General features: G+C 34.8%; 58 protein-coding genes, 3 pseudogenes and 1 riboswitch (1 of these 62 running past the window's edge). Of the genes and pseudogenes, 23 read left to right on the top strand and 38 right to left on the bottom strand.

Annotation, left to right across the window (positions count from 1 at the left end):
* The 4 genes from tal to A9G25_RS02365 all read right to left on the bottom strand — a co-directional run.
* On the bottom strand, positions 1–219 hold the beginning of the coding sequence (tal, locus tag A9G25_RS02380; RefSeq protein ID WP_065625583.1) for a transaldolase. Its footprint begins 732 nt before the window's first position; only the first 219 of its 951 coding nucleotides appear in the window; its start codon is at positions 217–219; its stop codon lies beyond the left edge, outside the window.
* 320 nt (positions 220–539) lie between these two features.
* Positions 540–776: a FeoC-like transcriptional regulator gene (locus A9G25_RS02375; RefSeq protein WP_065625582.1), complete on the bottom strand. Its 237-nt coding sequence runs from the start codon at positions 774–776 to the stop codon at positions 540–542.
* A gap of 83 nt (positions 777–859) precedes the next feature.
* Positions 860–3,193, bottom strand: coding sequence for a Fe(2+) transporter permease subunit FeoB (gene feoB, locus A9G25_RS02370; protein ID WP_065625581.1), 2,334 nt, complete (start codon positions 3,191–3,193; stop codon positions 860–862).
* Positions 3,190–3,432 (bottom strand): FeoA family protein, encoded by a 243-nt coding sequence (locus tag A9G25_RS02365; protein WP_065625580.1) that lies wholly within the window; start codon positions 3,430–3,432, stop codon positions 3,190–3,192. Before A9G25_RS02365 ends, feoB begins: the two co-directional genes overlap by 4 nt.
* Before the next feature lie 353 nt (positions 3,433–3,785).
* On the opposite strand from A9G25_RS02365, the gene A9G25_RS02360 reads away from it, so the two are divergent.
* The 3 genes from A9G25_RS02360 to A9G25_RS02355 all read left to right on the top strand — a co-directional run bounded on the left by A9G25_RS02360 (position 3,786) and on the right by A9G25_RS02355 (position 6,090).
* Positions 3,786–5,141 (top strand): hypothetical protein, encoded by a 1,356-nt coding sequence (locus A9G25_RS02360; RefSeq protein WP_065625579.1) that lies wholly within the window; start codon positions 3,786–3,788, stop codon positions 5,139–5,141.
* 188 nt (positions 5,142–5,329) lie between these two features.
* Entirely contained in the window at positions 5,330–5,419 is a 90-nt protein-coding gene (locus tag A9G25_RS13310) for a hypothetical protein (protein WP_442903076.1), read from the top strand.
* Positions 5,386–6,090: an IS3 family transposase gene (locus A9G25_RS02355; protein ID WP_442903075.1), complete on the top strand. Its 705-nt coding sequence runs from the start codon at positions 5,386–5,388 to the stop codon at positions 6,088–6,090. The genes A9G25_RS13310 and A9G25_RS02355 overlap by 34 nt, the downstream gene beginning before the upstream one ends.
* 240 nt (positions 6,091–6,330) lie before the next feature.
* On the opposite strand, the gene A9G25_RS02350 is transcribed toward A9G25_RS02355, so the two are convergent.
* Both A9G25_RS02350 and A9G25_RS02345 read right to left on the bottom strand, forming a co-directional pair.
* Complete coding sequence (locus A9G25_RS02350; protein ID WP_065625578.1) at positions 6,331–6,762, bottom strand: hypothetical protein; 432 nt, start codon at positions 6,760–6,762, stop codon at positions 6,331–6,333.
* A gap of 171 nt (positions 6,763–6,933) precedes the next feature.
* On the bottom strand, positions 6,934–7,254 hold the full coding sequence (locus A9G25_RS02345) for a Mor transcription activator family protein (RefSeq protein ID WP_081297114.1): 321 nt from the start codon (positions 7,252–7,254) through the stop codon (positions 6,934–6,936).
* 408 nt (positions 7,255–7,662) lie between these two features.
* Here A9G25_RS02345 and A9G25_RS02340 point away from each other — a divergent pair, with 408 nt between their 5' ends.
* Positions 7,663–8,040 (top strand): DUF5362 family protein, encoded by a 378-nt coding sequence (locus A9G25_RS02340; protein WP_065611295.1) that lies wholly within the window; start codon positions 7,663–7,665, stop codon positions 8,038–8,040.
* 229 nt (positions 8,041–8,269) lie between these two features.
* On the opposite strand, the gene ilvN is transcribed toward A9G25_RS02340, so the two are convergent.
* Positions 8,270–8,764, bottom strand: coding sequence for an acetolactate synthase small subunit (gene ilvN, locus A9G25_RS02335; protein ID WP_034915536.1), 495 nt, complete (start codon positions 8,762–8,764; stop codon positions 8,270–8,272).
* Positions 8,764–10,482 carry an acetolactate synthase 3 large subunit gene (gene ilvI, locus A9G25_RS02330; protein WP_065625576.1) on the bottom strand — a complete coding sequence of 573 codons (1,719 nt, stop codon included), beginning with the start codon at positions 10,480–10,482 and terminating at the stop codon, positions 8,764–8,766. The genes ilvN and ilvI overlap by 1 nt, the downstream gene beginning before the upstream one ends.
* 284 nt (positions 10,483–10,766) lie before the next feature.
* Here ilvI and ygfZ point away from each other — a divergent pair, with 284 nt between their 5' ends.
* Positions 10,767–11,642, top strand: a complete 876-nt coding sequence (gene ygfZ / locus A9G25_RS02325; protein ID WP_065625575.1) for a tRNA-modifying protein YgfZ — start codon at positions 10,767–10,769, stop codon at positions 11,640–11,642.
* Between the two features lie 65 nt (positions 11,643–11,707).
* Here ygfZ and A9G25_RS02320 read toward each other — a convergent pair whose 3' ends face one another.
* The 5 genes from A9G25_RS02320 to ppdD all read right to left on the bottom strand — a co-directional run bounded on the left by A9G25_RS02320 (position 11,708) and on the right by ppdD (position 16,579).
* Entirely contained in the window at positions 11,708–12,865 is a 1,158-nt protein-coding gene (locus A9G25_RS02320) for a M20 aminoacylase family protein (RefSeq protein ID WP_065625574.1), read from the bottom strand.
* Positions 12,866–13,077: 212 nt separating this feature from the next.
* Positions 13,078–13,827, bottom strand: coding sequence for a prepilin peptidase (locus A9G25_RS02315; RefSeq protein WP_065625573.1), 750 nt, complete (start codon positions 13,825–13,827; stop codon positions 13,078–13,080).
* On the bottom strand, positions 13,827–15,002 hold the full coding sequence (locus tag A9G25_RS02310) for a type II secretion system F family protein (protein WP_065625572.1): 1,176 nt from the start codon (positions 15,000–15,002) through the stop codon (positions 13,827–13,829). The genes A9G25_RS02315 and A9G25_RS02310 overlap by 1 nt, the downstream gene beginning before the upstream one ends.
* Positions 14,999–16,108 (bottom strand): ATPase, T2SS/T4P/T4SS family, encoded by a 1,110-nt coding sequence (locus A9G25_RS02305; protein ID WP_065625571.1) that lies wholly within the window; start codon positions 16,106–16,108, stop codon positions 14,999–15,001. Before A9G25_RS02305 ends, A9G25_RS02310 begins: the two co-directional genes overlap by 4 nt.
* Before the next feature lie 39 nt (positions 16,109–16,147).
* Positions 16,148–16,579, bottom strand: a complete 432-nt coding sequence (gene ppdD, locus A9G25_RS02300; RefSeq protein WP_065625570.1) for a prepilin peptidase-dependent pilin — start codon at positions 16,577–16,579, stop codon at positions 16,148–16,150.
* 201 nt (positions 16,580–16,780) lie between these two features.
* On the opposite strand from ppdD, the pseudogene ampD reads away from it, so the two are divergent.
* Positions 16,781–17,329: pseudogene (gene ampD / locus A9G25_RS13305) on the top strand (1,6-anhydro-N-acetylmuramyl-L-alanine amidase AmpD); the annotation flags it as partial.
* A 21-nt stretch (positions 17,330–17,350) separates the two neighbouring features.
* Positions 17,351–17,659: pseudogene (locus A9G25_RS13300) on the top strand (YqcC family protein); the annotation flags it as partial.
* A 73-nt stretch (positions 17,660–17,732) separates the two neighbouring features.
* Here A9G25_RS13300 and mltG read toward each other — a convergent pair.
* The 3 genes from mltG to A9G25_RS02280 all read right to left on the bottom strand — a co-directional run bounded on the left by mltG (position 17,733) and on the right by A9G25_RS02280 (position 20,384).
* A complete protein-coding gene (gene mltG, locus A9G25_RS02290; protein WP_065625568.1) occupies positions 17,733–18,755 on the bottom strand; it encodes an endolytic transglycosylase MltG in 1,023 nt (340 codons plus the stop codon).
* On the bottom strand, positions 18,748–19,848 hold the full coding sequence (gene alr, locus A9G25_RS02285) for an alanine racemase (RefSeq protein ID WP_065625567.1): 1,101 nt from the start codon (positions 19,846–19,848) through the stop codon (positions 18,748–18,750). Before alr ends, mltG begins: the two co-directional genes overlap by 8 nt.
* 206 nt (positions 19,849–20,054) lie before the next feature.
* Positions 20,055–20,384: a nitrous oxide-stimulated promoter family protein gene (locus A9G25_RS02280; protein WP_065625566.1), complete on the bottom strand. Its 330-nt coding sequence runs from the start codon at positions 20,382–20,384 to the stop codon at positions 20,055–20,057.
* A 70-nt stretch (positions 20,385–20,454) separates the two neighbouring features.
* Between A9G25_RS02280 and A9G25_RS02275 the strand changes: the two genes are divergently transcribed.
* Entirely contained in the window at positions 20,455–21,285 is an 831-nt protein-coding gene (locus tag A9G25_RS02275; protein WP_065625565.1) for a shikimate 5-dehydrogenase, read from the top strand.
* Between the two features lie 61 nt (positions 21,286–21,346).
* Here the strand turns inward: A9G25_RS02275 and ycaO are convergent, their stop codons facing one another.
* A complete protein-coding gene (ycaO, locus tag A9G25_RS02270; protein ID WP_065625564.1) occupies positions 21,347–23,113 on the bottom strand; it encodes a 30S ribosomal protein S12 methylthiotransferase accessory factor YcaO in 1,767 nt (588 codons plus the stop codon).
* Positions 23,114–23,231: 118 nt separating this feature from the next.
* Between ycaO and A9G25_RS02265 the strand changes: the two genes are divergently transcribed.
* Positions 23,232–23,588 (top strand): DUF4282 domain-containing protein, encoded by a 357-nt coding sequence (locus A9G25_RS02265; RefSeq protein ID WP_218057520.1) that lies wholly within the window; start codon positions 23,232–23,234, stop codon positions 23,586–23,588.
* 97 nt (positions 23,589–23,685) lie between these two features.
* Here A9G25_RS02265 and tsaD read toward each other — a convergent pair whose 3' ends face one another.
* The 4 genes from tsaD to coaE are packed head-to-tail and all read right to left on the bottom strand — an operon-like array spanning position 23,686 to position 26,304.
* A complete protein-coding gene (gene tsaD / locus A9G25_RS02260) occupies positions 23,686–24,711 on the bottom strand; it encodes a tRNA (adenosine(37)-N6)-threonylcarbamoyltransferase complex transferase subunit TsaD (RefSeq protein WP_065625563.1) in 1,026 nt (341 codons plus the stop codon).
* Positions 24,711–24,926 (bottom strand): DNA gyrase inhibitor YacG, encoded by a 216-nt coding sequence (gene yacG, locus A9G25_RS02255; RefSeq protein WP_065625562.1) that lies wholly within the window; start codon positions 24,924–24,926, stop codon positions 24,711–24,713. The genes tsaD and yacG overlap by 1 nt, the downstream gene beginning before the upstream one ends.
* A gap of 29 nt (positions 24,927–24,955) precedes the next feature.
* Positions 24,956–25,693: a cell division protein ZapD gene (zapD, locus tag A9G25_RS02250; RefSeq protein ID WP_065625561.1), complete on the bottom strand. Its 738-nt coding sequence runs from the start codon at positions 25,691–25,693 to the stop codon at positions 24,956–24,958.
* Between the two features lie 5 nt (positions 25,694–25,698).
* Positions 25,699–26,304 (bottom strand): dephospho-CoA kinase, encoded by a 606-nt coding sequence (gene coaE, locus A9G25_RS02245; RefSeq protein WP_065625560.1) that lies wholly within the window; start codon positions 26,302–26,304, stop codon positions 25,699–25,701.
* A 256-nt stretch (positions 26,305–26,560) separates the two neighbouring features.
* On the opposite strand from coaE, the gene lexA reads away from it, so the two are divergent.
* The gene (lexA, locus tag A9G25_RS02240; protein WP_065625559.1) at positions 26,561–27,187 is read left to right on the top strand and encodes a transcriptional repressor LexA; all 627 of its coding nucleotides are present in this window, start codon (positions 26,561–26,563) and stop codon (positions 27,185–27,187) included.
* A gap of 81 nt (positions 27,188–27,268) precedes the next feature.
* Positions 27,269–27,649, top strand: a complete 381-nt coding sequence (locus A9G25_RS02235; RefSeq protein ID WP_065625558.1) for a hypothetical protein — start codon at positions 27,269–27,271, stop codon at positions 27,647–27,649.
* A 123-nt stretch (positions 27,650–27,772) separates the two neighbouring features.
* Here the strand turns inward: A9G25_RS02235 and hisM are convergent, their stop codons facing one another.
* From hisM to clpB, 4 genes are all read right to left on the bottom strand, one after another.
* Positions 27,773–28,492, bottom strand: a complete 720-nt coding sequence (gene hisM / locus A9G25_RS02230) for a histidine ABC transporter permease HisM (protein WP_065625557.1) — start codon at positions 28,490–28,492, stop codon at positions 27,773–27,775.
* A gap of 6 nt (positions 28,493–28,498) precedes the next feature.
* A complete protein-coding gene (locus tag A9G25_RS02225; protein WP_065625556.1) occupies positions 28,499–29,182 on the bottom strand; it encodes an ABC transporter permease in 684 nt (227 codons plus the stop codon).
* Between the two features lie 3 nt (positions 29,183–29,185).
* Positions 29,186–29,974: a lysine/arginine/ornithine ABC transporter substrate-binding protein gene (locus tag A9G25_RS02220; RefSeq protein WP_065625555.1), complete on the bottom strand. Its 789-nt coding sequence runs from the start codon at positions 29,972–29,974 to the stop codon at positions 29,186–29,188.
* A gap of 438 nt (positions 29,975–30,412) precedes the next feature.
* Entirely contained in the window at positions 30,413–32,983 is a 2,571-nt protein-coding gene (gene clpB, locus A9G25_RS02215; protein WP_065625554.1) for an ATP-dependent chaperone ClpB, read from the bottom strand.
* A 285-nt stretch (positions 32,984–33,268) separates the two neighbouring features.
* Positions 33,269–33,314, top strand: a riboswitch (PreQ1 riboswitch).
* A 3-nt stretch (positions 33,315–33,317) separates the two neighbouring features.
* On the opposite strand from clpB, the gene queD reads away from it, so the two are divergent.
* Positions 33,318–33,740, top strand: a complete 423-nt coding sequence (gene queD, locus A9G25_RS02210) for a 6-carboxytetrahydropterin synthase QueD (RefSeq protein WP_065625553.1) — start codon at positions 33,318–33,320, stop codon at positions 33,738–33,740.
* A gap of 1 nt (position 33,741) precedes the next feature.
* On the top strand, positions 33,742–34,356 hold the full coding sequence (locus tag A9G25_RS02205) for a 7-carboxy-7-deazaguanine synthase QueE (RefSeq protein ID WP_065625552.1): 615 nt from the start codon (positions 33,742–33,744) through the stop codon (positions 34,354–34,356).
* A gap of 110 nt (positions 34,357–34,466) precedes the next feature.
* On the opposite strand, the gene pgeF is transcribed toward A9G25_RS02205, so the two are convergent.
* Together pgeF and rluD are read right to left on the bottom strand one after the other, a co-directional pair.
* Positions 34,467–35,234, bottom strand: a complete 768-nt coding sequence (gene pgeF, locus A9G25_RS02200) for a peptidoglycan editing factor PgeF (protein ID WP_065625639.1) — start codon at positions 35,232–35,234, stop codon at positions 34,467–34,469.
* A gap of 8 nt (positions 35,235–35,242) precedes the next feature.
* Entirely contained in the window at positions 35,243–36,217 is a 975-nt protein-coding gene (rluD, locus tag A9G25_RS02195; RefSeq protein ID WP_065625551.1) for a 23S rRNA pseudouridine(1911/1915/1917) synthase RluD, read from the bottom strand.
* Positions 36,218–36,309: 92 nt separating this feature from the next.
* Between rluD and bamD the strand changes: the two are divergent.
* The 6 genes and pseudogenes from bamD to infA form a co-directional block, all read left to right on the top strand.
* Positions 36,310–37,032, top strand: a pseudogene (gene bamD / locus A9G25_RS02190) (outer membrane protein assembly factor BamD); the annotation flags it as partial.
* A 360-nt stretch (positions 37,033–37,392) separates the two neighbouring features.
* Complete coding sequence (gene leuS / locus A9G25_RS02185; RefSeq protein ID WP_065625549.1) at positions 37,393–39,975, top strand: leucine--tRNA ligase; 2,583 nt, start codon at positions 37,393–37,395, stop codon at positions 39,973–39,975.
* A 35-nt stretch (positions 39,976–40,010) separates the two neighbouring features.
* The gene (gene lptE / locus A9G25_RS02180; protein ID WP_065625548.1) at positions 40,011–40,505 is read left to right on the top strand and encodes an LPS assembly lipoprotein LptE; all 495 of its coding nucleotides are present in this window, start codon (positions 40,011–40,013) and stop codon (positions 40,503–40,505) included.
* A 7-nt stretch (positions 40,506–40,512) separates the two neighbouring features.
* Positions 40,513–41,517, top strand: a complete 1,005-nt coding sequence (gene holA, locus A9G25_RS02175; protein WP_065625547.1) for a DNA polymerase III subunit delta — start codon at positions 40,513–40,515, stop codon at positions 41,515–41,517.
* Complete coding sequence (gene nadD, locus A9G25_RS02170; protein ID WP_065625546.1) at positions 41,511–42,164, top strand: nicotinate-nucleotide adenylyltransferase; 654 nt, start codon at positions 41,511–41,513, stop codon at positions 42,162–42,164. The genes holA and nadD overlap by 7 nt, the downstream gene beginning before the upstream one ends.
* A 222-nt stretch (positions 42,165–42,386) precedes the next feature.
* On the top strand, positions 42,387–42,605 hold the full coding sequence (gene infA, locus A9G25_RS02165; RefSeq protein ID WP_025315083.1) for a translation initiation factor IF-1: 219 nt from the start codon (positions 42,387–42,389) through the stop codon (positions 42,603–42,605).
* Between the two features lie 116 nt (positions 42,606–42,721).
* Here the strand turns inward: infA and A9G25_RS02160 are convergent, their stop codons facing one another.
* Positions 42,722–44,164 (bottom strand): amino acid permease, encoded by a 1,443-nt coding sequence (locus A9G25_RS02160; protein ID WP_065625545.1) that lies wholly within the window; start codon positions 44,162–44,164, stop codon positions 42,722–42,724.
* Positions 44,165–44,367: 203 nt separating this feature from the next.
* Positions 44,368–44,634 (bottom strand): YkgJ family cysteine cluster protein, encoded by a 267-nt coding sequence (locus A9G25_RS02155; protein ID WP_065625544.1) that lies wholly within the window; start codon positions 44,632–44,634, stop codon positions 44,368–44,370.
* Positions 44,635–44,751: 117 nt separating this feature from the next.
* On the opposite strand from A9G25_RS02155, the gene yeiP reads away from it, so the two are divergent.
* Both yeiP and ttcA read left to right on the top strand, forming a co-directional pair.
* Positions 44,752–45,324, top strand: coding sequence for an elongation factor P-like protein YeiP (gene yeiP / locus A9G25_RS02150; RefSeq protein ID WP_065574609.1), 573 nt, complete (start codon positions 44,752–44,754; stop codon positions 45,322–45,324).
* A 14-nt stretch (positions 45,325–45,338) separates the two neighbouring features.
* The gene (gene ttcA, locus A9G25_RS02145) at positions 45,339–46,235 is read left to right on the top strand and encodes a tRNA 2-thiocytidine(32) synthetase TtcA (RefSeq protein WP_065625543.1); all 897 of its coding nucleotides are present in this window, start codon (positions 45,339–45,341) and stop codon (positions 46,233–46,235) included.
* Between the two features lie 53 nt (positions 46,236–46,288).
* Here the strand turns inward: ttcA and glnE are convergent, their stop codons facing one another.
* Complete coding sequence (gene glnE / locus A9G25_RS02140; RefSeq protein ID WP_065625542.1) at positions 46,289–49,132, bottom strand: bifunctional [glutamate--ammonia ligase]-adenylyl-L-tyrosine phosphorylase/[glutamate--ammonia-ligase] adenylyltransferase; 2,844 nt, start codon at positions 49,130–49,132, stop codon at positions 46,289–46,291.
* Between the two features lie 394 nt (positions 49,133–49,526).
* Here glnE and A9G25_RS02135 point away from each other — a divergent pair, with 394 nt between their 5' ends.
* Positions 49,527–50,288 carry an IS5 family transposase gene (locus tag A9G25_RS02135; protein WP_065625638.1) on the top strand — a complete coding sequence of 254 codons (762 nt, stop codon included), beginning with the start codon at positions 49,527–49,529 and terminating at the stop codon, positions 50,286–50,288.
* Between the two features lie 54 nt (positions 50,289–50,342).
* On the opposite strand, the gene A9G25_RS02130 is transcribed toward A9G25_RS02135, so the two are convergent.
* The 6 genes from A9G25_RS02130 to rplM form a co-directional block, all read right to left on the bottom strand.
* Entirely contained in the window at positions 50,343–51,332 is a 990-nt protein-coding gene (locus tag A9G25_RS02130) for a hypothetical protein (protein ID WP_065625541.1), read from the bottom strand.
* Positions 51,333–51,348: 16 nt separating this feature from the next.
* Positions 51,349–52,317 (bottom strand): CYTH domain-containing protein, encoded by a 969-nt coding sequence (locus A9G25_RS02125; RefSeq protein ID WP_065625540.1) that lies wholly within the window; start codon positions 52,315–52,317, stop codon positions 51,349–51,351.
* A 91-nt stretch (positions 52,318–52,408) separates the two neighbouring features.
* Positions 52,409–52,813, bottom strand: coding sequence for a ClpXP protease specificity-enhancing factor (locus A9G25_RS02120; protein ID WP_065625539.1), 405 nt, complete (start codon positions 52,811–52,813; stop codon positions 52,409–52,411).
* Positions 52,814–52,862: 49 nt separating this feature from the next.
* Complete coding sequence (locus A9G25_RS02115) at positions 52,863–53,495, bottom strand: glutathione S-transferase N-terminal domain-containing protein (RefSeq protein WP_065625538.1); 633 nt, start codon at positions 53,493–53,495, stop codon at positions 52,863–52,865.
* Between the two features lie 333 nt (positions 53,496–53,828).
* Positions 53,829–54,221 (bottom strand): 30S ribosomal protein S9, encoded by a 393-nt coding sequence (gene rpsI, locus A9G25_RS02110; RefSeq protein ID WP_034915459.1) that lies wholly within the window; start codon positions 54,219–54,221, stop codon positions 53,829–53,831.
* A gap of 11 nt (positions 54,222–54,232) precedes the next feature.
* Positions 54,233–54,661 (bottom strand): 50S ribosomal protein L13, encoded by a 429-nt coding sequence (gene rplM / locus A9G25_RS02105; RefSeq protein WP_034901369.1) that lies wholly within the window; start codon positions 54,659–54,661, stop codon positions 54,233–54,235.
* Between the two features lie 275 nt (positions 54,662–54,936).
* On the opposite strand from rplM, the gene A9G25_RS02100 reads away from it, so the two are divergent.
* Positions 54,937–55,557: a YrbL family protein gene (locus tag A9G25_RS02100; protein ID WP_065625537.1), complete on the top strand. Its 621-nt coding sequence runs from the start codon at positions 54,937–54,939 to the stop codon at positions 55,555–55,557.
* Here the strand turns inward: A9G25_RS02100 and pmrB are convergent.
* Complete coding sequence (gene pmrB, locus A9G25_RS02095) at positions 55,526–56,629, bottom strand: two-component system sensor histidine kinase PmrB (protein WP_065625536.1); 1,104 nt, start codon at positions 56,627–56,629, stop codon at positions 55,526–55,528. The genes A9G25_RS02100 and pmrB overlap by 32 nt on opposite strands.
* A 33-nt stretch (positions 56,630–56,662) precedes the next feature.
* Positions 56,663–57,325 carry a two-component system response regulator PmrA gene (gene pmrA, locus A9G25_RS02090; protein WP_065625535.1) on the bottom strand — a complete coding sequence of 221 codons (663 nt, stop codon included), beginning with the start codon at positions 57,323–57,325 and terminating at the stop codon, positions 56,663–56,665.
* Positions 57,326–57,671 lie beyond the last annotated feature (346 nt).

Genomic DNA, 57,671 nt, shown 5'->3' with positions numbered 1-57,671 from the left:
ACACGCATTAACTAATTGTTGTTCTTTATTGCCACCAATTTTTTTCGCAGTTTCAACAGCAGAATCAATTAAATAACGATATTGAGGAAATTGCGCTGCTTTCAAAACGAGGGAAGGATTGGTTGTTGCATCTTCGGGGGAAAACTGCTTAATAGAATCGATATCACCGGTATCGGCTACCACTACAGTTAATTTTTTAAATTCATCTAATTGACTCATACATTTTATCCTAATATAACGTTTTACTATAATGAAAGTATAATAACATTTATTCAACAATAAAACGACTTTGTCATTAGATTATGATTAATCTATCTTGTTGTCAAAAAACAGACAGACTGAACACACAAAATGTAGCATCAGACTCTGATAATACAGAATCACTTATCCATGTTTGCTAGCTTATCCATACAAATAAAATTAATTCTGTGAATTTAATCACAAAATCAAATTAGCGTTAATTAGCATAATTTATCTATGATGCAACAAAATAATTGACAACACTTACAAATGTAAAAAGTTACTGATTCATGATTCAATTAAACCCAAACATATTCAACCTTACTTGCTAAATGGCAGTTTGAACAAGAATGACACTTATTGGTTTGGCAAAATAAAGGCTGATCTTGTACTATGAACTTTATCATCCCTTTTTTAATCCAAAACCCTAACATCTGCTCAGCTGCACTTTCAGGTAAACGAAAATGGCGTGCAATATCTTGCAATGGTACATGACCTTTTAATTGTACATAATCACGAATCGACGTTATTAACATAGCAATAATCCGATAATTAAAGTTACAGAAAAATCACAAATCTTTTCTCTATCTATATTTTTACAAATTAGCTAGCCAGCTACTTACTGACAGCATGATGATTCTTTACACTGTTGTAGATTCGGTTCCGTTTGTTGGTTAAATGATGAATATCGCCCTAAAGTACGCATAAACAATAGTGCTACAACAATAAATACACTACATCCCAAAAGCCACCAACCTGCCATAGTAGAATGCCCAAGCAAAGTAAATTGATAATAAATAGTTGCTGTTAGCCATGCGATAGTAAAAGTCCAAATTGCCACAAATATCATCCATCTAAAACCAGCCTCTCGGTACACAGCTCCTAATGCAGCAGCACAAGGTGTATAAAGTAAAATGAAGATCAAATAACTCATCGCATTCGAAGACGAACCAAAAGCGCCCTTGATTTGAGAAATTGTTACCGAATTTACCTCCAAATCAGACTGAAGTGAATCAATATTTTGTGAAACTGTATTAAACCCTAGTGGATCTAATACTGCATCTGACAGATCAACTAAATTCTTAGGAATCGTTGCCAACGCATCTACAATCCCTTGTGATAAATCAAACGACTTGGTTGCTTGCTTATTGTCATAGTCATCGCCCATCGAATAAAGCGAATTAAGCGTTGCAATCACCGACTCCTTAGCAAAAATACCCGTAAAAATTCCCACCGTTGCGGGCCAATTATCGTGTTTAATCCCCATTGGTGCAAATGCTGGAGTGATTGTTTGGCTAACAACAGAAAGCATAGAGTCCTGCGAACTTTCGTGTCTAAACGAACCATCACTCCCCCATGAATTAAGCACACTTAATATTGTTACCATCAACACAATGGCTTTACCTGCTTTAAAAACAAACGACTTTAAACGCTGCCAAGTCAAGCTAATTAGACTACTTAAAGTCGGAATACGATACACTGGCATTTCCATAATAAACGGTGTTAATGAACCTTTTAATAGCGTAAATTTAAGTATAAATCCGGTTATCATTGCCACAACTACACCAAGCAAATATAAGGCAAACACCACTATAGAGGCATTTTTAGGAAAAAATATCGCGGCGAATAAAGCATACACCGGCAATCTAGCTCCACATGACATAAAAGGAATCATACAAATTGACATAATACGATCACGTGTGCTTTCTAACGTTCGCGTGCCCATAATGGCTGGCACACCACAACCGAACCCCACTAACATTGGCACAAATGCTTTTCCCGGCAAACCAATGCAACGCATCAGCCGATCGATTACCATTGCTGCTCGCACCAAATAACCAGAATCTTCCAAAAAAGACAAACAAAAAAACATCGCCCCAATGACAGGAATAAAAGTTGAAACCGTTTGAATACCACGACCAATCCCATTAGCCAAAATAGCCGTAAGCCAATTCGGTGCATTGATAGCATGAAGTAACTGCGTTGAGCCATCGACAAAAATAGTACCACACAGCACATCAAAAAAATCAATAAACACAGTCCCAAAATTAATCGCTAGCATAAACATGGCATACATTGCGAGTAAAAAGAACGGAATACCAGTAATACGCCCTAAGGTGATATTATCCAATATGTCTGAAAATCGACGACTAAGTTCACGTGGTTTATCAATCACTTTCTTACAAATTGTATCAATCGTATCATAACGTGCACTAGCAAGCGCCACATCAATTTCATTATCACACCATTTTGCAAGCAATGAACGGCAGTTTGCAAACATCTCTTTTTCGCATTCGAGTAAATTATAACGCGAATCATCTAATAACGCATCCATCAATTGCCAACGATTGAATTGATGCACAACACTATCATCTGGTAACTCACAAATACAACGATTAATCACCGCTTGCTGATTATCGCCAAGCAAATCAATCGACGGTTTAGCTACTTGCGGCGTGATTACCATGTTTTCGATTTGTTGATAAAAGCACGATAGCCCTATTTTTTGGGTTGATGATAATGCCACTACAGGGCAACCTAACAGTGTTGACAACATATCAACATTAATCTGTTCGCCCATGGCTTTAACTGCATCCATCATATTTAATACAACAATCATTGGCACTTGCAAATCAATTAATTGACAAGTTAAATACAAACTACGTTGCAAATTAGTTGCATCCATAATATTAATAATAACACAGTCACTATCAGACAACACAAACTGACGTGCAATAAGCTCATCTTGTGAAACACTAAGTGGGTCTGGTTCGATCGAATATGTACCAGGCAAATCGACGACTTCATATTGTGCATTATGATAAGTAAAAACACCTGTTTTACGTTCAACAGTCACTCCAGGCCAATTTCCTACACGTTGCTTTGAGCCAGTTAATAAATTAAATAATGTCGTCTTACCACAGTTAGGATTACCAATTAATGCTATCTTCATTCACTTACCTCTATAACTTCAATGGCTTGTGCTTCTTTAAGACGCAAACAAAGCAAAAATCCACGCATTTTAATTTCAATCGGATCGCCAAATGGTGCAACTCGCACAGCAAGAACCTTACACCCCGGTGTAATCCCCATAGCAAGTAACTTTCGACGAAAAGGTAACGATTCGGGTAACAACCTAGTAATAACCGCCTCGTGACCTAAAGGTAACTGGTTAAGAGTAAAAAATGACATTACGCTCCTAAAAAATGACAACAGTGTTGATATAAATAATCATATAAAATTAAAGATACATATTTTAGAAAGAAATGAAGTTATTTTTAGTGTAAAAATGCGAATTATTCTCAACAAAAATAAATAAACCGAAAAAAAATAGTAAATATAATTAAACAATAAAAAATACAAACCCTCGCTGTGTCGTGTTTCTAAATAGGTAAAATAAATAATCGCAACAAACTTTAGCTACTGAAAGAAGTGATTTTTTCCACATAAAAACATTCAATTAATAATATCGTTTAATTTAATTTTCATTGTTGTTATTTAAATAGTTATAGACATTTTGAAACGGTTTTGTTATGGTGAAATGTATGAAAAAAAGAATATTTTTAATAGTTTCCCTGTTGGTAGGATGTTTCTTACTGAACGCCTGTACTGATAAAAGAGTCAGGATAATTGACCATAAATTAATAAACAGCTCAGATAACAATGATTTTTTACACGTAAGTTTTCAACTTGATGATTTTTATAATCCTTTTATAACTAACATAGAGAATGAAAATTTAATAAAAAACTTTCCACAAAAAAATATAAAAATCATAGCGCAATACGAGCCTATAATAGATAAAACGGGCGATATAATCAAAATAACCAAAGAAAAACAATACCATACACTTATGTCGTGGGAATCAAGGAATACAGTATATAACAAGATAAATCAAATTGCATTTGCAACAAATATACATGTTAATAAAACTAATCAGATTATAAACTTTGATATTCCCAAACCAATTAAGACCCCAAATCAACAGTATGTTTTGGAAGGTATTTATCTTTATTATCCAGACTTTCACCCATCCAAAAGTTATTATTTTCCTAACATAGATACAGTTAAATATATTCCTATTTTTTATAATAAAATCGTTATAAATAAACTAGTAGGTTATAAAGATAGATTTATTTACGTTGAACCTTTGAAACTTGATGTTGAAACAGATAGATTTGTTGACTCTTCTTCTAAAAAACTGTTAGTCAAAAACAGAGTTTTCAAAACAAGTGTTTGGTTTAAAAATGATAATTCTTTAGAAAAAAAACCGCTAAGTGAGGATGAAAAAATTGATTTTTTTGATCAATTCACTATCGAAGACTCTAAAGATTATAAGAAGATAACTATTCCAAACTCGATGTTAAACTGGGCTAATGTTGATGATACATTTGGTTCTTATTATAAAGGTAAAACATTTGAAATTTTAGAACTGAAAGGGAGTCAGCCAGAATATAATAGCCGTGAGACATGGGTAAAACAAAATGGAAATTTAATACATATAACACATGGTTCTTTTGAACCTAACTGTACGCTTAACTACCAGATAGTTTTTGAAAAAGGGAAGCATCCTAGACGATATATCTTTAAGACATATTGGAACGAATCAAGGTATAACAACATTGAATTTCGTAAAATAAATATAACACAAGAGAATTTAGACATATTTGAAAAAATAAAACAGCAAAAAGAGGATCAATATAACTATTATTTAGAACTAATAGAGAAAAATCTTACTGGTGAAGATGCAGCTCCTTTTAGAGAAAAAGAAATACTTAAAAAGAATAACTTAAAGCATGCCTGCATAAGGGAAATTGATAATATGAAAAGATTACTAACAACACCAAAAGAAAAACTGAAGCAGGAATTTGAAGTATACAAGAAAACGATAAATAAGCAATAAAAGGATTTTATAAGCTATGTCTTGCAATATTGTCTGATTGGGGCGGCTTTGTATTAAATGTAACTATCACCTAAAATAGTACAGCAAAAAAGTAGAAAATTCTCTATGATAAAAGTAAAGGGGATTTAATTATGAAAAAAATGACCGAACATCAAATCGTAGCTATTTAAAAAGAAGCTGAAGCTGGTATTCTTGTCAAGGAACTGTGCCGTAAATATGGCATGGATAATTCAACTTTCTATAAATGGCAGGAAAGTTACAGATTATTTCGGTGTTGAATGCTATCACAGACCGGCATTTACGCTGGGGCTTTCCTAAATGCTTTAATCGTATCAGAAAGCTCGGCTATCAATGGAACCATAAGCGTGTTTATCCGGTGTATTGTGAATTAAAGCTTAATCTCAGAGTAAAGCGTAAAAAACGCACTCCTCCACGATGCCCAGAAAAGCTATTGGTGCCTAATAAACAAGGTGAATGTTGGTCAATGGATTTTATGAGTGACAGTAGCCGTAATCAACGTAGTTTTAGGACATTCAATGTCATCGATGACTTTAATCGTGAGGCGTTAGATATTGATATTGTAATAAGCTTACCAGCAGGGAGAATTACCCGTTACTTAGATAAACTGGCCGAATATCATGGGTATCCATTAAAAATACGAGTCGATAATGGACCCGAATTTACAGGAAAATCCTTTATAAACTGGGCTAAATCACATGATATAGCCATTGATTATATAAAGCCTGGTAGCCCTTATCAAAATGGCTATATTGAACGATTTAATCGTACCTATCGTACTGAAGTACTCGATTTATATCTTTTTAACAACTTATCGCAAGCAAGGAGAATAACCGAAGAATGGTTAACGATTTATAACACCGAAAGACCGCATGAGGCGTTAAATAACATGACACCGATTGAATATAAAACATTAAAACAGGCAGCTTAATTTTCTACGTGAGTTGTGTACTAAGTTTGGGGATATTTACAGGGAACTAGTCAAGAAGGGTAACCATGAAAACCATCTGGTGCCCTCTAAAACTCATTCCTAAGTAGCTCTTGTTGTTAATTGCCGTGTGATGGCATTATGGTTGATTGAAAATTGAATTGGGTTTGAGGTGTTTCAAAAAAAATGAACATAAAAAACCGTCTTAATTGGCGGTTTGAACAATAATTATTGATAATTTTTTTAATCTTTTTGCCTAACACATGTTTTTGTCCAAACATCTAACTCGCTATGCTTTTTTGTTTGGCTACATCTCGAACTATAAGTGTCTACATATTTAAATTCATCATCTGAAACATATTGATATTCCCATATTCTTTCATACTCAATATTTTTATCTAGATTACGATGCTCTTTTCTATAGGGTTCAAATAAAAATTTTTCCGGTGCTAAATTATAAGATTGTTCCGTGATTGAGTTATCTTTCTGTTTTCCATATTTTACTGGGATGTTATTTATTTCAAAATTTCTTTTATCAGTAGAAGTTTTTTCTATGTCGTATACCCCTTCGTAATGACATATCCATTTACCAATTAGCATATCTTCTGTAACTTCAGGCGAGCATCCAGATAAAGCAAATGCCATTAGTAAAAATGCAACCATCCTTTTTAACATTATTATTCCTTTTTGTTATTATAAAGTTAAATTATAACAGAAATAGAACATTATAAATAATAACAGAATGATGAGGTAAATGGGATATAACAAAATAAACAGGGAAATAATGAAATTGTTCCTTGAAAAGTGTTACAAAATATGAAATAAAAAATTTTGCTCTAAAATTGATTAGGCGTCATTAAAATCAAACAGTGTTGGTTGTTTTTCTTTTATCATTCGTTTATAAACTCGGTCGATTACTTTTCTGATACCTCGTTCTGTCATTTTATATTTTTGACTCAGTTCTACGTAGTTATTGCCTTTAAATGCGTCATAGATTTGCAAGTCACGTTGGTTTAGTTTAAATCTGTAGTCGCATGGAAATGTGATATTCTGCCTGCCGAACAGTTCTGAAATTGTATTTGCAATACTATCGTACACATACAAGATTTTGCTGACTACATCGATAAACAACAAGAAATAGCAAGAAAAGAATTTAAAGAGGCTCATGGTTAATTTTGGGAGCTTTAGCCCCCCCTTTTTTATTTTACTTTTCTGCCTCGAAATAAATAATTAAATCATTTGTCGCTTGTGTCATTGCGTAAATTTTTTAATACTAGCATTCTGACATCCATTCTTTTTTGCTTAATTTAGTTATTTTCTCCACCTGTAATAATAGTGGTTTTTATGGAATATTTATAGTTTTATCGGTTTCATTCGGGCTCCTAATGGGAACCAAAAGAGGAAGTTAAACCATTCAAATTAAAAGCTATACGTCCAATCTAACATGGGGCAATGGAAAAATGGTTTAAACTTGAGCTGTTATGCAAAAAGCACCTCGACATTGATTAAAAAGCTGTTATTCTATAACCCGCTTTCAAATAGAGCAATAATATAAGGAATAAATAAGGAATAAAAATGAATACAAATCAAACAAATACAATTTCTTTTCAAACAACTGAATTATTAATAAAACATATGCGTTTTATTGCTACTATGCAACAAGTTTTTGGTGTTATTTTTATAATTGCTGGCGCTTTTACATGTCTAGGAATAATTACTGCTATTGTTGGAATCCCTCAAATTTTTGCTGGAGCCAAACTTTTCAAATCGGGAAGTGCATTTAGCTTAGCTGCAAGTCTTCGAAAAGGAGACGATATTGTTGATGCTATAGAAAATATTTATGGCTATTGGAAATATTTTCTAATTACATTTATCGCTTCGATTGTATTTATTGTTTTATACATTGTAATTATTATTTCTATTTTTGTTACATACAGTAATGGTTATTACTAACAATTATTACTTTAATCTAGAAACTACTGATCTTCCAATTTTGGCACTTTTTCAAGTAAGTATCTAGTAGCATAGTTCTAGGCATAACGAGCTGTTATTGTTAATTTTTGGCGAGATTAAATTATGACAACATCTTTATGCCTTTTAACTAAAAAACAAACAACTTAGTACTGTTAACAAAATTAAGGCGCACAATGTGCCTTAATAAATATGTTAACTATAAATGTAGCTATTTAACTGTTTTTTCACTACGTGATAAGCCTATAATTCCTGAACGGACGGTTTCGATAATATTGCATGTTTCACGGATTGAGGCTAAAAATGAATCTAGTTTTTCGCTAGTACCCGATAGTTGTACAATGTAATGTGTTGCAGTGACATCTACTATCGATCCTCTAAAAATATCGGCACAACGTTTAACTTCATCACGTGCTTGTGAACCTTTTGCTTCTACTTTTACTAGCATGATTTCACGCTCTACATGAGGGCCTTCGGTTAAATCATGCACACGGTAAACATTAACAAGTTTATGCAATTGCTTTTGGATCTGTTCAATCACATGCTCATCACCTGAGGTCTGAATTGTCATACGGTGCATGGTAGGATCTTCGGTTTGCGCAGTGGTGATAGTTTCGATATTAAAACCACGTTGCGAAAACAAGCCGATAATTCGTGATAATGCGCCTGGTTCGTTTTCGGTTAAGATTGATAATATATAACGCATTAGGTTCTCTCCGTTTTACTAAGCCACATTTCGTTCATTGCACCACCTCGAACTTGCATTGGATATACATGTTCAGTCGCATCAGTCATAACATCAACAAAGACTAAACGGTTCTTGATTGCCAGTGCTTGTTTCAGTTTAGATTCTAGTTCCTCACGTTTTGTTATTACCATACCAACATGGCCATAGGCTTCTGCAATTTTGGCAAAATCAGGTAGAGATTCCATATAAGAACTTGAATGGCGTCCAGCATAAATCATATCTTGCCACTGTTTAACCATGCCTAAAAAGCGGTTGTTCAAATTTAAAACCAGTACTGGTAAGCCATATTGCAATGCGGTTGATAATTCTTGAATATTCATTTGGATACTGCCATCGCCAGTTACACACACAACGGTTTTTTTAGGATATGCTAATTTGACTCCCAGCGCCGCTGGCAAACCAAATCCCATCGTGCCAAGCCCACCAGATGTGATAAAGTGACGAGGTTTGTCAAATGGGTAATAAAGTGCAGCAAACATTTGATGTTGACCAACATCGGTTGTCACAAATGCATCACCTTTGGTTAGCTTGTATAACACTTGTATCGTTTCTTGTGGTTTAATGCTTTGCCCTTCATGGTTATAGGCTAAGCAGTGACGTGCTCGCCAGTGTTCTATCTGTTTCCACCAATCAATTAATGCGTCAAGATCACGTTCTGTATTTAACTCATCTAACATAGACAACAAAGTTTCAAGAACAACTTTTGCATCACCAACTACAGGAATCGAAGCAGATATAGTTTTTGAAATAGAAGTCGGATCGATATCAACATGAATAATTTTGGCTTTTGGACAATATTTTTCAACATTATTGGTTGTTCGATCATCAAAACGTGCACCGATTGCAAAAATTACATCGGCATTATGCATGGCCATATTAGCTTCATAAACACCGTGCATGCCAATCATACCAAGATAATGTTTATCTGTTCCCGGAAAAGCGCTAATACCCATTAACGTTGAAGCAACAGGTAAATTTAGTTTTTCTGCAAGTGTCTTAATTTCGCCACTAGCATCGGCGGTAATAACCCCGCCACCAATAAATAGTACCGGCTTTTTAGCCGATAATAACGCGGTTAATGCTTTTTTGATCTGTTTTTTATGACCTTGGATAGTTGGATTGTAAGATCTCATTAAAACTGATTTTGGATAATGATAATTATATTTGTTAGCTGGATTGACAATATCTTTTGGTAGATCGATAACTACTGGACCAGGCCTACCTGTCGAAGCAATATAAAATGCTTTTTTGATGGTTTCTGGAATATCTTTACTATCTTTGACTAAAAAACTGTGTTTAACAATTGGACGCGAAATTCCGATCATGTCACATTCTTGGAATGCATCATTACCAATTAGGCTACTAGCAACTTGTCCAGACAATATAACTAGTGGAACCGAATCCATGTAAGCTGTTGCAATACCGGTAATAGTGTTTGTTGCCCCAGGGCCTGATGTAACTAAAACAACGCCAACATTCCCTGTTGCTCTAGCATAACCATCGGCCATATGTACCGCTGCTTGTTCATGGCGAACTAATATATGTTCAATACCACCTAGCGTGTGAATGGCATCATAAATATCAAGAACACTACCACCGGGATAGCCAAATATCTGTTTTACTCCTTGGTCAATCAAAGATTGAATAACCATCTCTGCGCCTGACAGTTTTGCCATGGTTGTTGTCTCCAATGTAACTGATTAGTCATTTAGTGATTTATTTTGCATCAACTTATAAACAAAATCAATTAAAGCCAATTAACTAAGCGTTTTACTGAAAAATTATCCACTAATAAAATTATTTTTTAATAATATTATGAATAATATCCGTAATCTATCTATTTTATTTAAATATTGCTAATTGATTTTATTGTTATTTTTTTATTTTTTATATAAACTCAGAAGATAAGTATTTCTAGCCATAACGGTACTAGGATTCTTCATCACCCAAAGGTACAAATATGAGCAATATTTCTTCTAAACCAACCTCTCTTGCTGACTGGCAATTAGTTAAAGTTACTGGTGAGGATAACCGAGCTTTCCTGCAAGGTCAAATAACCAACGATATTAACCAGCTTTCAGAAAAATCTACGCTTTATGCTGCTCATTGCGACAGTAAAGGCAGAATGTGGAGTACTTTATTGTTATTTCAACGAGGTAATGATATTTACTATATTGAACGTAAAAGTGTTGTTAAAAAACAGATTGCCGAACTAGCAAAATACGCTGTTTTTTCTAAAGTGACTATCGAACCAGTCGAAGATCTAAATATGGTCGGCTTGGTTGGAAATGCGATACCCCATGAAATCGCAGAAAAATTAAGCGATAAAAACTGTTTTACTGAAAATAATATTACCTATATCAAACTACCTTTACCGAAAATGCGCGTTATTATGGTAACACCGGATCCTATTTCTGAAGATTTACATCCATGTAGCGACTGGGTAAAACTTGATTTGCAAGCTGGTTACCCTATTATTGATAATAACAATATGGCAATATTATTACCACAAGCCTGTAATTTGCAATCTTATGACGCAATCAGCTTTGAAAAAGGTTGTTACTGTGGTCAAGAAATGGTAGCTAGAGCACAGTTCCGTGGAGCAAATACTCGTGGGATGTATGTAATAAAGGGCACGAGTGATGTTCTACCTAAAATTGGCAGTACGCTTGAATATAAGCTTGCTGGTGGCTGGCGAGAAGGTGGACTTGTGTTAGCTGCGGCAAAACTGGACGAAAAAGGTGGTGTTTGTGTCCAAGTGGTACTTAATAATGGAATTGATTTAAATACGCCATTTAGAGTATATGGAAATGACAATAGCCGAATGACATTTTAATTGTTTTCGACTAATAAGCTGGAATAACCAATGTTTATTCCAGCTCGTTGGAATCTGATTTTAACTTAGTTAGCAAGTTCTTGGTTAACTATTTCAACAAAATAGCTTACACCAGTTGTTAACACTTCATCATTAAAGTTAAAAGCTGGATTATGCAAATTAGCCCCTTTACCTGCGCCTAACCATACATAAACACCAGGGATTTTTTGTAGCATAAAAGCAAAATCTTCTGAACCCATTGAAGGAAGAGGATCAATAATTAAATTATCTTGCCCCACAACTTGTTTAGCAGCTGCAATAGCAATATCAGCTTGTTTAGCGTAATTGATGGTAGCTGGGTAACGGCGTTGATAATCTACTTCCGCCTTAGCGTCAAATGTTGTGGCAATACCTTTTGCTATTTGTTTAATACGATTTTCCGCCATATCTTGTACTTGTGCACTAAATGTTCTAACAGTACCGCGAATAACCGCTTCCTGTGGTAACACATTCCAAGTATCGCCGCTATGAATTTGCGTTACGCTAACTACCAACGAACTTAAAGGATCAGCATTACGGCTCACAATACTTTGTAATCCATTTACGATTTGCGTAGCTGTTAAAATTGCATCTTTGCCTAGATGAGGCGCAGCAGCATGAGCACCAACACCCGTTATTTTGATCTCAAATACATCATACGATGCCATCATTGGGCCATGATTAATATAAAAGTGATTTAACTCCATATTAGGCTGATTATGCATGCCATATACTGCTTCAATCGGAAATCGTTCAAATAAGCCATTTTCAACCATTACTCTGGCTCCACCTTCGTTTTCTTCAGCTGGTTGAAAAATAAGAACAACTGTACCAGCAAAATCACGGTGTTCACTAAGATATTTAGCCGTTCCTAGTAACATAGCAGTATGCCCATCATGACCACACCCATGCATTTTGCCAGAAATGGTTGAGCAATAATTAGTATTATTTTCTTCAATAATGTCTAATGCATCTATATCAGCTCGCAGAGCAATCCATCGTCCATCACGATTACCTTTAATAATACCAACAACTCCTGTTGGAGCAAAATCAGTATATAACTCGGTAATACCAAAGGATTGTAACTTTTCGATAATAAATTGCGTGGTTTTAACCTCTTCAAAGGCTGTTTCTGGATGGGCGTGAATATGATGGCGCCATGTAATCATTTCGGTTTTTAATTGATTAATGCTATTTGATATCATAAGTAATTCCTTAGTTGGTGAATAACCTGTGGTTCAACAATTCTAGCTAACACTATAACGCGATTTTCACTTTTATAAAAATAACTAATTTTACTATGGATATCAATTTTAGTTATATATTGTATTTAATGAAAAAAATAATAAATTTATGCACTTTTACCTCTTATTGATTAACAATAAATTGATTAAAACACCTATTTTCCTGAAACTTTTTAACAAAAATAATAAATCACATAACCAGAAATTAATAAGAAAGGACCAAATGGAATAACTTTTGATTTTGGTTTATTGATTACATATCGCAAAAAAAGAAAATATATAATCCCCAATAAGGAAGAAAAAAATAATAACATTGGTAATAATGTATAAGGCAACCAAGCGCCAAGAGCGGCAAGCAATTTGATATCGCCTCCTCCTAATCCCTGTTTTTTAAATACCAAATAAAATAAAGTAGCAGGTACTTTTAATAATAGATATCCCCAAAAGATACCTTGCAAAGCATCGGTTAAGACGATATTTGCCATGTCAAAATAAGCAAGCATTACACCCGTCCACATTAGTGGTTGGGTAAAAAAATCTGGCAATAGATAGTATTTAAAATCAATTAAAGCCAAAAGAAAAAAATAACAACCTAGAATCATTAAAATACCGCTTTGATAATTGATACTTTTATCAAAATAGATAATAGCAAATAAAACAGCGACAAATAATTCAAGAATAAGATATCGGCATGAAATATTGGTATTGCAGTAATAACAACGCCGTTTTAATATTAACCAAGAAATAATCGGTATCAATTGCCAAGCTTTAAGCTTATTATGGCAATGTGGACAACTAGACCGATAAACACTAATTCGACATAAATACTGGTATGGTGTCAGTGTTGGCAAATAACGGTAATAAGCAACATAAACAAAGCTACCGATACAAAGACCTAAATAGATAATAATAAATACTAACATTAGTGAATTACATCGCCCATTTGGAATATCGGTAAATACATAGCCACAATTAAACTGCCAATAATTATAGATAAAACAAGCATTAATAATGGCTCAAATGCTTGCGATAAATTATCGGTTAAGGTTTGATTTTGTTCTTGATAATAAGTTGCTAATTTATCGAGCATTAAATCTAGTGTGCCTGACTCCTCCCCCACATGAATTAACTGTGAACATAAATTAGGAAAATATCGTTGCCCATGCAATACATGGCTAAATGGAAGCCCTTGCTCAATGCCTGCAATAATTTGCGAAATACTATCACGATAAAGACAATAGCAAGTAGTATTAGCCGCCGCAGTTAAACCAGCTAGTAATGGTATGCCTGCTTTTTGAGTGATTCCAATTGTTTGAAAAATCTGAGTTAAGCAAGTGGTTTGAATAATTTTTCCAATAAAGGGAAATTTTATTACTATCCTTTCGATTTTACGTCGATAACGCACTTTTAAATAGCGCTGATAACAGAAATAACTAATAAAAAAGACGATACACCAAATTAACCAACTTTGTTGCAAATAACTAGAAAAATCAATAACTCCTTGCGTAAAAGCAGGTAACTCAGCATCGAAATTTTGATAAATATCTGAAAATTTTGGTAAAACAAATAATAACATTACCAAACTTGCCATCATTGCAATCAATAATAAAAACAACGGATAACGCATAGCCTTTTTTAGGCTTCTTTGCAGTTTAATTGATTTTTCAAGCAATAACGATAATTGTTCAAAACTTTCATCAAGCTGCCCAGTTAGTTCGCCTGTTGCAATAATCTCACAATACAATGAGGAAAACACCGATTGATGTTGCTGCAATACTTGAGATAAAAATTCGCCTTTAGCGACTTGTTGTTTGATATCAAGTAACAAATATTGCCAATGCGGTTTAGCTTGTTCTTGAGCAAGCAATTGTAATGTATCAATAATAGACAAACCGGCTTTTAACATAGTCGCTAATTGTTTGGTAATCATCAGTAGATCTGTACGATTAAAACTATGTGCAGTAATAATTTTACCAGCTTTAATCTTAATGGCAATTTTACCTTGCAACAATAACAGTCTTTTAGCAGCCTGTGATGATTCAGCGATAATTTTGTGTTGATTAAAATCGACATCATACCAATAATAGAGCCGTTTCATACTGTATCACCCAAGACTCGATTTAATTCAGCTAACGTTGTCATACCCTGCTTCACTAATTTTTGCCCAGCTTTTTTTAAAGAAATCATATTTGAGGATAAAATAGCTTGATTTGCTAAGATTTGTTGTTGAATTTCGGGAGTGATGACTAACAACTCGTATAGTCCAATTCTTCCTTTGTAGCCACCAATACAATTAGAGCATCCTGAAGACAAATAATGTGGGACATGTTCATTACCAAACATAACCAGATCATTCGCTACTACCTTACAGTGTGGACACAATTTTCGAACTAACCGCTGAGCAATGATTAATTTTAAACTTGATGATAATAGATAATTTTCTATACCCATTTGCTTTAAGCGTGTTATTGCCTCGACACTTGAATTAGTATGCAATGTAGATAATACTAGATGCCCTGTTTGCGCAGCTTGAATTGCAATTTCGGCGGTTTCATGATCGCGAATTTCGCCGACCATCATTACATCAGGATCTTGCCGTAGTAAAGCACGCAATACAATAGCAAATGTTAAGCCAGCCTTGAGATTAATCGCAGTTTGATTAATACCCTCTAGAGGAATTTCAATGGGATCTTCGACACTACAGATGTTACGTTCGGTTTTATTTAACCGCTTTAATCCACTATATAACGTCACCGTTTTACCGCTTCCTGTTGGACCTGTAACTAAAATCAATCCTTGTGGGTAGTCTAAAATTTGTTTGAATGTTAACAGATCTGCATCCGTTAACCCTAAATCATTAATGGTTAATTCAGACTCATGGTTATCCATTACTCTTAAAACAATTTTTTCGCCATTCATTACAGGCAAAGTGGAAATACGCATGGCATAACGATCAATAATGAGTTGACCATCTTGCGGTAATCGATGTTCAGCTATATTTAGTTGAGACATGATTTTTAATCTTGCTGTTATCTGTTTAGCTAACGCAAGGTGCGGTGATAACATATCATGTAAAACACCGTCAATACGCATACGTATACGGTAACTATGTTGATAAGGTTCAAAATGAATATCCGAAGCACGCTTATTTAATGCTTCAAGTAACAATTTATCGATACTTTCAATTAACTGTTCTTCTTGCATAAAGGTGGTTCCTTATTCGTCAATTATTAAATACAAACATTAGAATTTAAAAATATCTTCACAAGCACTGGTTAAACTGGTATCACTTGGCGATGTAGTACAAACTCGGCTCCAATCTAAATTGCCACCAGTAGCATTGATTGTTGGTGTTAGTGTAGTAGTTAACCCTGTTAAGGCGCTGGCTCCAACCAAGGTAATAACTCCGTTATTAACCGTAATAGAGGTAACATAATTTGATGTTCGACTCGCTGGTACGCCATTATTACCATTACTACAATTGGTTAAGCTACCTTGCTCTACAGCACAAATTTCGACAGCGGTTTTATACGATGTCATCATTTGCAACATATCAGTCAATGCGGCTTTTTTTACATATCCCTGATAAGCAGGAACACCGATAGCAGCTAAGATAGCGATAACAATAATGGCAATCATAAGTTCAAATAACGTAAAGCCCGATTGATTAGACATAAATACCTCTATTTTTTAGTCAATGATTTAATCTAAGAGCCTTTATAGCAAAACAAAAAAATGGAATAATAATGAAAAAGTAAGATTAGAAAGTAAAATCCTTAATGTAGTTAATTATTACGTTGTATGTTCAATTTTTGCGAAGCAAATCGCAAAACAGACAAATCCATACATCGGTTTATCAAATAAGTTGGAGTCACTATGTCCCTAAAAATTGTTAATGGCTGGTTACAAGGTATAAAGCAAGTTGTTTCGCCTTTTTATAATGAACGACCTATTAATAAACCGATATCACTACTTGTTATTCATAATATAAGCTTACCGCCCAATGAATATGGAGGTCCTTATGTTGAGCAATTATTTACTGGTCGGCTCGATCCCAACCAGCACCCGTACTTTGCTTCGATTCATCAACTTGAAGTATCAAGCCATCTGTTTATTCGACGTGATGGTGAAATTATTCAATTTGTTCCATTTGATAAACGTGCCTGGCATGCAGGAAAATCAACATTTGCAGGGCAAGAAAATTGTAATGATTTTTCGATCGGTATCGAAATGGAAGGATGTGATAGCGATAATTTTACCGAACAACAATATCAGCAATTAGTAAACGTTACGTTATTATTACAACAAACTTATGCCATCAAAGATATTGCTGGGCATACTGATATTGCTCCAGATCGAAAAACAGATCCTGGCCCTTGTTTTGATTGGCTACATTATCAGAATTTATTAACACAAAAATCGCAAGGGCAAAAGCTACTAAATCAACTTGAACAAATTATTGAGGAATTACAAAAAATCGATTTATGGCAAACTATACCGCCAAATCCCAATGCATTTTTAAGCCAAGAACCTTTTGCTATCGATACCATGCAAGCACACGAATGGTTACAATGGATTTTTATTCCACGTATACAAGCAATGATTGACGCCAAAACAAATTTGCCCAAATTTGCCTTACACCCTTATTTTGAAGAAGCACTAAAAGAGCAAGAACAAGATGTTAATCATCTACTTTACCTAATTAAGCAACTTGATGATTTGTCTAAACTTAATTATGAAAAATTACCGCATTAATATGCGGTAATAATTAAAGTTAACAAACCTGAAAAAATGCTCATGTAGAGTATTGATTTTATTGAATTTTCATTCAATTCCCACTACTATTCATTCGACGATACTCATTAACTGCTTGCTGATGGTTACTGTAAGTACTTGAGAATGTATGTCCACCTGTTCCATTCGCCACAAAAAACAGATAATTGGTTTTAGCTGGGTGTGCTGCAGCTTCGAGCGAGGCAATGCTTGGCATTGCAATTGGAGTTGGTGGTAATCCTTCAATAACATAAGTATTATAAGGATTTTCAGTATCGGTCAAATCAACGCGCCTAATAGTACCTTTATAGTTATCGCCTAAACCATAAATAATAGTTGGATCTGTTTGTAACTTCATTTTTGCTCTTAAACGATTAACAAATACCGATGCCACATTAGCACGCTCTGAACTAATACCTGTTTCCTTCTCAATAATTGATGCAATAATCAGTAATTCATAAGGGGATTGATAAGGAAGATTACTATCGCGATTATCCCAAATTTTTTGCAAATTACTTTTCATCGTCATATGCGCACGTTTTAGGATATTAATATCTAAAGTGTCTGCGGTATAAAGGTAAGTATCAGGCGATAACCAACCTTCAATTGATCCTTCAATGCCTAATAACTTAGCAATTTCTTCATCTGTTTTTCCAACTAATGTTTGTTCAATGTAAGGCGTACTTTGAATAATCTTTAACCAATCTTTAGCTCGTTTACCTTCCACAAATTGAATTGAAAAATTGCTTTCTTTACCCGACACTAATAATTGCAAAAACTCTTCAACGGTCATATGTGGGTGTAATTGATAAGTTCCTGCTTTAATTGATCTCAATGAAGGATTCAATTTACACAAATAAGGCAATAAATAAGCACTATGCATTAATTTACTTTCTTTAATTTGTGCAACCAATTGGTGCATGGATGTGCCTTTTTTCAAAACAAACATCTGGTTTTCGTTGGTTACTTGCATTTGTTGTTTAGAAAACTGCTGTAAAAAGTAATAACCAATACTGATCGAACCGCCAATAATTAATATAAAAGAAAGTAAAGTGTATAAAAATATTTTTTTAATCATAATTTAATTTATCTATATAATGAATTTTTGCGCGTGAAGTTAAGCGCGTTATTAATTCGTAAGCACTAATTCCAGTGTGCTTTGCGATTTCCTCAACAGGAAGTCCTGCTCCCCAAAATATGACTTCATCACCTGGTTTTTCAAGACAATTTATACCTAAATCAACTACAATCATATCCATTGATACTCGACCAACGATTGGTACTTTTCGACCATTAATCAAAACAGGAGTATTTTCTGGAATATTTCGTGGATAACCATCACCATACCCCATTGCAACTACACCTAGTTTAGTATCTTGCTGGCTACACCAAATTTGACCATAACCAACTGATTCACCTTTTTTGTGTTTTCGTACCGCAATTAATTCAGATTTAAACGTCATCGCTGGTTGTAGCTCAGTAATAGGTTCATCAAAAGGCGAAACACCATATAAAGCAATACCTTGACGCACAACATCTCGCTGAGCTTTTGGCCAGGCTAATATACCTCCCGATGCGGCAATCGAGCGTTTGCCAATAAGTGATTTGTCATCAATTGAATCAATAAACTGATCAAATAGTTCTATTTGCTTTAACGTTTTCTCTGAAGATAGATCATCAGCCGAACTAAAATGACTCATAATATTAATTGGTTTGCGAACGACTGAACAACTAGCCAAACGATAAAATTCTTCTTTTGCTTCATCAGGGCAAAAACCTAAACGATGCATTCCTGTATCAAGCTTAAACCATGTGGTAATTTGATCTTTACGGAGGGATGTTTGCAATATGTCAATTTGCCATTTGCTATGAATAGCTGGTTGAATGTTAAAATCAATAAAATAATCCAAATCATCATGCGGGAAAAAACCTTCCAAAGCCAGAATCGGCGTGTTAATACCATTGTTCCGCAATTGCATGGCCTCGGTAAAGCGCGATACACCAAAATAATTCACTTTATCATGTAGTAATTGAGCAATCTCCTCAATTCCGTGTGAATAAGCATTGGCTTTTATAATCGCAACTAGTTGACTATTTGGAGCCATTTTTTTGAGATACTCAACATTATGAATAACTGCTTGACGATTAACTTCAACAACTGCAATAGACATTTCTTTGATCCGGACTCTTATCAAGCCATTATTTTAAATTCTGTTTCTAATAATAACAAATTTTTCACAGTATACAAATCGGTGGAAGTTTTAGGCTATTTTGGAAATTAGTATTTTTAATCAATAGAATATACTAAACCGTAATTTTAACTTTATGACGAGTTAATATTTGTTTTGTCATGGTAGACGTTAATAATGGTAATAACTTACCTACACACCAAGTTTTTATAAAGATGCCTCAAGGCCATTGTAGGATGATAAATTAACATTCTTGGACCAGAAAACCGCATTACCTGTTTAATTTTTAGTTTATAATCTTTACGATAACAATGTTTAGGACAACGTTCGCATGTCGTTTTTTCTTCACCAAAACGGCACTTTGTTAAACGTTGCATAGCATATTGCAACAGATCGTTGCATTTCTCACATAACTGATGATGTTGGCTATGATGTTGTTTAAAGCAATATAAATAGATCATTGCTCTCACTGTTGCTTTTTCTTGCTGTATTTTAGGACCATTATTGTTTGCAACCATAATTACATACACGTTAATTAAGAAAGTGGTAAAATAAAATCATCTAATATGATCACAAGAATTTGTTGTAATGGCAAGAATTATCAATAAAGACACAACTGTTTGCATGTCCCTTTCAGCAAGACCAAGCAATTTTGGTACTCGCTTTCATAACTATTTGTACGAAAAACTCGATCTTAATTACTTATATAAAGCCTTTACTACCAATAATTTGAAAGATGCAATTTATGGCATTAGAGCCTTAGCTATTAGAGGTTGCGCCATTTCAATGCCTTATAAAGAAGCTTGCATTGAGTTTATTGATGAATTAGATGACTCAGTAAAATCTATTCAATCGGCAAATACCATTGTTAACACCAACCATCATTTAAAAGCTTATAACACTGATTATATTGCCGTTGCTAAACTCATTGTAGAAAATAAGATTGATAATAAAACACCATTTGTATTAAAAGGCAGCGGAGGCATGGCTAATGCGGTGATCGGAGCTTTTTATGATGCGGGATTTAAAAATGGTATTATTGCCGCACGTAACCAACAAAAAGGCGAAGCATTAGCCAAACGATATGGCTATAAATGGGTAAAGGATGAGCAAGAAATATTGTCACACCAAGCAAAATTGATTATTAATGTTACCCCAATTGGTATGTTTGGTGGTATTGATTCTGAGGCGCTTGCATTTCCCTCAACTATGATAAAAAATGCCGATATTGTGTTTGATGTAGTTGCCCTTCCCGTTGAAACTCCCATGATAAAATATGCCCAAAAACTAAATAAAATTATTATTTCAGGTGCCGATGTTGCTGTTATACAAGCACTTGAACAGTTTGTTTTATATACTGGTGTAACACCAAGTGAAAAGTTAGTAAGACAAGCAGGAGAATTTGCAAGGCAAGGTTAAATAATATTGTCCATTCCACCGTGTTCAGCGGTGGAATTTAAATAAAATTTAATTTAATAATTTATAACATTGTCTGATGCAATTTATTATATACAACTAATAATTTTTGGTGCATATCAAACTGTTCTAGATTGTTATTGGTCTGTTTTTCGATTTTCGTATAATTAGCTAAACCAAAAAATGTTTTGTCACCATTAGCGTATTGCCACATATCATCAACACAGGTTTTACCATACATTTTATTAAATGCGGCTTGATAGTTATTAAACTGTTTTTTGTCTCGTTGTAAAATAAAATTAACTAATGTCTGTAAACAACGATAAGCATGATTGCGTGATGGCGTGAATATAGACTCGTTCATTTCAATCGTCCAATCAATCCACTGTTGTGCTTGTATTAAGTCTTTACCTGCCAATGCCAGCATTGCTTTTAACTCGCCAACGCGAAGAGTTAACCAAGCATTATCGTTACCTGTTGCTATGCCTAGCAGTTCTCGAATTCGAGCATAATCATCAAGCCCTTCATCATCAAGCTGTTCAATAATTGCTAGGTACTGTTTAGCTGTACGTTTTTGGTAAGGTAATGACAAAATAAGCTTTCGTAATCCAATAGCCATATTGCTATTGGCAATTATAAGATCTTCAGGAGGATAAATTTCAGACATACCAACGGCCAGAATTCGGCAAGCATAAACACCAAGGTGTTCGTAGTCCATAATTAACACTTCAGTTTTATGGTGGGTAAAAATAGTCATCAAATTTGCAAATTCTTGGTCGGTTGTACCAGAAAAGTCCCAATCGACAAATTCATAATCTGCTTGTTCATTAAATAGATCCCATGAAATCAAACCGCTCGAATCAATAAAATGCGTTTCTAAATTACTAAGATCAGCAATATCATCATTATCAAAACTTGGAGGTGAAAACACATCAAGATCTTTTAAACTGCGTCCTTGTAGTAATTCTGTTACTGTTCTTTCAAGCGCAACGCCAAAATTTGGATGCGCACCAAATGAGGCGTAACACGTTCCATTTTGTGGATTAAATAACACTACACAAATAACCGGAAACTCTCCACCCAATGAGGCATCAAAACAGTAAAGCGGAAAGCCTTCGCTTTCAAGCGTATCAATTGCAGATAAAACGGTTGGGTAACGGTTAATCACTTCAGTTGGGATAATTGGTAAGCTAATGCCTTCAGCTATAATCTTATTTTTAGTATAACGCTCAAAAATTTCAGATAACCCTTGTACTCGGGCCTCATTACAAGTATTACCGGCTGACATACCATTAGAGGCATATAAATTAGCAATTAAATTAACTGGCACATAAATAGTTTGTTTATCAGACTGCTGTTCAAAAGGTAAAGCGCAGATACCTCGATCACCATTACTTGATTGTAAATCAATTAAATCTGTTGCACTCAATTCATGATCAGGATCATAAAACTTAAGTAGTTCTTTGGATAATAGTCCTTTAGGTAGTGAATTATCTTCAGGAATAGTGAACCATTTTTCACTTGGATAATGCACAAAATCGGCATTCGCTATTTGCTCTCCTAAGTAAAAATCTGAAAAAAAGTAATTGGTTGATAATCGCTCAAAATACTCTCCTAAAGCCGATGCTAATGCCGCCTTTTTGCTTGCGCCTTTACCATTAGCAAAGCACAGAGGACATTTAGTATTTTGAATATGCACTGACCACACATTAGGTACCGGATTTAGCCAAGAAGTTTCTTTTACTTCTAAATCATATTTTGCTAATTGCTGCTGAAAATAGTTGATCGAATCTTCAAGGGCGGCATCTTTACCGGGGATATAAGTTTTCATAAGTTAATCTCAAAATAATTTTATGTTATAATTGTTGCGCTTTCCAAAATTTATCACTTTATACGCAAATATAAAAAAATAGAAGTAATAAAATCAATCCAACTAAAAAGGAAATAAAATGAACAAAAAAATAGACTTTAAAGACTTTACCATTAAAGACTTATTCTTCTTTGATAAAATGTTAACACCTTCTTGTATCACTATCGTGTATTGGATCGCATTATTACTTATTGGAATTAGTGCGTTCACCATGATATTAGGTAGTTTTGCTGCATTTACTTATAGTTTTACTATGGGTTTAGTCGCTTTTTTCACCGGTATTGTTACCTTGGTTGTGGGCTTTATTTCAACTCGCATTGGTTTTGAATTAATTTGTGTACTATTTAATATTAACCAAAATATTCAAAAATTAGCTAATGAAAAAACCAATTCAGAAAAACAAGAAGAATGCTCTAATACAGATACTATTAATTAATATCGTTGATTTAACTATGTAGCTTAAAAATGCGGGAATAAATTCACGCATTTTTATTTTTGTTTTAATTTATATGTTGTTAAATCAAGAAAATCAGTTAACCAACATTAAGATCGCTAAGAGGCCATCTTGGCTTAACATTAATAGCTAAATCTGAATACTGCCTCGCTTTTAAATGAATCATACCAGCATAAGCAATCATGGCACCATTATCGGTACAAAATTCGAGCCTTGGATAAAAAACTTTTCCTTTTCGTTGATGCATCAACTCAATCAATTTAGTACGCAGTGTTTTGTTAGCACTTACCCCACCAGCAACTACTAAATTTTTAAATCCAGTTTGTTCAAGTGCTCGCCTTACTTTAATCACCAATGTATCAACCAAAGCATCCTCAAATGCTCTAGCAATATCTGCTTTAGTTTGTGCATCAATATGATGATTATCATTATGTTGATGAATCATATTAGCTGCGGCTGTTTTAAGGCCTGAAAAACTAAAATCAAGCCCAGGACGATCAGTCATTGGCCTAGGAAAATGGAATCGCGCTCCACTACCCTGTTCAGCCAATTTTGATAATTTTGCGCCACCAGGATAATCTAAACCAAGCAATTTAGCTGTTTTATCAAAAGCTTCTCCTGCAGCATCATCAATTGACTCTCCAATAAGTTTATATTTACCAATACCAGTCACACTAATAAGCTGTGTATGTCCTCCCGAAACTAATAATGCAACAAAGGGAAATTCAGGAGGATTATCTTCAAGCATCGGCGCAAGTAAATGCCCTTCCATATGATGAACTGCGATGGCTGGTACATTCCAAGCATAAGCAAGCGATCTTCCAATTGATGCGCCTACCATCAACGCCCCAATCAAACCTGGACCTGCAGTATAGGCAACCCCATCAATATCTTGTGCGGTTAAATTAGCTTGTTTTAAAGCTGCTTGAATTAATGGCACAGTTTTACGAATATGATCGCGCGATGCCAGTTCTGGCACCACACCACCATAATCAGCATGTAATTTAATTTGAGAATAAAGCTGATTTGCAATTAAACCATTGACATCATCATAAATGGCTATACCAGTTTCATCACATGAAGTTTCAATACCAAGGATCTTCATTAACGTTTACCTATAAAATCAGCAAGGTCTTGTTCACTCCAGAGATCTTGTTCTGTCATATCTTTATCAGGAATGCGATGTTCTTCAGTTGCCCAATCACCTAAATCGATAAGCTGGCAACGTTTACTGCAAAATGGACGATAAAGACTATTTTGACTCCATTCAACTTCTTTTTGACAAGTTGGGCACTTAACAAATGTAGTATTTTTATTCATTTCAACTCTTTTTTCATAACAGTATTCGATCAACAGCAGGCTAATTCAAATTCAATTTCATCAGTATTGTCATTATCGTAAGTCTCAAGTGCTAAAAAGCGAATACTATAACGCGACAAATGACCAGATACTTGAGGATATACATTTTTATCTAAAGAAATTCGAATACGAATCAAATTAACATCACCATTTGTTTCTTGAAAAAAGTTATTGGTATAAACAAACGGTTTAAATTCACCTAACTGTCGAATTAATTGCATATAACATGTCAGAGATTTATCAAGTATTGATAAGTGTTGTAACCAATTTTTTATTTGATTATAACGCCTTTCTTGTGAAATTCTAAGCCATAAATGAAACGAAGGTAAGTCAAAACTACAACATCCCCCTGGAATCATTAAACGTTGACGAATGGCTGTAATAAATCGATCATCTTTTAATGGTTGTCCTAAACGCCCAATTGCATTAAATTGGACGATAAAATCATCAAATTGGTGAATCAGGTCATTAAGTAAATCATGATCTACACCTTCGATATTTAACCACAAGATTAACTTTTGTTTTTGCGATTCAAGATCTTTAACCAAATCACCTTTAATATCATTACGTTCAATAATCTCTAACAACTCGGACAATGCATGAAAAAAAATCAACGCACTATTGTCATTAAAATGACAATGTGTATTTAATTGATTTAATAGAAATTCAACTCGAAGCCAAGTACGCATTTTTTCATTTAATGGATGTTCAAAAATAATATTATTCATCTATTCTAAATCTTACTTTTAAAGCTATTCAAATATTGTTGATGCAGTAGATTAACTTGTGTTGTTAGCGACAACAAATTACCGTCATTAACTATAATATCATCAGCATAAGATAAACGTTTCTTCAAAGATACTTGTGACTGTATCATCTTTTTAGCTAATGATTCACTAATATTATCCCTTTTAACTAATCGTTCCAATTGTAGTGAAAGTGAGGTATCAATTATCAACACACGATCAGCCCAAATATGCAAATTGTTTTCAATCAATAACGGCACAACCCAAATTAGATAGGTTGTACTTTGCATAGCAATTTGTTTTTGGGTTTCTTGTTGAATGATGGGATGCAATAAATCATTAAGCCAGAGCCGTTCATGATCATTATTAAAAATAATTTCACGGAGCTGACTACGATCAAGTTCACCATTAGTAAGTAAAATTTCTTGGCTGAAATGCTTAACAATTTGGTTAAACGCATAGCTACCTGCTTGCACTACTTGCCTTGCAATAATATCTGCATCAACAATAGGTACACCTAATTTAGCAAACAAATCGGCGATAGTGCTTTTTCCACTGGCAATACCACCACTGAGCGTAACAACATAAGGCATAAGGCAAATTCCAATCCAACAACAAATTGCTTTATTATAGCATATATGTAAGTTGATTAAATAATACTAATAAGGAGAAAGATTCAGTTGTTAATTAGCTATTACATTTTCAAAATAATTCACAAAATTAGTGCATAATAACAACAATCTCCCCAAAATTTACCATCTATTGAAAAATAAATTAAATAAAACAGTTGTTTTATATTATTGGCTGTATATAATTACATGTATCTGTATATAAAAACAGGAATATGTAATGAGACCGTTAACTGAACGCCAACAACAGATTTATGATTTAATAAAAGATAACATTCAAACTACTGGTATGCCACCTACACGTGCTGAAATTGCCCAAAAATTGGGGTTTCGATCCGCCAACGCAGCCGAAGAGCATCTAAAAGCTTTAGCTAAAAAAGGCGCAATTGAAATGATCGCAGGCTCTTCACGCGGAATTCGCCTTTTACTTGAAACGTCTATTGAGCCAAACGAACAGGAAAGTTTACCACTTATTGGACAAGTCGCGGCTGGTTCGCCAATATTAGCGCAAGAACATATCGAAAGCCATTACCAAGTTGATCCTTCATTATTTAAACCTCGCGCAGACTTTTTATTAAGAGTACAAGGTATGTCAATGAAAGATATTGGTATATTTGACGGTGACTTGTTGGCTGTACATAAAACCCAAGACGTTAAAAATGGGCAAGTTGTTGTTGCTCGTATTGATGATGAAGTTACGGTTAAACGCTTGTCGCGTAAGGGAAAGCATGTACACTTACTTGCCGAAAATGCCGAATTTTCGCCGATCAAAGTTGATTTAGAACTGCAAAATTTTGCCATTGAAGGATTAGCGGTTGGTGTTATTCGTAACGGATCTTGGATGTAAGCAAACTCATAGACGCAAGTATATAGAAGTATAGGCAAAGTTAGTATAAAATAGCATTTAACTAACGTGTGGGAGATTACTATGTGGCTATTTTGGTTATACGAATTTTTAGGGTTTATTGCAGTTTTATTACTCGTTTTTGGGTACTGCCGTTTTAGAGGGATCGGTTTTTGGTCTTTTATTTGGAAACATCTAAAATGGGTTGCTTTGGCTGTACTTATTGTTTGGTTAGCTATTGCGGTACTTTGCCGAATTGATTTATACAATGCTGCCCACTGTTATTTTAGGGGGGAAAGCATGCATGCAAATACCAAATACTCTATATTTTTAGGCGAATGCCAAGTAGAAACACCAAGTGGCAGTTATGTGCCTATCGAACGGGCTAGAGCATTACCCGGTTCAAGCAACCATGATCACGACAATGATAGCGACTCTACAAGCGAATTCTATCCTGTAAATTAATATCGGAAATTCAAAATCCGACAAGAGACAAGTGCTACCACAATTGTCGGATTTTTTATTTTATCTGAATGGAAAAATAGAATTTTAAACAAATAAAAGAAAATCAGCATATAGCTTAAATTATTAATTATTTTGCCCATTAGTCCGTTGAAAAGCCAAACAATACTGCTCTAATTTTTTAAAACCAAAAATCAATGTAAAGCTCACACAAAGATAAATCACTGCCGCAATACCAAAAGCATGAAAAGGTTGATAAGTTTCGGCATAAATATCACGCGCAATCTTCATCACATCTGGTACAGTAACAGTAAAAGCCAGTGCAGTTGAATGTAATATAAAAATGACCTCGTTACTATAAGCTGGCAATGCAATACGAAATGCTCTTGGAAAAATGATATAATGATAAAGTTGAAAACGATTAAAACCAAGTGCTGTCGCAGCTTGAATTTCGCCATTTGGCACATTCCGCATAGCTCCAGCAAAAACTTCAGTAGTATAGGCACAGGTGTTTAGGGTAAGGGCTAACACCGTACAATTTAAACCACTTTGAAAAAAATCTCCTAACCAAGCATTATTTTTAACCACACTTAAGGTATATATACCAGTGTAAATAATCAATAACTGCACATATAAAGGCGTACCTCGAAAAATATAAGTAAATAGCCAAATAGGTAATTTAATCAGTTTATTTTGCGCGTTTCGCCCTACCGCTAACACTAGCGACAAAATCCCCCCCATTAGAACCGATAAAATCAAAATCCACAGCGTCATCGCAAGACCAGTGATATTATAACCATCGGTCCATAGTAGTGATTGCCAATATTGTTGAATAATTTCTAACATGAGTTCTTATAATTTAGTTTTGGTAATGCCAATAGAATAATACCGCTCAAGCCACCATAAAATGATATTAGATATTGATGTAAAAAACAGATAAAACGCCCCAGCAATCAAAGCAAATAGCAAAGGTTGGTACAGAGCTTCGCCTGCATTTTTAGTAGCTTTGACTAAATCCGACAATCCCAATAACGACACTAATGCTGTAGCTTTTAACACCACTAACCAATTATTAGCAATACCTGGCAAGGCAAAGCGCATCATTAAAGGAAACATTACATACCGAAACACTTGCACTTTACTTAAACCAAGCGCTGTTGCTGCCGCTAAGGTATTTCTAGAAACTGCAAGATAAGCTCCTCTAAAAGTTTCGGTAAAATATGCCCCATAAATAAAGCCTAACGTAATAATACCAGCGATTAACGGATCAACTTCAACAAAAGGAGCATTAAAATAATCAGTTATATTATTAACCAAAAACTGCAAACCAAAAAAGATTAGCATCATCAACACTAAATCGGGTACACCTCGAATCAACGATGTATAAGCCTGACAAAACACATTACATACTTTTGAATGGCTCAGTTTACCTAATGCACAAACAATACCAAGTATCATGGCCAGTAGTAGCGATGTTAATGCTAAAATAATAGTCAACCATGCACCTTGACAAATTAAAGAAATATACCCCTGCATGGTTTATTTTTTATTACCGTACACATTAAAATCAAAATACTTATTGTTGATTTTTTGATATGTACCATCTGCTAAGATGTCTTTTAAAGCTAAATTAAAGGCTTCGCGCAACTCATTATCATTTTTACGAAAACCAATTCCTACTCCAACATCAAAGTAGTTCGCATCGGTTAGAGCATCCCCAGCAAAAATAAAACCTTTACCTTGTGACTGTTTTAAAAAGGCATAACTACCAGTAACTTCATCTTGCAATGCCGCATCTAAACGACCTGCCACTAGATCAGAAAATACTTGTAACTGATTTTGATAAGGCACTATAACTACACCGTTCGGACGCCACATCTCATTAACAAAATGTTCTTGCGATGTACCTTGCTCAACACCAACACGCTTACCTTTTAATGACTCAGCATTAGGCATTAAATGAGTACCCTCTTTAACAATCAAACGAGAATAAGTCATAAAAATTTCGTCAGAAAAAGCGATCTGTTTTTTACGTTTTTCGGTCATCATTAGCGAAGACGAGATAATATCAATCTTTCTTGATAATAACGACGGGATCAGCGCATCAAAATCAGTCGATTGAAAAGTACATTTAATATTGATCTTTTCGCACAAGGCTTTCGTGATTTCAATGTTGAATCCAGTAACTTCACCATTAGCATCAATAAAATCAAAAGGCGCATAAGACGTATCCGAACCAACTTTAATCGATTCAGGTAACGCAGCATAACTTGCCATTGGCAAGCTTAAACAACCAAAAATAACCAATTTTTTTAATAAATTCTTCATTTTTAATCTTTCCTTTTTTATTTAAGGCAATAATATAACGTGTTCTAAGGTAATTTTATAATAAAAAAAAGTTATTATTGTAGTGTTTAAAATTAGAATTACTTAATGGCAAACACGCTAGACAAAATAATTAAGGTTGTTACTTTTAACAACTAACAAAAAGCTAGTTTGGTTGAGCTTTGGTTGCAAAACCGTGAAGATGGTTTTAAAAAATTTTGTCAAAAAGTTTCAGGTAACTATATGTTAGAGTATAAAAATGAGTTTTTTAGTTGAGTTTGTATTATTGTCATTTTCCCCATCACACAACCATTTTGCGAAAATAAATATCAATGAATAATTAATATTTGTCAGATTAAATTCTAAGTTACTATAGGTAAATTAAATTGTATCAATTATAAAAAACCGACCATAAAGGCCGGTTTGTTTTTTGAGGTTTTATTACTGTTGAGCTTCAATGTTGTCACCAACTAAATCTAGATGAATAGTTTTACCTGGGACTAATTTGCCTGACAGTATTTGTTGTGCCAATGGGTTTTCGATCTCTTGTTGGATCGCTCGTTTTAACGGTCTTGCCCCATAAATTGGGTCAAAACCAACTTTAGCTAACTGCTCAAGTGCCGCATCCGAAATATCCAATTGGTAACCACGTTCATCTAAACGTTTTTCAACGTGTGCTAACTGAATTTTTGCAATCGCTTTAATGTTTTCTTGACCTAATGGGTGGAATACCACTGTTTCGTCAATACGATTGATAAATTCTGGTCTAAAGTGTTTGGTTACAACTGTCATCACTAGAGATTTCATTTCGTCATAACTTAGTTCAACTTGGCCTTGAATTAGGTCAGAACCTAAGTTTGATGTCATAATTATGACAGTGTTACGAAAATCAACTGTGCGACCTTGACCATCTGTTAAGCGCCCATCATCCAATACTTGCAGTAAGATATTAAAGACATCTGGGTGTGCTTTTTCGACTTCATCAAGTAAAATTACTGAGTATGGTCGTCGTCTAACTGCTTCGGTTAAATACCCCCCTTCTTCATACCCAACATAACCTGGAGGCGCACCGATTAAGCGAGCAACGGAGTGTTTTTCCATAAACTCTGACATATCTATACGCACCATAGCTTCTTCGCTATCAAACATAAAGTTAGCCAGTGATTTGCAAAGCTCGGTTTTACCGACACCAGTTGGTCCTAAGAATAGGAATGATCCAATCGGTTTATTTGGATCTGAAAGCCCTGCTCGGCTACGACGAATCGCATTTGCAACCGCTAATACTGCTTCATTTTGACCAATTACACGTTTATGTAAGGCATCTTCCATGTGCAATAGTTTATCTTTTTCGCTCTCAAGCATTCTAGAAACTGGAATACCTGTCGCTTTAGATAATACCTCTGCAATTTCGTTATCGGTCACTTTGTTACGCAATAACTTCATGGTTTTGCCTTCTAACTGCGTTGCTGAAGCAAGTTTCTTTTCAAGCTCTGGAATTTTGCCATATTGTAATTCTGACATTTTATTCAAGTCGCCAGCTCGGCGAGCTTGCTCTATTTCAGTACGTGCCTTTTCTAGTTCTGCTTTGATGTTTTGAGTACCCGAAACAGCTGCCTTTTCTGACTTCCACTCTTCTTCAAGTGAAGCATATTCCTTTTCTTTTTCAGAAAGTTCATCATTTAACATTTCAAGTCGTTTTTTACTCGCATCATCAGATTCTTTTTTAAGCGCTTGTTGTTCAAGTTTAAGTTGAATTATGCGTCTTTCAAGGCGATCTAAAGATTCTGGTTTTGAATCCATTTGCATACGAATACTTGATGCGGCTTCGTCAATTAAATCAATCGCTTTGTCAGGTAACATACGATCAGAAATATAACGATGCGATAAAGTCGCTGCCGCCACAATTGCCGGATCGGTTATTTGCACATGGTGATGCAGTTCATAACGTTCTTTTAATCCGCGTAAAATAGCGATAGTATCTTCAACTGTTGGTTCGGCAACATAGACTTTTTGGAAACGACGCTCTAACGCCGGATCTTTTTCAATATATTGACGGTATTCATCAAGTGTGGTTGCTCCTACGCAGTGTAATTCACCTCGCGCCAATGCCGGTTTTAACATATTACCGGCATCCATTGCACCATCGCTTTTACCTGCGCCGACCATGGTGTGGATTTCGTCAATAAATAGGATAATACGCCCTTCTTCTTTGGCTAAATCTTTAAGCACCGCTTTTAAGCGTTCTTCAAATTCCCCACGGTATTTTGCGCCCGCAATTAATGCGCCCATATCTAATGATAAAACGCGTTTATGTCGCAATCCCTCAGGCACTTCACGGTTAACAATACGTTGCGCAAGCCCCTCAACGATAGCGGTTTTACCCACACCCGGTTCACCAATCAATACTGGGTTATTTTTAGTACGACGTTGTAACACCTGAATAGTTCGACGAATTTCTTCATCACGACCAATAACAGGATCTAACTTGCCTTGCTCTGCACGCTGAGTTAAATCAATGGTGTATTTTTTAAGTGCCCCTCGTTGATCTTCGGCATTAGGATCGTTCACGTTATCACTCCCCCTTACTTGATTAACTGCTTGGCTAAATTTGTCTTTATTAACGCCTGATCTTTTAAGAATATCGCCTAAACTGCCCTTATTTTCTAAAGCGGCTAATATAAAGAGTTCTGATGAGATATAGCTATCACCATTTTTTTGGGATAATTTGTCGCAAAGATTTAATACTCGAACAAAATCTTGCGATGGAATAACATCTCCACCCACACCTTGAACTTGGGGTAATCGGTCAATAGCTTGAGCTAATTCTTGTTGTAAATTAACAATATTTGCGCCCGCTGCGATCAATAAAGGCGTTACACTACTACCTTCTTGATTAAGCATGGCTGATAGGACATGCACAGGCTCTATATACTGATTGTCTTTACCTAATGCCATTGACTGCGCATCAGCTAAAGCTTGTTGAAATTTGTTTGTTAGTTTATCTAACCTCATAGTGTTTATCTCCTGAGCAATAAATGTGGATTAAATGCTAAACACATTCAATCTATTTGCATGTGATCTAAATGAGTGTTGCAACCTAAATTTCAAGAGTAAACTTAAAATATTTTTTACAAAATTTATACAACAAGATTAGCAAGTATGTAAGGCTTAATTGACATAAAAATAAAGCTGTTTGCAATTCAAGCAATTACTTCTAAATTTCATTTCAAGTTACACTGGTAAGATGACAAATTCACTTTTATCCCTTATATTGTTACCTTTATTTTGTTAGGTTCATTAACCGTGGTTCGTAACCCATCCCACGTAAAAAAACTAGGAATACAACATGTTCAAAATAGCCAAAGAATTTCAATTTGATGCTTGTCATATGTTAGATGGGCACAATAAGAAATGTCACAATCTGCACGGTCATACTTACCGTTTATTAGTCGAAGTCAGCGGTGATCTTATTGATAGCGGTTCAAGCCAAGATATGGTCATGGATTATGCCGATTTAAAGCAAATCGTTAAACAGCATGTTGTCGATCGATTCGATCATGCTTATCTTTATCATCAAAATAACCCTAATGAGTGCCGTATTGCGTCGTTATTGCAAGAGATGGATCGCAAAATCTTTGCCTTTCCTTGTAGAACAACGGCCGAGGGGATGAGCCAGTTTATTTTCGATCATCTGTCGCAATATTTGCCTGTCTCGATGATCAAATTATGGGAAACGCCCACCTCTTATTGCGAATATCGTCGGAGTTAATATGGTCTATTTTCGTATTGTTGAAATCTTCGAATCTTTACAGGGCGAGGGTTATAATACAGGCATGCCTGCGGTTTTTATCCGTTTTGCTGGGTGCAATTTGAATTGCACTTGGTGCGACACTAATTTTCGCAAATTTACTCGATTCACGTTAGATGATTTAATGACTAAAGTGAGCGAATATAAAAGCAAAAATATTATTATTACTGGTGGCGAACCGACAATAGTTAAAGCGTTACCTGAATTGCTTTTGTCACTTAAAAAAGCGGGCTATTTTATCGCCATTGAAAGCAACGGACTTGGTAAAGTCGATCCGCTTATTGATTATATTGCGCTAAGCCCTAAATTTTGCTACCAATCACGCTATCAAAAAATAGTACAACCAATAGCAAATGAAGTACGCGTAGTGGCCGAAAATCACTATGATTTTATTCCTTTTTGCCAATATATCGAAACTCATATTCAAGCCAAACGCTATTATCTGTCGCCTTGTGAAAAAGATGGTACGTTTAATATGCTTGAAACGATAGAGCTGTTAGGAAAAATCAACCAAAATCGACTGGATAATAAATGGTTTTTGAGCGTGCAAAGCCATAAATTTGCAGATATTGAATAATATAGTTTATGTGAATAAATACACCTTTTGGTTACTAAAAGTTAATACCAACTAGTATAGTTTAGTTTATAAAATAAATAATTATTAGCCAATTTAATACTTTTTGTAATTTATTCAAACCAGATCATTGATGCCATTCTGCCAGTTTTATTTTCACGTCGATAAGAGAAGAATTTATCTTGTTCAGTATAAGTACAATAATCACCACCAAAAATTTGCGTTACTCCTATTGCTTGTAAGCGTTGTTTGGCAATTAGATATAGGTTGGCTAGGTATTTTTGTTCAGTTGGATTGATCAATTTAAATGCTTTTTGTGCTTTTGGATCGACTTTTTCAAATTGCTGTTTGACTTCAATACCTACCTCAAATTTTTTGACACTAATGGCTGGTCCCATCCAAGCGATGATGTTTGATGGCGAGCTTGAGAATTTTTTGATTGTTTCTTCTAATATACCATTACATAATCCTCGCCAACCGGCATGGGCAGCTGCAACCTCGTCGCCTTTTGTTGTACAAAAAAGTACAGGCAAGCAGTCTGCGGTTAGTACTACGCTAACTTGCTTAGGTTGATTGGTATATGATGCATCAGCTTCAAAAGTTTGATAAGAATCGATGTTACCTGTTGGAGGTTGTAAAGTAATTTGTGATATATCAAGCACTGTTGTGCTGTGAGTTTGCGTTAACCAATATGGTTCACTTGGTATTTGTTCGGTTTGAATAATTCTTCGGCGGTTTTCAGCAATATGTTCTGAATTATCACCAGTTCGATTTCCCATATTTAAACTTGTAAATGGAGCTAAACTAACGCCACCAGTCCGTGTTGTGGTAAAGGCATGAATATTGTGGAGAGCTGTCCAATATGGGTAAATCGATTTAATCATATTTATCACCAATCTAATTCATCTTTATGCTGTTCGGTATCTTCTTGTAAAGCTTGTATTAACTTTTGCATATCTTCAGGAATAGGCGCATGCCATTCCATTTGTTCACCTGTTATAGGGTGATATAAACGTAACATGGTAGCATGTAATGCCTGACGGTCAAAGTCGCGCAAGTTTTGAATAAAGGATTCACTAGCCCCTTTAGGCGGTCTTGGTCGTCCACCATAAAGTGGATCACCTATTAGTGGGTGAGCAATGTGAGCCATGTGCACGCGGATTTGGTGAGTTCGCCCTGTTTCTAAGCGTAACCGCAAGCGAGTATGTAGGCGATACTTTTCCATCACTCTATAATGGGTAACCGCTGATTTACCCGTTGGGAATACAGCCATATGAGTGCGTTTGGTTGGATGACGGGTGATAGGCTGATCAACGGTTCCTCCTGCGGTAATAATCCCCATGACTACAGCTTCATATTCGCGTGTAATTTCGCGTAGTTGAAGTGATTCGACCAAATGTGTTTGCGCCATAATGGTTTTAGCTACAACCATTAGCCCTGTTGTATCTTTATCTAGACGATGCACAATACCTGCGCGGGGCACGCGTGCTATCTCAGGATAATAATGCAATAAGGCATTTAATACCGTACCATCAGGATTACCTGCGCCAGGATGCACAACTAAATCACGAGGTTTATTAATCACTACAATGTCACTATCTTCGTAAACAATATCAAGCTTTATATCTTCGGGTTGATGATAAGTTTCTTGTTCAATTTCGGCATTGATAGTTATTATTTCACCACCGAGTACTTTTTCTTTCGGTTTATTAACGATAACATTGTTGACAGTGACTTTATTATTAATAATCCAATCTTTTATTCTTGAGCGTGAATAATCGGGGAAAAGCTCGGATAATGCTTGATCTAAACGCATTCCTAGTTGACTTTGTTCGATTTTAGTTGATAATTTTAACTCATGCATGTGTAATTTATCTATTTTAAGCTGTTATGTTTTAGAGTATTATATACTAATCATTGCCTTTAATGTTTAATTATATTTGGATCAAAAACTGAATGAAATTGCGTTTACACTCTTTGCTAGCTATCGCTTTAAGTGGCATGCTAATTGGTTGTACTTCTTCCAAACCCGATGTTGAAAATGTACCCGAGATTGAACTACATAACAAAGCGAAGTCTGAGCTTGAAAATGGTAATATTAAATCCAGTATTACTGTATTAGAGTCCTTGGACAAAAATTATCCTTTTGGTCCTTATTCTCAACAAGTTCAACTTGATTTGATTTACGCTTACTATAAATCAGCTGATTTACCGTTAGCGATTGCGTCAATTGACCGTTTTTTGAAATTGAATCCAACGCATCCAAATATTGATTGGGTTATTTACATGCGCGGCATTTCAAATATGGCACAAGACGACAATATGATCCAAGGTTGGTTTAATGTTGATCGTTCAGATCGCGATCCCGATTATGCTTCAGCTGCATTTAAGGACTTTTCTTATTTACTGTCTAGTTTTCCAAACAGCCAATATGCAGCCGATGCGCAAAAACGCCTTGTATTTTTGAAAAATAGATTGGCTCGCTATCAGTTAAAAGTCGCACAATTCTATACAAAACGCGGTGCTTATGTAGCTGTGATTAATCGGGTGACAGAAATGTTAATTATGTTCCCAGATACCGACTCAACTAAAGAAGCATTGCTTTTAATGCGTAATGCTTATAATGAATTAGGCTTAGTTGATGAAACCCAAAAACTTGATCAACTGATTCAAGCAAATCTTAAAAACATGCCTAAAGAAGAACAACGATCGTTCTTATCGCACTTTACCAGCGTCTTTAATGGCAGTTAGGCTGTTTTATAATTAAGATTATGCTTTTTGTAGTTTTACCTACCTTTTAATTGCTATTTAATCACACTTAAATAGCAATTGATTTAACTTGTTGTAGCCCTTTCACCTAAACCTATTAAAGTTTTGTCATTTATTAGATATCAGCAATAAAATATGCTCAATAAGTTAGAATTTATCATAACAAAAAATCAATATCTTACTTCATATATCGTTTGTAAAACGAATCAATAACCAATACAATTAGCAACATATTTTTATTAGCAATAATAGATAGGACATTAACTCGTCATGCAAGAACAATATCGCCCAGATGAAATAGAAGCCATTGTACAAAAACATTGGCAAGAAAATAAAACCTTTCACGTTACTGAAGATTCATCAAAAGAAAAATATTACTGCTTATCGATGCTACCTTACCCTTCTGGGCGTTTGCATCTTGGTCATGTTCGTAACTACACCATTGGTGATACCATTTCACGTTACCAACGTTTAAATGGCAAAAATGTACTACAGCCAATTGGTTGGGATGCGTTTGGTTTGCCTGCTGAAGGTGCTGCAGTTAAAAACAATACTGCACCTGCAAAATGGACCTATGAAAATATTGCTTATATGAAAAAGCAATTACAACTTTTAGGATTTGGTTATGATTGGGATCGTGAAGTTACTACTTGTCGTCCTGAATATTATAAATGGGAACAATGGTTTTTTACTAAATTATACGAAAAAGGCTTAGTTTATAAAAAAACATCGGCAGTTAACTGGTGCCCAAATGATCAGACCGTACTTGCTAATGAGCAAGTGGTTGAAGGTTGTTGTTGGCGTTGTAGTACCCCTGTTGAGCGCAAAGAGATTCCACAATGGTTTATTAAAATCACCGAATATGCCGAAGAACTACTTAATGATTTGGATACGCTTGAAAGCTGGCCAGAGCAAGTTAAAACCATGCAACGTAACTGGATTGGTCGTTCTGAAGGGGTTGAGTTTGATTTTGCTGTTGAAAATTATACTGATAAGTTACGTGTTTATACAACTCGTCCTGATACATTAATGGGAGTTAGTTTTGTCTCTGTTGCCGCAGAGCACCCTCTTGCACAATTAGCAACTCAAAACAATCCTAAAATTGCTGAATTTGTTGCTGAATGTAAAAATACCAAAACAGCCGAAGCCGATATGGCAACCATGGAAAAGAAAGGTATTGCCACAGGCTTTTATGCTATCCATCCTTTAACAGGTCAAAAGGTTCCTGTTTGGATTGCTAATTTTGTGTTAATTGAATATGGTACAGGTGCAGTAATGGCTGTGCCTGGTCACGACGAACGTGATTACGAATTTGCTTCAAAATATAACTTACCAATTAAACCTGTTATTTTAACTCAAGACGGTAATGCACCAGATCTTTCTGAAAAAGCATATACTGAGCATGGCAAGTTATTTAATTCAGGCGAATTTGATGGTCTTGATTTTGATCAAGCATTTAATGCTGTTGCTGATAAGTTAATTGCATTAGGTATTGGTAAACGTAAAGTTAATTACCGTTTGCGTGATTGGGGTGTTTCGCGTCAACGTTATTGGGGTGCACCAATCCCAATGGTGACGCTTGAAGATGGTACAACCATACCAACACCAGAAGACCAATTACCAGTTATTTTACCTGAAAATGTTGAAATGAATGGTATTACCAGTCCAATTAAGGCAGATCCTAATTGGGCTAAAACAACCGTTAACGCTCAACCTGCACTACGTGAAACCGATACGTTTGATACCTTTATGGAATCTTCTTGGTATTATGCTCGTTACACTTGTCCAAACTACGAAAAAGGCATGTTAGACGAAAAAGCGGCAAACTATTGGTTACCTGTTGACCAGTATGTAGGTGGTATTGAACATGCCATTATGCATTTACTTTATTTTAGATTTTTCCATAAATTAATGCGTGATTTTAGCTTAGTATCGTCAGATGAACCAGCAAAACGTCTACTTTGCCAAGGTATGGTATTAGCTGATGCATTTTATTATACCAGCCCAACAAATGAACGTATTTGGGTTTCGCCAACTGAAGTCACTATTGAACGTGATGATAAGGGTCGCATTGCTAAAGCTGTCGATAGTCATGGTAATGAGCTAGTTCATGCTGGTATGACAAAAATGTCAAAATCAAAAAATAATGGTATCGATCCACAAGAAATGGTTGAAAAATATGGTGCTGATACCGTTCGATTGTTTATGATGTTTGCTTCGCCTGCTGATATGACACTAGAATGGCAAGAATCTGGCGTTGAAGGTGCAAACCGATTTATTAAACGTGTATGGCGTTTAGTTTATGAACATACTCAAAAAGGTGCAGCAGCAAAACTAGACGTTACAGGTTTAGATAGTGAACAAAAGTCATTGCGTCGTGAATTGCACAAAACCATTGCGAAAGTGAGTGATGATATTGGCCGCCGCCAAACATTTAATACTGCTATTGCCGCTGTGATGGAATTTATGAATCGCTTACAAAAAGCACCACAAGAAACTGAGCAAGATCGCGCTCTAATGAGTGAAGCTTTAAATGCGATTGTTCGATTACTTTACCCTATGATGCCTCACGCTTGTTTTGTTATGTGGCAAGCTTTAGGTCACAACGAATCGATTGATAATACAACTTGGCCTGTTGCTGATCAATCGGCAATGGTTGAGGACGAGAAACTCATTGTTGTACAAATCAGTGGTAAAGTCCGCGGTAAATTTATTGTACCTGCCAATGCCGATCAAGATTTTGTTGTGTCACAAGCAAAACAAGAACCTAATATCCAAAAATATTTGAGTGATGTTACTATCCGTAAAGTGATTTATGTGCCGGGTAAATTGTTAAATCTTGTTGTTGGTTAATATTGTTTGATAACTAAATTTAGGCGGTTATTGATATGAAAAAGTATTTAGCATTAATTATGTTATTAATAATATCCTTAACAGGATGTGGATTTCACTTACAACATGAGACAGAAGTGCCTGAAAGTTTTAAAACGATGTCTTACATAAGCTATGACCCTTATGGCCGGTTGTCTCGCAATATTAAAGAGTTATTACACGATAATGATGTTACGATAACGAATAATAATGCTTCAAGTCAGGTACCATTGTTAAAAATGGTAAGTGAAAATTTAAGTCGCAATACTATCTCGATTTATCAAGATGGTAAAGCTGCCGAATATCAATTAGTGTTAACGGTTGAAGCACAAGTTGTTATTGCAGGTCAACAGACTTATCCAATAAACGTACGTGTGTTTAGAACGTTTTTTGATAATCCTGCTGAAGCATTGGCTAAGACGGTTGAACAAGACTTGATTGAAAACGAAATGTTTAAACAAGCGGCTAAACAAGTCATCCGTAAATTAAAATCGATTCATGCAGTAAATTAATGTTGACATGATTAAAATTAGTGCCGATCAAATTAACCATAAAGTAGGATCACCTTATTATTTAATTTTAGGTGGTGATCCCTATTTACAGCATTATGTGCAAACTGAGTTACGTAAAGCCTTTTCACAAAAAGGCTTTGACGAGCAACTTACTTTTGTAATTGATAATCAAACTGATTGGACAGCAATTTATGATAGCTGTCAGGCTATGAACCTATTTTCTGTAAATACTCTGATTTTTCTTGATTTTAGTGAGGGTTCATTAAACGCTGCTATCACTACCAAACTCAATACACTAAGTGAGGTTTTACCCCCTAGCATTGCTCTGGTTATTACACTTAAGAAAATCACAAAATCGCAAGAAAGCGCCACTTGGTATAAAGCATTGTCGGATAAATTAGTGGTTGTCAATTGCACTACACCCGATACTTTACTGTTACCACAATGGATTAAAAATCATTTGCAACAACAACAAATGACCATTGAACCAAAGGCAATTGAACTACTTTGCTATTATTATGAAGGTAATTTACTGGCATTAACACAAATTATTGCACAACTTAAGTTGTTGTATCCTAATCAGAGCATTTCTTATGATGAAGTCGAAAATAATATAAATGATTCGGCAATATTTACGCCATATCATTGGACTGATGCGATGCTTGCCAATAAAACAAAGCGAGCTATTCATATTTTACAACAGTTAAAAATAAATGAATTTGAGCCGTTAATTTTATTGCGGATTATTCAACGTGAGTTGATATTGCTGATCAATTTAAAAAAAGAATTACAACAAAAATCATTAAAACAAGTTTTTGATGAATATAAGGTTTGGCTAAATAAAAGAACGATATATACCAGTTATCTAAACCATTGCGATCTTAATGACCTATTTAATTTGTTAGCCAAATTGACAGAGATCGAAATTAGTATAAAGCATGATAACCAAGCTCGAATATGGGACGCAATGTTTAGGTTATCGATGCAATTTATGGGATTAGATAAGTGTTAACTGCATTATTAGGAGGAACTTTTGATCCGATCCATTATGGGCACCTTCGCCCTGCTATTTCGTTAGCAAATGAAGTTGGATTAAAGCAAATTAGTTTATTGCCTAATCATATCCCTCCGCATAAACCACAACCCGAAGCGAGTACTGAACAACGCTTGGCAATGTTAAAATTGGCTATCGAAAGTTTACCATTATTTACGTTGAATGTAAGAGAAATCTTACCTAAAACTTCAACACGTCCTTCTTATACTATCGAAACGCTTCAAGCCTGGCGACAAGAAAATGGGAATAGTGAAGGGTTGGCATTTATTATGGGACAAGATTCATTATTGAGTTTATCGACTTGGAATAAATGGGAAAATTTGCTTGATTATTGCCATTTACTGATTTGCTGTAGACCAGGTTATGCCCAAAAAACTGATAACATTGAGTTACAACAATGGGTTAATGTGCATAATACCACAAACGTTAAGGATCTACACAATTCACCACATGGCTATATCTTTTTTGCACATACGCCACTTGAAAATATTTCTGCTACTGAGATCAGGCAAAATATTAACAACCAAACCAGTTGTGAAAATTTGTTACCGCCCAAAGTATGGCATTATATTCATCAGCAAAGTCTTTATACTGCAAAGAAATAGTAGAAAGGGCTTTACATATGACAGTTTTTTCGGCATTATTTCGCCGCTGTGTTTATTTATTTTAAACTCAGCTTTTTGTGTTTATACTTAACTTTACTTTGTCATCGAATAAAACACTTTCTAGGTGACATAAAAACGCCACACTATACCTTTGTATTATGTGCTTAGACGAGGAAAGTTAGTTGAGTATATTTAATTTGTACTTATTATTAAGAGGCCCCAATGGCAAAAGAAGATAACATTGAAATGCAAGGAACTATACTTGATACTCTTCCAAATACGATGTTTCGTGTTGAACTTGAAAATGGTCATGTCGTTACTGCACATATTTCTGGTAAGATGCGGAAAAACTATATTCGTATTTTAACTGGTGATAAAGTTACTGTTGAAATGACTCCTTACGATCTATCTAAAGCACGCATCATCTTCCGAAGTCGCTAATATCGTTATCAGAATAAACTTTTATCGCTATATAACTGTTTATTTCTCTCTTTTTTAATAAAAAACCGTCGACAAAAGTCGACGGAGAAGTGAGATATTCAAATTAAGCTAGTGAGTTAATCATCTTTAGAAAAGTTCATTTGATCGTATTTAACCCATTTTGTTTTTTTAACTATTTTATAGCCAAAGTAAATCATTAAAAATAATGGTAAACCGACATAGGTTGCAACTACACTGCTCCAATCAATAGTATCTTGTAAGAAGGCTTCGTAATTTTGGCCAAGTGTTATAATTAAACATAATACGAAAGCAAAAACAGGACCAAATGGGAAGCAGCTTGATTTATATGGTAATTGATTAACATCATTACCTTGAATAAGGTAACCTTTTCTAAAACGATAATGACTAATTGCAATTCCTAACCAAGCAATAAAACCAGTCATACCAGACATATTAAGCAACCATAAATAAACAACCTGATCTTTATACATCGACGTTAAAAAGCAAAGCATGGCCACAAATGTCGTTGCTAACAACGCTGCACGAGGTACACCTGATGATGATAGTTTTGCAAAGATTTTAGGTGCTTTACCTTCTTTAGCAAGAGCATAAAGCATACGGGTTGAAGCATAAAGTCCTGAGTTACCCGCAGATAACACCGAAGTCAATATAACTGCATTCATTAATGCCGCAGCTGATAATAATCCAGCATGTTCAAATACTAAGGTAAATGGACTAACACTTATATCGATTTCATCGTTACGTAGTAAGTTAGGATCAGTATAAGGAATAATTAAACTGATGACTAAAATCGCAAAGATATAGAATAACAGTATTCGCCAAAAGACTTGTCGCATAGCTTTAGGAATATTTTTTTCTGGATCTTTCGATTCACCAGCAGCAATACCAATTAATTCGGTACCTTGAAATGAAAATCCAACTACCATTGCTACACCAATCATTGATGAAAATCCACCTGCAAAAGGCGCTTCTTTGATGGTCCAATTTTTCCAACCTGCACCTTCTGCTCCATGGAAAATACCAATAATCATTAATAGACCAACAATAATAAAAACAATAACGGTGACGACTTTAATTAATGAAAACCAAAATTCTGCTTCACCAAAGCCTTTAACTGAAATATAGTTTAAACAAAAGATGATACTTAAAAACAATAAACTCCATGACCAACTATAAGGACCAGCATCAAACCAATAAGAAATAACTAGTTGAGCAGCAACTAGATCAACCGCAACCGTAATTGCCCAGTTATACCAATAGTTCCAACCTATAGCAAAACCAAACGCTTCATCTACATAACGTGAACCATAAGTTGCAAAGGTACCTGAAACAGGTAAATATGCAGCAAGTTCTCCTAAGCTAGTCATTAAAAAGTACACCATTACACCTATAATGGCATACGAAAGCAATGCACCACCGGGACCTGCCTGAGCAACAGTTGCTCCTGAGGCAACAAATAGCCCTGTGCCAATTGAACCACCAATGGCGATCATAGCTAAGTGACGTGCCTTTAAATCTCGTTTTAATTTGTTTTTCATATCAATATTCTTCTTTGTTAAGGAGAGTCAATCTTATGGAACATAAATTTTTATATTCCACATTATTTAACAGCCAAGTAGGCAGCTAAAAATTTATATTAATCATTACAAATAAATAAAATGAGTGAAAGTGTATCAAAAAAAAATGATGGCAAGATAAATAATTCTAATAATCGAACTGTTTTGTTAAAAATATAAAATACTTAACCTTTAGTTAGCTGTTCTAATTGAGTTAAATAATTCAATGCTTGCAAACGGCTATTACCACACATTTCTATACAAGGTTTTAATCGACCACAAACTGTCGGTCTTGATGAGTGCAAAAACAATTTACATTGATAATTGTTATCTAAGTGAATACAAGTAATACCAGCTGGTTTACCCTTTGGCATACCAGGGATAGCTGATGAAATTGAAGGAGCAATACAACAGGCACCACAGTTTTTTCGACATTGGAGTGAATCTGTCATGGTATTTCCTTTATTTTAAGCTTATTTAATAAATTTTGATGGTGACAATAGCAAGTTAGCGGTAAAATAGCGAGCTAATTTTTTAACCTTTTTTATTAATCGTGAAGAATAAATATTATGGCTAAAGCAAATGAAATAAAACGTGGTGATGCAGTCACCTATAATGGTAAATTATTACTTGTTAAAGATATTGATGTTCAAAGTCCAAGTGCACGAGGTGCCAGTACACTTTATAAAATGCGTTTTACCGATGTAAAAAATGGTGGAAAAGTTGAAGAACGCTTTAAAGGTGATGATATCCTCGAAACAATTGAACTATCCCGTCGGCCTGTTAGTTTTTCGTATATTGATGGTGATGAATATGTATTTATGGATAATGAGGATTATACTCCTTATATCTTCAAAAAAGAACAAATTGAAGATGAATTATTGTTTATCCCTGAAGGCGGTATGAATGGTATTCAAGTGCTAATGGCTGATGGTGAAGTTCTTGCCTTGGAATTGCCACAGACTGTTGAACTTGATATTGTTGAAACCTCGCCAAGTATTAAAGGTGCTTCAGCTAGTGCACGTACTAAACCTGCTACTTTATCGACTGGGCTTGTAATTCAGGTTCCAGAATATATTGATAACCACGAAAGAGTTAAAATTCATATTGCTGAACGCCGTTACATGAGCCGTGCCGAATAACCAATAAAATCGTAATGAATATATATAATCAAAATAAACTACATAAACGATTGCGTCGCTTAACTGGCGAGGCAATCGCTGACTTTAATATGATCCAAGAAGGCGATCGTATTATGGTTTGCTTGTCTGGCGGTAAAGATAGTTACACTTTGCTTGATATTCTTATCAACTTAAAAATCAGTGCGCCAGTAAACTTTGATCTAATAGCGGTTAATTTAGATCAAAAACAACCGGGATTTCCTGAACATGTATTGCCTGAATACCTAAATTCGTTAGGCATTGAATATAAAATCGTGCAAGAAAACACCTACGGCATTGTCAAAGATAAAATTCCTGAAGGTAAAACAACTTGCTCGCTTTGCTCGCGACTACGCCGTGGTATTTTATATCGCACAGCCACCGAACTTGACGCAACTAAAATTGCCCTTGGACATCATCGTGATGATATTTTAGAAACGCTCTTTTTAAACATGTTTTATGGTGGTAAGCTCAAAGCAATGCCGCCTAAATTAATGAATGATTCAGGTGAACATATCATTATCCGACCGCTGGCTTATTGTAAAGAAAAAGACATTGCTAAATATGCCGAAATTAAGCAATTTCCAATAATTCCTTGTAACCTTTGTGGTTCGCAACCAAACTTACAAAGGCAAGTGATTAAAGAGATGCTAAATGAATGGGATAAAAAATTCCCAGGTCGAATTGAGACCATGTTCCGTGCAACACAAAACATTACCCTATCCCATCTTTGTGATACTAATTTGTTTGATTTTAAAGGAATTAAAAAAGGTGATCTTGCCGTGAATGGCGGTGATATCGCTTTTGACCGTGAAGATATCAAACCGATTGTAGGCTTTGATAGTTCAGTTCTTGAAGATAACGATTTGATTTTATGGAAAGAAGTTAAATAATTAAGCTAGTCAAAATATTAAAAACGCCGTTCTAATCGGCGTTTTTAATACTATTATTTCAGCCACTTTTGCCAACTTTGATTGACTATTTCTGTTTCCTGCTTAAACTGCGCGCTATCCACCGTACTTGGTAATAATTGCAACGAAAGTTGATGGATTTTATTACGCATATCAATATAAGCTTGCGTTAGTTGCTGTGCTTCGTGACTATCGATAATTTGATAATTTGTTGCTAGCTCTAAAATACGAGCATTATCACTCCATTTTGTCATTTGGGGATGCAGGTGAGCATAATTAAGCACCAAATATTGTGATAAAAATTCAATATCACCAATTCCGCCTTCATCAATTTTTAAGTTGAATAAATTATCTTGAGTGCTACCTAGATGTGATCGCACTTTTTCACGCATTTCACGTACTTCTTTTTTTAATACAACTTCATCACGCTTTTTACAAAGTACATTATGACGAATTTGATTAAAACGATCGATTAATTCGGCTTCACCATATACAGCTCTGGCTCGTACTAAAGCTTGATGTTCCCATGTCCAAGCTTCATTTATTTGGTAATCTTCGAACGAATCTAAACTACAAGCAAGAAGCCCTGCATCGCCTTGAGGACGGAGTCTTACATCAATTTCATATAAAATACCAAAGCTAGTGCGTACATTAAATAAATGAATAATACGTTGTACAAGGCGCAAATAAAATTGACGGCTATCGATCTGCTTGTCACCATCGGTGACGCTATTAACAGGACAATCATGTAAAAAAACCAGATCAAGATCTGAACCATAACCCAATTCCCAACCGCCTAATTTACCATAGCCAATCACAACCAAACCTTTATGGTTATCAGCCAAATGAGCAGGCTTGCCATAACGAGCAATAATTTGATTCCATGCCATTTGTACTACAAAATCTAACAAAGATTCGGCCACATAAGTTAGATGATCGCTAATTTTCATAGTAGTTAATACATGCTCAACATCGGCGGCAGCGATATGCAGTAATTGCATCTGCTTAAATTGACGTAAAGCTTCAAGTTGTTGTTCTTCGTCATCCACTGCAATGCGCAGTAAATATTGATAAAGTTGGCTTTTATATTCATTTGGGGCAATCGTCTGATAAAGCGAATTGATATCAATAAGCTCATCTAACAGTATAGGATAATGAGCCAGTTGATCGCTAATCATTGGCGAAGCGCTACATAAGCGAATTAATTGCTTCAAAGCGGTTGTATATTCAAGTAACAGTTCTAAATAAGTAGTACGACTAACAATATTAACAAGTAACGGCAAAATTCTTGATAACACTACTGTTACTTGCTTTTCACTACAGATAGATTCTAATAAACGTGGCATTAATTGATCGAGTATTTCACGCCCCCGTACACCAATTGTACGTTTACCAATATCATCACGAAATTGTATTAGCATTTGATGGATCTGTGCGATTTGTGTTTCTGAATAATTGGGTAGCACTGAGCTAACATCACTTATTTGAAGATCTGGCACCCAAAGATCGTCAAATTGATCATTATAACACTTGGTTTTCGAAACAGATTCTGATTCGTTTTCGCCAATAAGTTCATTAAAAATTTGGCGATTACATTGCATTCGTACTGATAATTCTTGTTCAAAATCATACCAATGATTAAAACCCATGCTTGTCGCTAAACGAGCTTGGTCCAGTGCATTATCTGGCAAGGCTTGGGTCTGTTTGTCGGCAATAGCTTGTAAAAGATTTTCACAACGACGTAAAAACAGGTAATTTTCTCGTAATAACGATACTTCATTCGATGCAAGTAGCGATTCTTGTTCAATCACATTAAGTGCATTTAATAACGAACGAGTTTGCAATCCCACTACTCGCCCACCACGAATAAGCTGAAAAACTTGTACAATAAACTCTATTTCACGAATCCCACCAGCGCCAAGCTTGATGTTATTTTTTAAACCACGACGACGCACTTCACGTTCAATCATGCTTTTCATATTACGCAATGATTGTAAAACACTAAAATCAATATAGCGACGATAGACAAAAGGCTTCAACATTTGATACAGTTCGCCTACATAAGGGGCGTGCTGGTCACCAAGAACTTTGGCTTTAACCATAGCATAACGTTCCCAATCTCGACCTTGCTCTTGATAATAATCTTCCATAGAAGAAAAGCTCAGGACTAAAGGTCCCCCATCACCAAGCGGGCGTAAACGCATATCCACACGATACACAAAACCATCTTCGGTAATTTGATCTAGTGCTTTAATTAAGCGTTGGCCTAATCGGGTAAAAAAGACAGCATTATCTAATTCTCGCCGACCATCTTTTGTTTGCCCATGCTCTGGATAAGTAAAAATCAAATCAATATCGGACGAAAAGTTCAGCTCCCCACCGCCCAATTTCCCCATACCTAAAATCAGTAGTGGCTGCGCCTGACCTTGGGCATTACAAGGTGTTCCCCACTCGGTGCAACTAAGTTTATAAAGCCAATTACGAGCTGTAACAATAATCACCTCAGCCAATTCGGTCAATTGCAATAAAATTTGCTCATCATGACTTATTTTGGTCAATTGCGACCACTCAAGACGCACTAGCATAAAATTCCGAAACAGCCTGAGCGTTTTCATAAAAATAGCTTCATCGGTCACACCTGACAATTGCGCATCTAGCCAAGATTGATAAAATTGCCTTTCATCGGCTTGCGGTGGGTTTTGTACTATGTCAGCAAACCAATTAGGGAATCTACAAAACACCTCGACCAAAAAGTCACTCTGCACCAAAATATCAAGATCAGCTTCCACTTCATTTAATTCGCATTGCTTCAGTTGAAAGGTTATTTTTTGCTTTTGCTGTTCAAGCAAAGAGGAAAGCGGCTGGTTAAGTTCCGACATAGGCAAGCTCTCTTAGAAATATTGTTATTAAAAGTAAAATCAACAAAATAAGAAAATATTATAAATGACTTTAGCCATTGATATAGTATTTCAATAAAAATTAAAACATCATAAAAAATAATCTATAATGTCTATTTACTAAAAAATACCTTTGCTGTTTTGCGAACAATTACCCACCCCATTACACATAGAGCAAGAAAAAATAGTATAACATCAATTATTCCAAAAAGTTATCGCTTCCTTTTGTGTGAATGGTTCATAGAGCGTATTGACTAACTTTGTTAAATATAAATTGATAATGGCAATAGGGCGTGTTGATCTTTCGTGATTATTTTTTATACGGCATGATGTGAGTTATAATAATTCTGCAAAAACAACCATAACTCGATTCATCATGCCAAGAACAATGCTAACAGATAAACGGTGGGAAAAGCTACTACAAATAATGAAAAATACCGGCCGAGTTTATAATAAATCCGAGCATCGGATGACGTTTGAAGGGAGCCTTTTCCGAATGAGAACAGGTATTCCTTGGCGAGATTTGCCAGAAGAGTTTGGTGAATGGAGCACCGTCTATAGACGATTTAATTTGTGGTCTAAAAAAGGAATATTAGTTGATATTTTCAAACATTTATCACAACTAGCGGATTTTGAATGGGTGTTCCTAGATGGCTCGATTATCAGGGCTCATCAACATAGTACAGGCGCTGCAACGGAGCATTGTGAGCAAATAAGTCAGAGCTGTGGTGGTAATTCAACTAAAATTCATCTTGCGGTTGATAGTGGTGGTTTGCCTATTTGTTTTGAGCTTTCTGAAGGACAACGACATGATATCACTTATGCAGAAAACCTAGTTGAAAAGCTCGATGAAGTGAATACAGTGATAGCCGATAAAGGTTATGACAGCAAGCCTTTTCGGTGCTTTGTTCGTCAAAAAAGCGGACGAACGGTGATTGCTAAACGTAATTATGGTAAGGATATAGATAAAAGCAGTATGGATAGGTGCCTTTATCGCTATCGTCATTTAGTCGAGAATGCCTTTGCTAGAATCAAGCAATATCGTTCAATATCAACTAGATACGATAAGTTAGAAAGGAATTATGCCAGTATGGTATCACTGGCATTTATGTTAATGTGGCTGCCAATGTATTGTTGAGTAATTTATGTACAGCAACGATCAACAGCCCCTAATAAATAATTACATTTAGTCTTAAATACTTTGATGATTTTTATCCATATTACCAAATATTAGCTTAACCGCCATTCTTACCAATAAACTGCTTAAAATAAATAAAGTTACTACCGTCATAAAATAAATAATTATTATTTCTAACTCACTTATTTCGTACCAATATTCTAAATAACGTACTAATGAAACACTAAACATTCCTAATTTGCTCGATAATAAGCAATTTAATATAAAAATACCTATTGAACTAAAAACGAGCTTTTTTAATGCTATAGTTTTCGTTACACCTTTAAAACATCTTCTTAACAAAAAATAACCAAGAAAATTAGCAATTAATAAAAATATAATCGTCAAACCAGCTATATCGATAATAATTCTAAAACTGTAATTCGTATCTATTTCTATTAGTGTAAGGAATGCAGTAAGAAAATAGCAGTTATAAAGTGCTATAAATAAGCCTAAATGTAGTTGTTGGCTCTCTTTTTGAGTTAATGCATTGTCGTTATGGGTATAACTTTTATTAAGCAATTTGATGCCAAGGTAAGTTAACAATATTATAAAAAAAGAAACTATTGCCACCCCTAAAAAATTAGTTATATACCTCGGTAAAAAGAGAAACATATTGAGATGGAAATTTAAATATTGTCGTCCTAACCGTATCCAACCATCAATATAGGTATAATAATACAATCGAACAACACTATCACCTAATGTGATTAATATGGCAATAAATAAGCTATTGACAATATTTTTTCGATTAATCTGATTAATAGCATATTTGTTCAATAGCAATACGGAAGTAATAAATAGCACAGGTAAACTAGGCAACTGTAAAATGAAATTGAGTAATATTCGCTCAATAAGTTCTCTGCTAATTTTATAGGTTGTCATATCTGACGATATGAAAAAATATTCATCAACTCCAAGACTATAAGTAATAACAAAAACAATATCAAATATCCAATAAAATAAAACTAACAATAAAGGTAATTTATAAAATGACTTTTTCATCTGTATATCCTTATATTTATATGTTAGTTTTATTCATTTCAACAACTAACATTAGTTTTAATTTCGTATTTATCTCACTAAAAGCAAACGCTTTTAGTGAACTAATAGACAACAATGCCGCTTGCCATTGAACAAACTCTGGCTCGTTAGAAAGCAGTTTATTGGTTAACTGATCATTTACCTGATTTAAAGTTTGCTTGTAGTATGCTAAATCATCTACTTCTAACGCATATTCTTCGTTTTGTTGCCAAAATTCAAGCAATTTAGGTAAATCACATTGGCTTGAAAATGCATAATCGCACTTTTTAAGTGCCAAATTGTTAAGTAATCGATAGCCTCTAGAAGCTTTGCTTTGTGAAAATAGATGCAAATTAAATCGACTTAACTCAATAGCAAAATTAAATAAATCGTGTTTATTGCCCTGTTTGATTTCAAGTTCAACTTCTTTAATGGGGATAGATTGATTGTTTGAGCTAATTTGCCCTTGATCTAATGCAACTTCAATTTCGCTACTTGCAAACGAAACTAACCACACTTGCCGCTCAAAATTGGTGGTAAATAGGGGGCGTAAATCCCGTTGTAGCTCAGCAATATCACCGCCATTTGGCAATGCATGGCAAGGTAATACGGTTAAATCAGGAACAGAATCAGGCAAATCGACATTAAATTCAGCACGCTCATGCAACCCTGCAATCGATTTTTTGTCACGTTTTAATGTAATTTCAAAACGTTTTACTAAACTACTATCCTCGCACCCTCTTACACGTAGCCCACAACCATGATTGCGCAAGTAATAATCGCTAGTATCGTAATAAGTATTGGTCAGGTTTTGTTTGGTAAAACTGCGTTTTGTTGGTGATAATGCTGATGATATTGCCGAAAATTCGGCTTCGTCACAATCAGCCCATTGTTCTAAATAATATTTTAAACTGGCAATATCGTTGGTATTGATTTCAAATTTTAATTCAATTTCGTTACTTATCATTTATTTTTAAATTATTTTTAATATAATCAACGATGATGACTTCATACATTATACATTACAGCCAATCACCGTTAATTAACAATATTACAAATTACTTTACAACACGAAATGGGTTGTTTTTGGGTTTAGATTGTTCTGTTTGTTGAGATAATTCACGCTGCACATGATATTGTGGTTCATCTTCAAATCCCATACCAACCCCATTCTCGCGGGCATAAATTGCTTCAATCGCAGCCATTGGTACCACAATATGTTGGGGCACACCAGAAAAGCGAGCATTGAATTCGATTTGTTCATTAGAGGATATATATTGACCGACTGATTGTGGCGCAATATTTAGCACAATTTGATTGTTTTGAATAAATTCCTGAGGTACCACTACGCCATATATCGACGTATTAACCACAATATAAGGTGTTAAGTCGTTATCTAAAATCCAATCATAAAAAGCTCTAAAGATATAAGGACGACGCGCGGTCATTTGTTCAAGTTGCATCAAGGCTACCTTGTCTAAAATTATCGTAAATAAGGATAAATTTAATTGATTATGATCTTATTTTCTTTTCTTCTTCAGTTAATGAATTAATGAAAGCTGGACGTTCAAAAATACGCGCCATATAAGCTAAATAATTCTTTTCAGCCACTTTTGGTAATTCAATACCAAGTAATGGTAAACGCCAAAGTAATGGAGCAAAGTAACAGTCACATAATGTAAAATCATCACTCATAAAATACTCCTTTTCTTTAAACATAACCGAAATTGAAACAAGATCATCTAAAAGGTTTTTTCGCGCCGTTTTCGCTCTATCACTATTAGGATCAGCAATGATTATTTCGTAAGCACTGTACCACTCTTTTTTGATACGATACATTGCTAATCGAGAATTAGCGCGAACAATGGGGTAAACAGGCATTAAAGGAGGATGAGGAAAGCGTTCATCAAGATATTCTAAGGCAATATGTGGCTCATATAACGTTAGATCACGATCAATCAAAGTTGGAATTGAACCATAAGGATTAAGATCCAATAACTCCTGAGGTAAATTATCTGCCGTTACAAACTCTATTTCGGCAGTTACCCCTTTTTCTGCCAAAACAAACCGAATCTGATGTCCGTAAATATCTGTTTTATCACAAAATAATGTCATTACAGAACGTTTATTAACAGCAACAACCATATTCACTCCAAATTTATAAAATTAAAATAAGTCTAATTGCTGTCTATTCTAACAAATTGGATAACAAAATTGTTAAAAAAAATAAATTTTCTTTAATTCTTTTTCTCAAGCTCTAATTTTGACAAACAGTTTCATACAATATGTGCTTAAATATAGGATGTATTAAATTACTTAACCTAATAATATTAAATAATATTTATTTTCTAGATAACCTTCATTCTTAAAAAGATTTAACCTACGTAGTTTAGCTTTTTAAATAACCAAATCAGCATAAAAAAACCCAGCATTCGCTGGGTTTTGAAAAAAATTTGTAACATTTTTGTAATATTGCCATTAACGTTTACTGAACTGGGGACGACGACGTGCTTTGCGTAAACCCACTTTTTTACGTTCAACTTGACGTGCATCACGAGTAACAAAACCTGCTTGACGTAACGCAGAACGTAAAGTTTCATCATATTCCATTAACGCACGAGTAATACCGTGACGAATCGCACCAGCCTGACCTGAAATACCACCACCTTTAACAGTGATATAAAGATCAAGTTTATCAGTCATTTCAACTAACTCTAACGGTTGCATAACAACCATACGAGCTGTATCACGACCAAAGTATTGCTCTAAAGAGCGCTTGTTAATAACGATGTTACCACTACCTGGTTTGATAAATACACGAGCAGCAGAACTTTTGCGGCGACCTGTACCGTAATATTGATTATCAGCCATCTTTTATCCCCTTAAATATCTAATACTTGCGGTTGTTGTGCCGCATGATTGTGCTCACTACCAGCATAAACTTTTAGTTTACGGTACATTGCACGACCAAGAGGACCTTTCGGTAACATGCCTTTTACAGCAATTTCGATGACTTGTTCAGGATGACGTTCAATCATCTCTTTAAAAGTCGCTTCTTTAAGTCCACCGATGTAGCCAGTATGACGATAATAGATCTTATCAGTGCGTTTTTTGCCTGTTACAGCAACTTTTTCTGCATTGATAACGATAATATAATCACCTGTATCAACATGTGGTGTGTATTCTGCTTTGTGTTTACCACGCAAACGGCTTGCGATTTCAGTAGCTAAACGACCTAACGTTTTACCTGCTGCATCAACAACATACCAGTCGCGTTTAACTGTTTCTGGTTTAGCTGAAAAAGTACTCATTCGTAATTATCCAATTTTTAATTAATCTCACGTTAATAAATCATTTGATTTATTTACACTTTTTGATTGTTACCATTAATTAACTCACCCCTTCGAGCGGTTATACTAATATTGACAACCGAAAACAACGTTGGGAAGAACGTTGTCGTAACGTGGGTGGCAATATTATACAGAAATATTATAAAAGCGCTAGAGTAAAAATAAAAAAATCATAGCGAGAAGGAATGCTTACTGATAAACTAAAATCAACATTAAATAACAAAATATTTAAATAAATGAACAATACAATTCAACTTTCAATAGAAGATTATATTAGTAGAGGATTGCACCGAAAATGTTATCGTCATCCAAATGATCCCAATAAGTGTATCAAAGTGAATTATAATGTCGGTGCTGAAGATGAGACTAATCGAGAAATTTCTTATTATAAACATCTAATTAGACGTAATGTTTCATTCGATGCAATAGCAAAATATTACGGCCCAGTTTCTACCAATTATGGCAAAGGTCATGTTTTTCAACTCATCCGAGATTATACCGGAGAAATAGCTATACCACTTGAAAAATACCTCGCTGATACAAAATTAACTAAGCAATATTACGATGATTTAGTTACTTCATTAAGAAATTTGAAATCAGCTCTATTAAAAGATCGTATTATTACAATGACAATAAAAAGCAAAAATATTTTGTTTCAGCACTTAAGTGCAGATAACCGTCGCTTAATTATTATCGATAATATCGGTAATTCAACTCTTATTCCTATTGCCAATTACATTCCTTTTTTTGCTAAAGCCAAAATTGAACGAACTTGGCAACGTTTTTTAACATCCATTATTAAAGAAAATAGCAACAACAAATTAATCACTCGTTTAGTTGACGAAGTGAATCAGTAATCCTCAATTGTGCAATAGCACCTTTTACATTATTAGGTCTATTTTTTAAGGTAAATAGACCTTGATGTAATTTAGCAATACGGTTGACTATACTTAAACCAAGCCCAATACCATTATGCTTGCGATCCATACGAAAAAAGGCTTGGATCATTTTTTCGCTTTTAGACTCATCAATGCCATTACCTTCATCTTCTACAGTAATAATGATATCTTTTTTAATTTTGTAACAACTTACCACAATTTTAGTGTTCTCAGGACTGTAGCGATAACTATTTTCAACTAAATTACGTACTAATAGTCTTATTAAGGTTGCATCACCATTAAAAATAAGATCTTTATCAGTCAAATACCATTCAAGCTGTTGCTGTTTTTGTGAAGTCAATTCTGTTAGTTCATCAGACAGCGGAATCATAATATCATTATAAAAATTAATATGTTGATACTTTCCTACAGTAAACTTTTGACTAGTTCGAGCAAGCATTAATAGCTGTTCTACAGTACTGACTAATCGATCTATACGATCAATTAACTCTGTGCAATCAATGTTATTTTTATTTTCTAACAATTCTAGATGTAAACGAATGCCTGCTAAAGGTGTCCTCATTTCATGCGCTACGTCGGCGGTAAAAAGACGTTCTTGAGATAATGTTGTACTCAGCCTAATAAAAAGATTATTCAATACAGATGTAATCGATTTAATTTCACGCATATTGCTGATTGGCGCAATGGGTTTTAGGTTCTCCTCGGTACGTTGATTAAGATCTTTCTCTAAAATTTCCAACGGTTTTGTGATCCACTTGATCGCTTTGTATGCTAAAATTAGTGTTACTGCCATCATAGAAAAAGCAGAACAAAACAAAACGAAAATCGCTTCTAATTCTTCTTCTTCAACAACTTCATCAATTTTATTTTGACTTAGAGTCAAATTAACCAATACATCTATTTGTTCTTTACTTTCGTGCCATAACCAAAGGACAGTAATAATCTGACAAACCAACATGATAGAACCCAAAGTAAAAAATAGGTTCCAACGAATACTGTGGCGTATATTACTAAGTGATTCTGAAATCATATTTTAATTATCTAATTTAAATTAATCGATTTATCAACATCCATCAATAAGTTGATAACCATAACCTCGTATTGTGCGAATGAAATTTTTACCTAATTTATTACGTAACCCGTGAATATACACTTCTAAAACATTTGAGCTGGGGTCACTTTGCCAATCATAAAGATCATTTTGCAATAAATCACGGTGGACCTTTTCGCCAGCTTTTAGCATTAATCGAGATAATACAATAAACTCTTTTGGTGTTAACACTACTTGTTGGTTATTAACAGTCACTTTTTGTTGTTTTATATCAATAGTAATAGGGCCATAACTGATAAGATTATCTGCGGTACCTTGATCTCTACGAATTAACGCTCTTACTCTAGCTAATAATTCAGTTAAAGCAAAAGGTTTAATCAAATAATCATCGGCACCATTATCTAAACCATCGACTCTATCTTCTATGGTATCGCGTGCAGTTAAAATCAAAACTGGTGTTGAAATATGATTTTTTCGCCAGCGAATCAGTAAGCCAAGTCCATCGCAATCAGGTAATCCTAAATCGAGTATAATTAAACTAAACTGCCCAAATTGAATATAATCTTCAGCTTGTTTACCATTTGTAGCAACTTCACAAACATAACCATTTGACGTTATACCATCGTATAAACCTTTTTGTAGCAAGCTATCATCTTCAACAATTAATATTTTCATTGATAATTTACCTTAATATAAATGTTGGAATCACTAAGAATGCTCAATCGTATAATTATCAGTAATTATATACTTCACGTTACATATCTAAAGCTACTAATTGCGCTCTATAAGAACATACTTATTAAGAAACTTGTTAATACTTATCCAATTTTTATTAATTAAATACCTGGATTCAAACATGAAGTGCAATTCTTCTTAACTCCTTAGAATAAAAATCGGCAGGGCTTTTAAACTTATGCCGTTTTCTTGGGCGTGTGTTCAATAGATATTGTATTTTCTTTATCTGTTCGTCGTCAACTAATGAAATGGCCGCTGACTTTGGTATAAACTGACGTATTAAGCC

This window comes from Gilliamella sp. Bif1-4 (assembly GCF_001690535.1).
In the GTDB taxonomy this organism is placed as follows: Bacteria; Pseudomonadota; Gammaproteobacteria; order Enterobacterales; family Orbaceae; genus Gilliamella; species Gilliamella bombi.
This window is presented reverse-complemented; position numbering and strand designations above follow the sequence as displayed.

Bases quoted from the DNA above. Each gene is read 5' to 3' on its own strand.
- A9G25_RS02375 (WP_065625582.1), bottom strand. From the start codon at position 776: ATGTTAATAACGTCGATTCGTGATTATGTACAATTAAAAGGTCATGTA.
- feoB (WP_065625581.1), bottom strand. From the start codon at position 3,193: ATGAAGATAGCATTAATTGGTAATCCTAACTGTGGTAAGACGACATTA.
- A9G25_RS02365 (WP_065625580.1), bottom strand. From the start codon at position 3,432: ATGTCATTTTTTACTCTTAACCAGTTACCTTTAGGTCACGAGGCGGTT.
- A9G25_RS02360 (WP_065625579.1), top strand. From the start codon at position 3,786: ATGAAAAAAAGAATATTTTTAATAGTTTCCCTGTTGGTAGGATGTTTC.
- A9G25_RS02355 (WP_442903075.1), top strand. From the start codon at position 5,386: ATGGCAGGAAAGTTACAGATTATTTCGGTGTTGAATGCTATCACAGAC.
- A9G25_RS02350 (WP_065625578.1), bottom strand. From the start codon at position 6,762: ATGTTAAAAAGGATGGTTGCATTTTTACTAATGGCATTTGCTTTATCT.
- A9G25_RS02345 (WP_081297114.1), bottom strand. From the start codon at position 7,254: ATGAGCCTCTTTAAATTCTTTTCTTGCTATTTCTTGTTGTTTATCGAT.
- A9G25_RS02340 (WP_065611295.1), top strand. From the start codon at position 7,663: ATGAATACAAATCAAACAAATACAATTTCTTTTCAAACAACTGAATTA.
- ilvN (WP_034915536.1), bottom strand. From the start codon at position 8,764: ATGCGTTATATATTATCAATCTTAACCGAAAACGAACCAGGCGCATTA.
- ilvI (WP_065625576.1), bottom strand. From the start codon at position 10,482: ATGGCAAAACTGTCAGGCGCAGAGATGGTTATTCAATCTTTGATTGAC.
- ygfZ (WP_065625575.1), top strand. From the start codon at position 10,767: ATGAGCAATATTTCTTCTAAACCAACCTCTCTTGCTGACTGGCAATTA.
- A9G25_RS02320 (WP_065625574.1), bottom strand. From the start codon at position 12,865: ATGATATCAAATAGCATTAATCAATTAAAAACCGAAATGATTACATGG.
- A9G25_RS02315 (WP_065625573.1), bottom strand. From the start codon at position 13,827: ATGTTAGTATTTATTATTATCTATTTAGGTCTTTGTATCGGTAGCTTT.
- A9G25_RS02310 (WP_065625572.1), bottom strand. From the start codon at position 15,002: ATGAAACGGCTCTATTATTGGTATGATGTCGATTTTAATCAACACAAA.
- A9G25_RS02305 (WP_065625571.1), bottom strand. From the start codon at position 16,108: ATGCAAGAAGAACAGTTAATTGAAAGTATCGATAAATTGTTACTTGAA.
- ppdD (WP_065625570.1), bottom strand. From the start codon at position 16,579: ATGTCTAATCAATCGGGCTTTACGTTATTTGAACTTATGATTGCCATT.
- mltG (WP_065625568.1), bottom strand. From the start codon at position 18,755: ATGATTAAAAAAATATTTTTATACACTTTACTTTCTTTTATATTAATT.
- alr (WP_065625567.1), bottom strand. From the start codon at position 19,848: ATGTCTATTGCAGTTGTTGAAGTTAATCGTCAAGCAGTTATTCATAAT.
- A9G25_RS02280 (WP_065625566.1), bottom strand. From the start codon at position 20,384: ATGGTTGCAAACAATAATGGTCCTAAAATACAGCAAGAAAAAGCAACA.
- A9G25_RS02275 (WP_065625565.1), top strand. From the start codon at position 20,455: ATGGCAAGAATTATCAATAAAGACACAACTGTTTGCATGTCCCTTTCA.
- ycaO (WP_065625564.1), bottom strand. From the start codon at position 23,113: ATGAAAACTTATATCCCCGGTAAAGATGCCGCCCTTGAAGATTCGATC.
- A9G25_RS02265 (WP_218057520.1), top strand. From the start codon at position 23,232: ATGAACAAAAAAATAGACTTTAAAGACTTTACCATTAAAGACTTATTC.
- tsaD (WP_065625563.1), bottom strand. From the start codon at position 24,711: ATGAAGATCCTTGGTATTGAAACTTCATGTGATGAAACTGGTATAGCC.
- yacG (WP_065625562.1), bottom strand. From the start codon at position 24,926: ATGAATAAAAATACTACATTTGTTAAGTGCCCAACTTGTCAAAAAGAA.
- zapD (WP_065625561.1), bottom strand. From the start codon at position 25,693: ATGAATAATATTATTTTTGAACATCCATTAAATGAAAAAATGCGTACT.
- coaE (WP_065625560.1), bottom strand. From the start codon at position 26,304: ATGCCTTATGTTGTTACGCTCAGTGGTGGTATTGCCAGTGGAAAAAGC.
- lexA (WP_065625559.1), top strand. From the start codon at position 26,561: ATGAGACCGTTAACTGAACGCCAACAACAGATTTATGATTTAATAAAA.
- A9G25_RS02235 (WP_065625558.1), top strand. From the start codon at position 27,269: ATGTGGCTATTTTGGTTATACGAATTTTTAGGGTTTATTGCAGTTTTA.
- hisM (WP_065625557.1), bottom strand. From the start codon at position 28,492: ATGTTAGAAATTATTCAACAATATTGGCAATCACTACTATGGACCGAT.
- A9G25_RS02225 (WP_065625556.1), bottom strand. From the start codon at position 29,182: ATGCAGGGGTATATTTCTTTAATTTGTCAAGGTGCATGGTTGACTATT.
- A9G25_RS02220 (WP_065625555.1), bottom strand. From the start codon at position 29,974: ATGAAGAATTTATTAAAAAAATTGGTTATTTTTGGTTGTTTAAGCTTG.
- clpB (WP_065625554.1), bottom strand. From the start codon at position 32,983: ATGAGGTTAGATAAACTAACAAACAAATTTCAACAAGCTTTAGCTGAT.
- queD (WP_065625553.1), top strand. From the start codon at position 33,318: ATGTTCAAAATAGCCAAAGAATTTCAATTTGATGCTTGTCATATGTTA.
- A9G25_RS02205 (WP_065625552.1), top strand. From the start codon at position 33,742: ATGGTCTATTTTCGTATTGTTGAAATCTTCGAATCTTTACAGGGCGAG.
- rluD (WP_065625551.1), bottom strand. From the start codon at position 36,217: ATGCATGAGTTAAAATTATCAACTAAAATCGAACAAAGTCAACTAGGA.
- leuS (WP_065625549.1), top strand. From the start codon at position 37,393: ATGCAAGAACAATATCGCCCAGATGAAATAGAAGCCATTGTACAAAAA.
- lptE (WP_065625548.1), top strand. From the start codon at position 40,011: ATGAAAAAGTATTTAGCATTAATTATGTTATTAATAATATCCTTAACA.
- holA (WP_065625547.1), top strand. From the start codon at position 40,513: ATGATTAAAATTAGTGCCGATCAAATTAACCATAAAGTAGGATCACCT.
- infA (WP_025315083.1), top strand. From the start codon at position 42,387: ATGGCAAAAGAAGATAACATTGAAATGCAAGGAACTATACTTGATACT.
- A9G25_RS02160 (WP_065625545.1), bottom strand. From the start codon at position 44,164: ATGAAAAACAAATTAAAACGAGATTTAAAGGCACGTCACTTAGCTATG.
- A9G25_RS02155 (WP_065625544.1), bottom strand. From the start codon at position 44,634: ATGACAGATTCACTCCAATGTCGAAAAAACTGTGGTGCCTGTTGTATT.
- yeiP (WP_065574609.1), top strand. From the start codon at position 44,752: ATGGCTAAAGCAAATGAAATAAAACGTGGTGATGCAGTCACCTATAAT.
- ttcA (WP_065625543.1), top strand. From the start codon at position 45,339: ATGAATATATATAATCAAAATAAACTACATAAACGATTGCGTCGCTTA.
- glnE (WP_065625542.1), bottom strand. From the start codon at position 49,132: ATGTCGGAACTTAACCAGCCGCTTTCCTCTTTGCTTGAACAGCAAAAG.
- A9G25_RS02135 (WP_065625638.1), top strand. From the start codon at position 49,527: ATGCCAAGAACAATGCTAACAGATAAACGGTGGGAAAAGCTACTACAA.
- A9G25_RS02130 (WP_065625541.1), bottom strand. From the start codon at position 51,332: ATGAAAAAGTCATTTTATAAATTACCTTTATTGTTAGTTTTATTTTAT.
- A9G25_RS02125 (WP_065625540.1), bottom strand. From the start codon at position 52,317: ATGATAAGTAACGAAATTGAATTAAAATTTGAAATCAATACCAACGAT.
- A9G25_RS02120 (WP_065625539.1), bottom strand. From the start codon at position 52,813: ATGCAACTTGAACAAATGACCGCGCGTCGTCCTTATATCTTTAGAGCT.
- A9G25_RS02115 (WP_065625538.1), bottom strand. From the start codon at position 53,495: ATGGTTGTTGCTGTTAATAAACGTTCTGTAATGACATTATTTTGTGAT.
- rpsI (WP_034915459.1), bottom strand. From the start codon at position 54,221: ATGGCTGATAATCAATATTACGGTACAGGTCGCCGCAAAAGTTCTGCT.
- rplM (WP_034901369.1), bottom strand. From the start codon at position 54,661: ATGAGTACTTTTTCAGCTAAACCAGAAACAGTTAAACGCGACTGGTAT.
- A9G25_RS02100 (WP_065625537.1), top strand. From the start codon at position 54,937: ATGAACAATACAATTCAACTTTCAATAGAAGATTATATTAGTAGAGGA.
- pmrB (WP_065625536.1), bottom strand. From the start codon at position 56,629: ATGATTTCAGAATCACTTAGTAATATACGCCACAGTATTCGTTGGAAC.
- pmrA (WP_065625535.1), bottom strand. From the start codon at position 57,325: ATGAAAATATTAATTGTTGAAGATGATAGCTTGCTACAAAAAGGTTTA.